This is a genomic window from Streptomyces sp. NPDC005483 (assembly GCF_040606035.1).
GTDB lineage: Bacteria > Actinomycetota > Actinomycetes > Streptomycetales > Streptomycetaceae > Streptomyces.
Genome location: NZ_JBEXEA010000023.1, coordinates 55,732 through 113,402, shown reverse-complemented (window position 1 = coordinate 113,402; position 57,671 = coordinate 55,732). Strand labels below are relative to the sequence as shown.

Annotated in this window: 44 protein-coding genes (2 of these 44 only partly in view); 20 read left to right on the top strand and 24 right to left on the bottom strand. The window is 71.2% G+C overall.

Annotation, left to right across the window (positions count from 1 at the left end; genetic code table 11):
- Positions 1 to 301: the end of an L-fucose/L-arabinose isomerase family protein gene (locus ABZT06_RS35280; RefSeq protein WP_355750516.1), read on the top strand. 1,172 nt of this gene lie to the left of the window's left edge; 301 of the gene's 1,473 nt are visible here — the last part of the coding sequence; its start codon lies off the left edge, out of view; the stop codon is at positions 299 to 301.
- Between the two features lie 287 nt (positions 302 to 588).
- On the opposite strand, the gene ABZT06_RS35275 is transcribed toward ABZT06_RS35280, so the two are convergent.
- Positions 589 to 1,344 (bottom strand): FCD domain-containing protein, encoded by a 756-nt coding sequence (locus ABZT06_RS35275; protein ID WP_355750513.1) that lies wholly within the window; start codon positions 1,342 to 1,344, stop codon positions 589 to 591.
- A 243-nt stretch (positions 1,345 to 1,587) separates the two neighbouring features.
- On the opposite strand from ABZT06_RS35275, the gene ABZT06_RS35270 reads away from it, so the two are divergent.
- Genes ABZT06_RS35270 through ABZT06_RS35245 form a run of 6 tightly spaced genes read left to right on the top strand, consistent with a single transcriptional unit; the run spans position 1,588 to position 8,235 of the window.
- Complete coding sequence (locus ABZT06_RS35270; RefSeq protein WP_355750510.1) at positions 1,588 to 2,484, top strand: proline iminopeptidase-family hydrolase; 897 nt, start codon at positions 1,588 to 1,590, stop codon at positions 2,482 to 2,484.
- A gap of 17 nt (positions 2,485 to 2,501) precedes the next feature.
- On the top strand, positions 2,502 to 4,223 hold the full coding sequence (locus ABZT06_RS35265; protein ID WP_355750507.1) for an ABC transporter substrate-binding protein: 1,722 nt from the start codon (positions 2,502 to 2,504) through the stop codon (positions 4,221 to 4,223).
- A 5-nt stretch (positions 4,224 to 4,228) separates the two neighbouring features.
- On the top strand, positions 4,229 to 5,230 hold the full coding sequence (locus ABZT06_RS35260) for an ABC transporter permease (RefSeq protein ID WP_355750505.1): 1,002 nt from the start codon (positions 4,229 to 4,231) through the stop codon (positions 5,228 to 5,230).
- Between the two features lie 2 nt (positions 5,231 to 5,232).
- Entirely contained in the window at positions 5,233 to 6,201 is a 969-nt protein-coding gene (locus tag ABZT06_RS35255) for an ABC transporter permease (RefSeq protein WP_355750502.1), read from the top strand.
- Positions 6,194 to 7,222: an ABC transporter ATP-binding protein gene (locus ABZT06_RS35250; protein WP_355750499.1), complete on the top strand. Its 1,029-nt coding sequence runs from the start codon at positions 6,194 to 6,196 to the stop codon at positions 7,220 to 7,222. The genes ABZT06_RS35255 and ABZT06_RS35250 overlap by 8 nt, the downstream gene beginning before the upstream one ends.
- Entirely contained in the window at positions 7,219 to 8,235 is a 1,017-nt protein-coding gene (locus tag ABZT06_RS35245; protein ID WP_355750496.1) for an oligopeptide/dipeptide ABC transporter ATP-binding protein, read from the top strand. The genes ABZT06_RS35250 and ABZT06_RS35245 overlap by 4 nt, the downstream gene beginning before the upstream one ends.
- Positions 8,236 to 8,288: 53 nt before the next feature.
- Here ABZT06_RS35245 and ABZT06_RS35240 read toward each other — a convergent pair whose 3' ends face one another.
- The 3 genes from ABZT06_RS35240 to ABZT06_RS35230 all read right to left on the bottom strand — a co-directional run bounded on the left by ABZT06_RS35240 (position 8,289) and on the right by ABZT06_RS35230 (position 11,045).
- Entirely contained in the window at positions 8,289 to 8,759 is a 471-nt protein-coding gene (locus ABZT06_RS35240) for a carboxymuconolactone decarboxylase family protein (RefSeq protein ID WP_355750493.1), read from the bottom strand.
- 378 nt (positions 8,760 to 9,137) lie between these two features.
- Complete coding sequence (locus tag ABZT06_RS35235) at positions 9,138 to 9,839, bottom strand: restriction endonuclease (protein WP_355750490.1); 702 nt, start codon at positions 9,837 to 9,839, stop codon at positions 9,138 to 9,140.
- Between the two features lie 147 nt (positions 9,840 to 9,986).
- Positions 9,987 to 11,045, bottom strand: a complete 1,059-nt coding sequence (locus ABZT06_RS35230) for a cellulase family glycosylhydrolase (protein ID WP_355750487.1) — start codon at positions 11,043 to 11,045, stop codon at positions 9,987 to 9,989.
- 148 nt (positions 11,046 to 11,193) lie between these two features.
- Here ABZT06_RS35230 and ABZT06_RS35225 point away from each other — a divergent pair, with 148 nt between their 5' ends.
- Positions 11,194 to 12,273: a LacI family DNA-binding transcriptional regulator gene (locus tag ABZT06_RS35225; protein ID WP_355750484.1), complete on the top strand. Its 1,080-nt coding sequence runs from the start codon at positions 11,194 to 11,196 to the stop codon at positions 12,271 to 12,273.
- Between the two features lie 59 nt (positions 12,274 to 12,332).
- Entirely contained in the window at positions 12,333 to 13,568 is a 1,236-nt protein-coding gene (locus ABZT06_RS35220; RefSeq protein ID WP_355750481.1) for an MFS transporter, read from the top strand.
- A 340-nt stretch (positions 13,569 to 13,908) separates the two neighbouring features.
- Here the strand turns inward: ABZT06_RS35220 and icmF are convergent, their stop codons facing one another.
- Together icmF and ABZT06_RS35210 are read right to left on the bottom strand one after the other, a co-directional pair.
- Positions 13,909 to 17,139 (bottom strand): fused isobutyryl-CoA mutase/GTPase IcmF, encoded by a 3,231-nt coding sequence (icmF, locus tag ABZT06_RS35215; protein ID WP_355750478.1) that lies wholly within the window; start codon positions 17,137 to 17,139, stop codon positions 13,909 to 13,911.
- A 130-nt stretch (positions 17,140 to 17,269) separates the two neighbouring features.
- Entirely contained in the window at positions 17,270 to 17,434 is a 165-nt protein-coding gene (locus ABZT06_RS35210; protein ID WP_355750475.1) for a hypothetical protein, read from the bottom strand.
- Between the two features lie 143 nt (positions 17,435 to 17,577).
- Between ABZT06_RS35210 and ABZT06_RS35205 the strand changes: the two genes are divergently transcribed.
- The 4 genes from ABZT06_RS35205 (at position 17,578) to ABZT06_RS35190 (ending at position 23,317) form a co-directional block, all read left to right on the top strand.
- A complete protein-coding gene (locus tag ABZT06_RS35205) occupies positions 17,578 to 18,780 on the top strand; it encodes an FAD-dependent monooxygenase (RefSeq protein WP_355750472.1) in 1,203 nt (400 codons plus the stop codon).
- Between the two features lie 293 nt (positions 18,781 to 19,073).
- Entirely contained in the window at positions 19,074 to 21,245 is a 2,172-nt protein-coding gene (locus ABZT06_RS35200) for an MMPL family transporter (protein WP_355750469.1), read from the top strand.
- A 120-nt stretch (positions 21,246 to 21,365) separates the two neighbouring features.
- Positions 21,366 to 22,127, top strand: coding sequence for a DUF2071 domain-containing protein (locus ABZT06_RS35195; protein WP_355750466.1), 762 nt, complete (start codon positions 21,366 to 21,368; stop codon positions 22,125 to 22,127).
- 119 nt (positions 22,128 to 22,246) lie between these two features.
- The gene (locus ABZT06_RS35190) at positions 22,247 to 23,317 is read left to right on the top strand and encodes a glycerophosphodiester phosphodiesterase family protein (protein WP_355750463.1); all 1,071 of its coding nucleotides are present in this window, start codon (positions 22,247 to 22,249) and stop codon (positions 23,315 to 23,317) included.
- A gap of 45 nt (positions 23,318 to 23,362) precedes the next feature.
- Here the strand turns inward: ABZT06_RS35190 and ABZT06_RS35185 are convergent, their stop codons facing one another.
- The 4 genes from ABZT06_RS35185 to ABZT06_RS35170 all read right to left on the bottom strand — a co-directional run bounded on the left by ABZT06_RS35185 (position 23,363) and on the right by ABZT06_RS35170 (position 30,047).
- Positions 23,363 to 24,007, bottom strand: coding sequence for a DUF6629 family protein (locus tag ABZT06_RS35185; RefSeq protein WP_355750460.1), 645 nt, complete (start codon positions 24,005 to 24,007; stop codon positions 23,363 to 23,365).
- 78 nt (positions 24,008 to 24,085) lie between these two features.
- Positions 24,086 to 25,363: an extracellular solute-binding protein gene (locus tag ABZT06_RS35180; RefSeq protein WP_355750458.1), complete on the bottom strand. Its 1,278-nt coding sequence runs from the start codon at positions 25,361 to 25,363 to the stop codon at positions 24,086 to 24,088.
- Complete coding sequence (locus ABZT06_RS35175) at positions 25,360 to 26,577, bottom strand: hypothetical protein (RefSeq protein WP_355750456.1); 1,218 nt, start codon at positions 26,575 to 26,577, stop codon at positions 25,360 to 25,362. Before ABZT06_RS35175 ends, ABZT06_RS35180 begins: the two co-directional genes overlap by 4 nt.
- Positions 26,481 to 30,047: a tetratricopeptide repeat protein gene (locus ABZT06_RS35170; protein WP_355750453.1), complete on the bottom strand. Its 3,567-nt coding sequence runs from the start codon at positions 30,045 to 30,047 to the stop codon at positions 26,481 to 26,483. The genes ABZT06_RS35175 and ABZT06_RS35170 overlap by 97 nt, the downstream gene beginning before the upstream one ends.
- A 196-nt stretch (positions 30,048 to 30,243) precedes the next feature.
- Here ABZT06_RS35170 and ABZT06_RS35165 point away from each other — a divergent pair, with 196 nt between their 5' ends.
- A complete protein-coding gene (locus ABZT06_RS35165; RefSeq protein ID WP_355750450.1) occupies positions 30,244 to 32,406 on the top strand; it encodes a PQQ-binding-like beta-propeller repeat protein in 2,163 nt (720 codons plus the stop codon).
- 69 nt (positions 32,407 to 32,475) lie between these two features.
- Here ABZT06_RS35165 and ABZT06_RS35160 read toward each other — a convergent pair whose 3' ends face one another.
- Entirely contained in the window at positions 32,476 to 33,615 is a 1,140-nt protein-coding gene (locus ABZT06_RS35160) for a S1 family peptidase (RefSeq protein WP_355750447.1), read from the bottom strand.
- A gap of 218 nt (positions 33,616 to 33,833) precedes the next feature.
- Here ABZT06_RS35160 and ABZT06_RS35155 point away from each other — a divergent pair, with 218 nt between their 5' ends.
- Together ABZT06_RS35155 and ABZT06_RS35150 are read left to right on the top strand one after the other, a co-directional pair.
- Positions 33,834 to 34,544 carry a ThuA domain-containing protein gene (locus ABZT06_RS35155; protein ID WP_355750444.1) on the top strand — a complete coding sequence of 237 codons (711 nt, stop codon included), beginning with the start codon at positions 33,834 to 33,836 and terminating at the stop codon, positions 34,542 to 34,544.
- On the top strand, positions 34,514 to 35,617 hold the full coding sequence (locus tag ABZT06_RS35150) for a Gfo/Idh/MocA family oxidoreductase (protein WP_355750441.1): 1,104 nt from the start codon (positions 34,514 to 34,516) through the stop codon (positions 35,615 to 35,617). Before ABZT06_RS35155 ends, ABZT06_RS35150 begins: the two co-directional genes overlap by 31 nt.
- Here ABZT06_RS35150 and ABZT06_RS35145 read toward each other — a convergent pair whose 3' ends face one another.
- From ABZT06_RS35145 to ABZT06_RS35095, 11 genes are all read right to left on the bottom strand, one after another.
- The gene (locus ABZT06_RS35145) at positions 35,618 to 37,093 is read right to left on the bottom strand and encodes a glutamate--cysteine ligase (protein WP_355750440.1); all 1,476 of its coding nucleotides are present in this window, start codon (positions 37,091 to 37,093) and stop codon (positions 35,618 to 35,620) included.
- A gap of 109 nt (positions 37,094 to 37,202) precedes the next feature.
- Positions 37,203 to 39,218 (bottom strand): alpha-xylosidase, encoded by a 2,016-nt coding sequence (locus ABZT06_RS35140; protein ID WP_355750437.1) that lies wholly within the window; start codon positions 39,216 to 39,218, stop codon positions 37,203 to 37,205.
- 5 nt (positions 39,219 to 39,223) lie between these two features.
- Positions 39,224 to 40,051 carry a carbohydrate ABC transporter permease gene (locus ABZT06_RS35135; protein WP_355750434.1) on the bottom strand — a complete coding sequence of 276 codons (828 nt, stop codon included), beginning with the start codon at positions 40,049 to 40,051 and terminating at the stop codon, positions 39,224 to 39,226.
- The gene (locus tag ABZT06_RS35130) at positions 40,048 to 40,959 is read right to left on the bottom strand and encodes a sugar ABC transporter permease (RefSeq protein ID WP_355750431.1); all 912 of its coding nucleotides are present in this window, start codon (positions 40,957 to 40,959) and stop codon (positions 40,048 to 40,050) included. Before ABZT06_RS35130 ends, ABZT06_RS35135 begins: the two co-directional genes overlap by 4 nt.
- Positions 40,956 to 42,188, bottom strand: coding sequence for a sugar ABC transporter substrate-binding protein (locus ABZT06_RS35125; RefSeq protein ID WP_355750428.1), 1,233 nt, complete (start codon positions 42,186 to 42,188; stop codon positions 40,956 to 40,958). Before ABZT06_RS35125 ends, ABZT06_RS35130 begins: the two co-directional genes overlap by 4 nt.
- 45 nt (positions 42,189 to 42,233) lie before the next feature.
- On the bottom strand, positions 42,234 to 43,178 hold the full coding sequence (locus ABZT06_RS35120) for a substrate-binding domain-containing protein (protein WP_355750425.1): 945 nt from the start codon (positions 43,176 to 43,178) through the stop codon (positions 42,234 to 42,236).
- A gap of 2 nt (positions 43,179 to 43,180) precedes the next feature.
- Entirely contained in the window at positions 43,181 to 45,634 is a 2,454-nt protein-coding gene (locus tag ABZT06_RS35115) for a SpoIIE family protein phosphatase (RefSeq protein WP_355750421.1), read from the bottom strand.
- Between the two features lie 124 nt (positions 45,635 to 45,758).
- Positions 45,759 to 48,959 carry an amidohydrolase family protein gene (locus ABZT06_RS35110; protein ID WP_355750418.1) on the bottom strand — a complete coding sequence of 1,067 codons (3,201 nt, stop codon included), beginning with the start codon at positions 48,957 to 48,959 and terminating at the stop codon, positions 45,759 to 45,761.
- A gap of 123 nt (positions 48,960 to 49,082) precedes the next feature.
- The gene (locus ABZT06_RS35105; RefSeq protein WP_355750415.1) at positions 49,083 to 49,682 is read right to left on the bottom strand and encodes a hypothetical protein; all 600 of its coding nucleotides are present in this window, start codon (positions 49,680 to 49,682) and stop codon (positions 49,083 to 49,085) included.
- A 130-nt stretch (positions 49,683 to 49,812) separates the two neighbouring features.
- Positions 49,813 to 51,141, bottom strand: a complete 1,329-nt coding sequence (locus tag ABZT06_RS35100) for an enolase C-terminal domain-like protein (protein WP_355750413.1) — start codon at positions 51,139 to 51,141, stop codon at positions 49,813 to 49,815.
- 33 nt (positions 51,142 to 51,174) lie between these two features.
- Positions 51,175 to 52,512 carry a gluconate:H+ symporter gene (locus tag ABZT06_RS35095; protein ID WP_355750411.1) on the bottom strand — a complete coding sequence of 446 codons (1,338 nt, stop codon included), beginning with the start codon at positions 52,510 to 52,512 and terminating at the stop codon, positions 51,175 to 51,177.
- Positions 52,513 to 52,690: 178 nt separating this feature from the next.
- Here ABZT06_RS35095 and ABZT06_RS35090 point away from each other — a divergent pair, with 178 nt between their 5' ends.
- Entirely contained in the window at positions 52,691 to 53,461 is a 771-nt protein-coding gene (locus ABZT06_RS35090) for an IclR family transcriptional regulator (protein WP_355750408.1), read from the top strand.
- Positions 53,462 to 53,921: 460 nt separating this feature from the next.
- Positions 53,922 to 55,112, top strand: coding sequence for an MFS transporter (locus ABZT06_RS35085; protein WP_355750405.1), 1,191 nt, complete (start codon positions 53,922 to 53,924; stop codon positions 55,110 to 55,112).
- 210 nt (positions 55,113 to 55,322) lie between these two features.
- Here ABZT06_RS35085 and ABZT06_RS35080 read toward each other — a convergent pair whose 3' ends face one another.
- Together ABZT06_RS35080 and ABZT06_RS35075 are read right to left on the bottom strand one after the other, a co-directional pair.
- On the bottom strand, positions 55,323 to 55,658 hold the full coding sequence (locus ABZT06_RS35080; protein ID WP_355750402.1) for a hypothetical protein: 336 nt from the start codon (positions 55,656 to 55,658) through the stop codon (positions 55,323 to 55,325).
- A gap of 97 nt (positions 55,659 to 55,755) precedes the next feature.
- Positions 55,756 to 56,451: a type 1 glutamine amidotransferase domain-containing protein gene (locus ABZT06_RS35075; RefSeq protein ID WP_355750399.1), complete on the bottom strand. Its 696-nt coding sequence runs from the start codon at positions 56,449 to 56,451 to the stop codon at positions 55,756 to 55,758.
- Between the two features lie 50 nt (positions 56,452 to 56,501).
- On the opposite strand from ABZT06_RS35075, the gene ABZT06_RS35070 reads away from it, so the two are divergent.
- A complete protein-coding gene (locus ABZT06_RS35070; RefSeq protein ID WP_355750396.1) occupies positions 56,502 to 57,446 on the top strand; it encodes a LysR family transcriptional regulator in 945 nt (314 codons plus the stop codon).
- 51 nt (positions 57,447 to 57,497) lie between these two features.
- Positions 57,498 to 57,671 carry the 5' end (the start) of a maleylpyruvate isomerase family mycothiol-dependent enzyme gene (locus ABZT06_RS35065; RefSeq protein ID WP_355750393.1) on the top strand. 561 nt of this gene lie beyond the right edge of the window, so 174 of the gene's 735 nt are visible here — the first part of the coding sequence; the start codon lies at positions 57,498 to 57,500; its stop codon lies off the right edge, out of view.

Here is a 57,671-nt window from a genome sequence, read left to right as displayed (position 1 = left end):
CGGCTGGGGAGTCAGCGTGGAGTTCGACGTGCGGCACGGCCCGGTGACCCTGCTGGGCCTCGGCCAGGACGCCGACGGCAGTCTGTCGTTCATCACCTCCGAGGGCACGGTCGTGCCGGGGCCGCTGCTGGAGATCGGCAACACCACGAGCAGGGTCGACTTCGGCCGGGATCCCGGCGAGTGGGTGGACGCGTGGAGCGCCACCGGGGTCGGACACCACTGGTCGCTGGCGGTGGGTCACCACGGTGCCGACTTCGGGGCGGCGGCGAGTCTGCTGGGGATCGACCACCGGGAGGTGTGACCCCGGCCCTCGGCCCCGGCGCTCGAACCCCGAGACTCGACCCCCGGCGCTCGGACCCGAGCACCCGAACCCCAGCGCACGAACGCCAGTACTCGGACCCCGGTACTTGCACCCCAGCACCCGAACCCCGGCGCTCGGACCCGAGCACCCGAACCCAGCGCACGAACGCCAGTACTCGGACCCCGGTACTTGCACCCCAGCACCCGAACCCCGGTACTCGCACCCCCGCACCCAAACCCCGGTACTCGCACCCCCGCACCCAAACCCCAGCAACTCGCCCCCAGTACTCAGGGAGCCCCAGCCGCCCGTACCCGCGCCAGGACGTCCCGGATCATCTCCGCGCTGATCATGAAGTGTTCCCGGGCAATCTCCTCGGCGCGCTCGGGTTCGCCCGCCGCGATGGCCTCGTACAGCGCCGTGTGCCCATGACCGGCCCGCTCATGGTGGGACCGCTCGCCCTTGCCCCAGGGCTCGACCGGGAAGCCCAGGCTGATCCGGGTCAGCAGGTCGCGGCTGAGCTGGGCGATCTGCGGATTGCGGGTGGCCGTGCAGATCGCCCGGTGGAACGCGCTGTCGGCGGCCTGCTCCTCGCGGGGTGTGCTCGCGGAGAGATGCGCGGACAGCGCCTCGCGCATCGGCTCCAGATCCTCGGGCCGACGGCGCCGGGCGGCCGTGGCGGCCACCATGCCCTCCACCAGCCCACGCAGGTCGAAGAGTTGCTCGAACTCCTCCCACCTGGGCAGCAGCGTACGGCGGACCGCGGCCCCGGAGGACTCCGTCCAGCTGTCACGGACGAACGTTCCGCCGTTGCGGCCCCGGCGGATCTCGACGACGCCCAGGGCATGGACGCGTGCCACGGCCTCGCGCACGGTGGGGCGGCTGACGTGCAGCAGTGCCGTGAGTTCACGTTCGGCCGGGAGCCGTTCACCGGGCAGGAAGTCTCCGACGGCGATGGCAGTGAGCAGCCGGTCGGTGACCTCGTCGACCGCCGAGGTCATCCGGACCGGGCGCAGCGACGCCGCCGGACCGTCTCCGCGCAGCACACGGTCGAGGACGCGCGAGAACTCGTCGCCGGGTTCGGTTGCGGATGTCAGTTGTCCTCCCGTAAGTCGCCGTTCCTGTAAACGAACACGGGCCGTGTGAACCCGCCGTTACGTCTTTCCCTGCCCCAGCTAAAAGGTCTTGTGGACTGACCTTTTACCGCCCCACCATCTCATCCATCCGTCACACCCCAACGATTTTCAGACAGCGGTCGGCTGGTTCCGGCCGGTCTGGGAGGCTCTCGCGTGGCGATCCCCGAACCGAACCACACCGGAACCGTCGACTTCAACGGCCATTCCACCTGGTACCGGATCACGGGCGAACCGGGCAGGACACCCTTGGTGGTCCTGCACGGCGGACCCGGCGCCGGTCACCACTACACCCTCAGCATCGCGGGCATCTCCCGGCAGGGCCGTCCCGTGATCCACTACGACCAGCTCGGCACCGGGAACTCCACTCATCTGCCCGACCGGGGTGCCGACTTCTGGACCGTGCAGCTTTTTCTCGACGAACTCGACAACCTCCTCAAGGAGTTGGGTATCACCGACGGCTACCACGTGCTCGGGCAGTCGTGGGGCGGCATGCTCGCCGCCGAGCACGCGGTGCGGCGACCGCCGGGGCTGCGCGGCCTGGTCATCGCCAACTCGCCCGCGTCCATGCAGCTGTGGCTCAGGGCAGCCGCCGAACTGCGTGCCGAGCTCCCCGCGGAGGTCCAGCACACCCTGCACGCCCACGAGGCGGCCGGGACCACGGACCACCCCGACTACCGGGCCGCCGAACAGGTCTTCAACGACCGCCATGTGTGCCGCTTGACGCCCAACCCGCCCGAGGTGCAGGCCACTTGGGACAACATCGCGGCCGATCCGACCGTCTACCACACGATGAACGGCCCGAACGAGTTCCATGTCGTCGGCACCCTCAAGGACTGGTCGGTCATCGACAGGCTGCACCTGATCGAGGCGCCGACCCTGCTGGTGTCCGGACGCTTCGACGAGGCGACCCCCGAGACCGTCCGCCCCTTCGCCGACCGCATCCCCGATGTGCGCTGGCACATGTTCGAGCACTCGAGCCACATGCCGCACGTCGAGGAGGAGGAGCTCTACCTCCGGATCGTCGGCGAGTTCCTCGACTCCACCGACTGATCCGGGAGTTGTCCGCCATGTCCCGCACCACCGGACGGGGCGCGCTCGCCGCCGCCACCGTCGCGCTCGCGCTCACCGCGACCGCCTGTTCGTCCTCCGCCGACTCGGGCTCCTCCGCCGGCCCGAGCGCTTCCGCCTCCGGGTCCACCGCTTTCCAGGCCCAGCACAAGGGCGGCACGCTGAAGCTTGTCGCCCACGCGGCCGCGGGCAGCTTCGACCCGCAGGTCAACTACACGCTCCAGTACTGGCAGTTGTTCCAGTCGATGTACGACGGGCTGCTGGCCTTCAAGAAGGTCGGCGGGCAGGAGTCCTTCACCGTCGTGCCGGACCTGGCCACCGCCCTGCCGAAGGTGACCAACGGCGGCAAGACCTACACCTTCACCCTGCGCAAGGGCGTCACCTTCTCCAACGGCAAGGCACTGACCACCGACGACGTGGTGGCGTCCTTCCAGCGCATCTTCAAGGTCTCCAGCCCCACCGCGGGCACCTTCTACAACGGCATCGTCGGCGCCGACGCCTGCCTCAGGACGCCGGCGTCGTGCACCCTGGCCAAGGGCGTGATCGGCGACGCCAAGACGAACACGGTCACCGTCAACCTGACCGCCGCGGACCCTGAGTTCGAGTACAAACTGGCCGTCCCGCACGCCGTCGTCGTACCGAAGGACTCGCCGACGAAGGACGCCGGGACCAAGCCGCTGCCGTCGACCGGCCCGTACATGGCGGCATCGTACGACCCCAACCGGGCGCTGAAGCTGGTGCGCAACCCGCACTTCAAGGAGTGGTCCCGGGAGGCCGAGCCGCAGGGCTATCCGGACGTCATCGACTACACCTTCGGGCAGACGGTCGAGTCCGAGGTGACCGCCGTCGAGAACGGCCAGGCGGACTGGATGTTCGACGCCCCGCCCGCCGACCGGCTCAACGAGATCGGCACCAAGTACGCCTCGCAGGCGCACGTGAACCCGCTGACGGCGTTCTGGTACGCGACGCTCAACGTCAACATGGCCCCGTTCGACAACAAGCTGGCGCGCCAGGCGATCAACTGGGCCGTCGACCGTTCCGCCGTGGTGCGGCTGTACGGCGGAACCAATCTCGCCTCCCCCGCGTGCACGATCCTGCCACCGGGCTTCCCCGGGCACGTCGACTCCTGCGACTACACCAAGGGCGGCGGTACGACCTGGAAGGCAGCGGATCTCGCCAAGGCGAAGGCGCTGGTGAAGCAGTCCGGTACGGCGGGGCAGGAGGTCGGCATCGTCACGCAGGACGACGACGTCAACAAGTCGATCGGGCAGTACCTGCAGAGCCTGCTCACCCAGCTCGGGTACAAGGCCACGCTCAAGCCGCTGTCGGGGAACATCCAGTTCACCTACATCCAGAACACCAAGAACAAGGTGCAGCTGGCCCTGACGTCCTGGTACCAGGACTATCCGGCGGCCTCCGACTTCCTCAACGTGCTGCTGTCCTGCGCGAGTTACCACCCCGGCAGCGACTCCAGCATCAACATCTCCGGGTTCTGCGACAAGGGCGTCGACGCGAAGATGCAGTCGGCGATGAAGAGCTCGGGGACCGACAAGGCCAGCGCCGACAAGCAGTGGGGGGCCGTCGACCAGGAGATCATGGGCGAATCCCCGGTCGTCCCTCTCATCAACCCGAAGATGATCGACTTCACGTCCACGCGGGTCGGGAACTACCGGTTCAGCAAGCAGTTCTACATGCTGGTCGGGCAGCTGTGGGTGAAGTGAGCCTGGTGCCAGGAGTCCGGCGCTCGCCGGGCCCCTGGCGGACCGCCGCCGGCGACCTCCTGCGCAACAGGTCGGCGCTGGCCGCCGCCGCGGTCCTGCTCCTCGTCGTGCTGGCGAGCCTGTGCGCCCCGCTCTACGCGGACCACATCGCCCACACCGACCCGTTCCAGTCCCATGTCTCCGTCACCACGGTCGTGGGCGGAAGGGCGGTGCCGGTGCTCACCCCGAGCAGCACCGGCCTCGGCCTCGGCGTCACCCCGATCGGCCCGACCTGGGACCCCGCCCACTACTTCCTCGGCGCCGACAACCAGGGCCGGGACGTGATGGCACGCCTGCTCTACGGCGGCCGGACGAGCCTGTTCATCGGGTTCACGGCGGCGCTGCTCACCTGCGTCATCGGTACGGCCGTGGGGGTCGTCGCCGGGTACGCGGGCGGGGTCGTGGACGCCGTCATCTCCCGGATCCTGGACGTGATCTGGGCGTTCCCGGTGTATCTGCTGGCCATCTGCCTTTCGGTGGTGCTGCTCACCAACGGCCTCAGGCTGGGCCCGGTCACCGTCGACGCGGGAAGTCTCTGGCTGCCCGTCACGATCATCGCGGCGATCTATGTCCCGTACATCGCACGGCCGTTGCGCGGTCAGGTGCTGGTGCTGCGGAACAAGGAGTACATCCAGGCGGCCGTCGGCTCCGGCGCACCCACCTCACGGATCCTGCGCCGCGAGGTGCTGCCCAACGTGGTGCCGACGGCGATCGTGTTCGTCCCGTTGATGACCGCGCTGGCCATGCTGACCGAGTCGGCCCTGTCCTTCCTGTCCGTCGGCGTCCAGCCGCCCGACGCGAGCTGGGGCACGATCATCGAGGACGGCCTGGGGCTGCTCTACACCCGGCCCGCCGTGACGATCGCGCCCGGGCTGCTGATCGCTCTGACCACAGCCACGCTCAACGTCCTCGGCGACGGGGTGCGCGACGCGCTCGACCCGAGCGCCCGGCTCCGCGGAGGGGTGTGACCATGGTCGTCTTCGCCCTCAAACGCTTCGGCTCGGCCCTGCTGGTGATGTTCGCGATCAGCGTGCTGGTGTTCCTGATCTTCTTCGCCACCCCGGGAGTCGATCCGGCGGCCCGGATCGCCGGCCGCAACGCCGACCCGGCCACGCTCGCCCAGGTGCGGCACTCCTTCGGCCTGGACCGGCCGATGCCGATCCGCTATCTGCTGATGATGCGCCACCTGCTGGTCGACCGGGACCTGGAGTCGTTCGTCAACCGCGGCTCCCGGGTCATCCCGCAGATCCTCCAGGCCACCCCCGTGACCCTGTCCCTGGTCATCGGCGCGGCCCTGATCTGGATGACGGCGGGCATCCTCATGGGCACGGCCGCCGCGACCCTGCGCGGCAGGGCCGCCGACCCGCTGATCATGCTGGTGGGCGTGGTCGGTGTCTCCCTTCCGGCCTACTGGCTCGGCGAGGTCGTCAACCTCCTCACCCAGAAGCAGCTGCACGACTCACTGTTCTCCTGGGTGCCCCCGCCCGGCTACATCGGCCTCGGCGAGGACCCCGGCCAGTGGGCGCTGCACATGCTCTTCCCCTGGCTGACCCTGGCCCTCCTGTACGCCGGGATCTACGCCCGGCTGCTGCGCGGGGAGGTCGTCACCGCGCTGAACGAGGACTACGTCCGTACGGCCCGCGCCAAGGGCCTGTCCGAGCGGCGGATCCTGCTCCGGCACGCCCTGCGCTGTTCGCTGATCCCGATCGTGTCGCTGTTCGGCCTGGACTTCGGGGCGCTGGTGGGCGGGGCCGCGCTCCTCACCGAGGTGGTCTTCGGCCTGCCCGGCATCGGCAAGCTCACCTTCGATGCCCTGCAGAACCTGGACCTGCCCGTGATCATGGGCACAGTGCTGTACGCGGCGTTCTTCGTCGTCCTCGCCAACGCCCTGGTGGACATCCTGTACGCACGACTCGACCCGAGGGCCCGCCATGCCTGAACCCCTGCTGGACGTACGTGACCTGAGCGTGCGGTTCCGTACCCGCCAGGGCCTCGTCACCGCCGTCGACGGCCTCTCCTTCTCCGTCGCCCCCGGTGAGGTCCTGGGCGTGGTGGGAGAGTCGGGCTCCGGCAAGAGTGTGTCGATGCTGGCCGTGCTGCGGCTGCTCACCAACCCGAACGTGAGCGTGTCGGGTGAAGTCCTCTTCCGGGGGCGCGACTTGCTCACCCTGCCCGACAACGAGATGCGCGCGGTACGCGGCAGGGAGATCGCGATGGTCTTCCAGGACCCGATGACCGCGCTGACTCCCGTCTACACCGTGGGCTGGCAGATCGCCGAGGCGATCCGGGCGCACGAACAAGTCTCCCGCAAGGAAGCGCGGGCCCGTGCCGTGCGGTTGCTCTCCGACGTCGGTATCCCGGACGCGGCCTCGCGGGGGAACGCCTATCCGCACGAGTTCTCCGGCGGGATGCGCCAGCGCGCGGTCATCGCGATGGCGCTCTCCTGCAGCCCCTCGCTGCTGATCGCCGACGAGCCGACGACGGCGCTGGACGTCACGGTCCAGGCGCAGATCCTCGATCTGATGCGGGAGCTCAACCGACAGGGTTCCGCGATGGTGCTCATCACCCACGACATGGGCGTGGTCTCCCAGATCGCCGACCGGGTCCTCGTCATGTACGGCGGCCGGGCGGCGGAGGAGGGCCCGCGGCGGGCGGTGTTCCACGGTCCGCGACACCCGTACACCTGGGGGCTGCTCGACTCGGTGCCCCGGGTGGGCGGGGTCCGGCTGCGGCGGCTGCCCACCATCACCGGTACGCCCGTCTCGCCGGGCGCGGTACCGGAGGGCTGCGCGTTCGCGCCGCGCTGCCGGCTGCGGCACGAGCGGTGCGAGGAACGGCCGGCACTCGCCGCGGGCGGTGGCGACCCCGCACATCTGGACGCGTGCCGGCTGCCGCCGGACGACCGTGCGGGACTGCGGCTGACGTCCGCGGGAGACACGAACACGGAGGCGTCGTCGTGACGGCACAGGAGAGCGTGACGGTGGACGTGCCGGCACCCCCCGGCGGGGTACTGCTGCGCGCCACTGACGTCACCAAGCACTACCCCGTGCGCGGGAGGCGTCAGGTCCTCCGTGCGGTCGACGGGGTCTCCCTGGAGGTGCGCGGCGGCGAGACCCTCGGCGTCGTCGGGGAGTCCGGCTGCGGCAAGTCCACGCTGGGCCGCTGTCTGGTCCGGCTCACCGAACTCACCGGCGGGCGCGTCGAGTTCGACGGGCAGGACATCTCGACGCTGTCCACGCGACGGCTGCGTCCGGTGCGGCCGGGCATGCAGCTGGTCTTCCAGGACCCGCACGCCTCGCTCAACCCCCGCCGCCGCGCCGGGGACATCGTGGCCGAACCGCTGCTCGTGCACCGGTACGGCGACGCGGCCGCGGTCCGCCGCAGGGTCGGGGAGCTCTTCGACGTCGTAGGACTGGCGGCGGCCCATCTGGACCGGTATCCGCACGAGTTCTCCGGCGGTCAGCGTCAACGCATCGGCATCGCACGGGCCTTGGCGACGAATCCGAAGCTGATCGTGGCCGACGAACCGGTGTCCGCGCTCGACGTGTCGATCCAGGCGCAGGTGCTGAACCTCTTCGCCGATCTCCAGGAGGAGTTCGGGCTGACCTATGTCTTCATCGCGCACGATCTCGGTGTGGTCCGTCATGTGTCGGACCGGATCGCCGTCATGTATCTCGGTGAGATCGTCGAACTCGCCGGAACGGAGGCGTTGTACTCGCACCCGGCCCATCCGTACACCCAGGCCCTGCTGTCGGCCGTCCCGGACATCGACGACGGGACGCTCGCGGACGGGGGGCCGCGGGAGCGGATCGTGCTGACAGGTGAGGTGCCGAGCCCGGCGGACAAGCCGACGGGGTGCCCGTTCCGCACGCGGTGCCCGTATGCCCAGGCGTTGTGTGCGGTGGAACGTCCGAGGCTCACGGCGACGGCCTCCGGCCGCCAGGTTGCCTGTCACCACCCGCTGGCCGGCTGAGGGCCTGGGGTCTGCAGCCCCCGGGCCGGCCGCACCGGCCGGTCAGCTCGGCCTCAGCCGAACTGACCGACCACGTAGTCGCCGGCCGGCTGCTGGGTCATGACGTTCAGCCGGTTGAAGGCGTTGATGACGGCGATCAGGGAGACCAGGGCGAGGAGCTGCTCCTCGTCGTAGTGCTTGGCCGCGTTCTCCCAGACCTCGTCCGGGACTCCGGCCCCGTCGGCGAGGCGGGTGCCCTGCTCCGTCAGTTCCAGCGCGGCGCGCTCGGCCTCGGTGAAGACCTTGGCCTCACGCCACGCGGCGACCATGTGCAGGCGCTGCGCGGTCTCGCCCGCGGCGGCGGCCTCCTTGGTGTGCATGTCGAGGCAGAACCCGCAGCCGTTGATCTGGCTCGCGCGGATCTTCACCAGTTCCTGGGTCGTCATCGGCAGCCCCGAGTCCGTGACCACCTTGCCCGCGGAGGCGAAGTGCTTGAGCAGCTTGCCGGCCAGCGGGCTGGCGAAGACGTCGAGTCGGGCTTCCATGGTGTGCTCCTTCTGCCGTGGTCGATGGCTACACACCTATGACTGAATGGCCCGGCGGTTTGTGACACGGATGAATGTGACCTGGGTCTCCTTGGAACGCCGACTGGCGGCCTGGGGGGAGGAACCGTTCGACGCGGTGCTCCGGGAGGTCGCCGGACGGGCCGGCCGCGAGGCGTGGTCGAACGTCACCTGGGCATGGACTCCACGGTGACTCCGGCGGCCGAGCGGCGTCCGTACGACCTTTGCCGCACCGCGCCCCGAATGGGAGGCCAAGTCGGCCTGATCGGTTTCCGCTCGCAAGTTCCAGGGGTGAGGGCGCCGTTCGGTGCCCTCGATGTCCGCGCGACGACCTCCGAGAGCGCACAACCGAGGCCCGCCCTAACCGCCGTACGCCTGCTTCCAGCGGGCCCTGTGCCGGGCGTCTCCCTGCCCCCGGCCGTTCACGCCGGGCAGTGACATGAGGGAGGCTCCGCTGTTCCAGAGGCCGAGGAGGTCGCGGTGTACGGCGAGGATGTCGTGCTGGAGTGCGAACTTCTGCGAGGGGCCGGTGAAGCGTGAGGTGGTCACAAAGACGGCCACGTCGGCCCGGAAGTGCACCCGGGCGCCCAGCAGATCGCGCAGCTCGCGGTTCGGGATCGCTCTGCTCGGTGCGTACCGTTTGCACTGGACGACCATCGTCCGGCCGTCCGGCAGCCGTCCGAGGACGTCGGCGCCGTTGTCGCCCGCACCGCCCACCCGACGGACCTGCGTGCATCCGTCCCGCCGGCACAGCCCCGCGACCAGTTCCTCGAACTCGGTGCCCGTCATGACGTCCACCTCGGCGAGGGTCCGCCGGCCCGCCTCCACGGCGTCCTCCTGGCGCCAGCGGCGGTCACGGCCGCGCAGCAGCCGGTCCGTCCGCCACAGCCGCCAGCCGGTCCCCACGGCGACACCGACCAGCAGGAAACCCAACAGATACGGCCACACGCTCGCCCAGAACATCACCAGGAGGACCAGCGCCACCGCGCCGCCTCCCGCGCCCCACCTGATCCTCAGCGCCCGCCGTCTGCGAGCGGCCGCACCCCGTCGACGCCTGGCCACGGCAGCCTCCCCCCCTGCGCTCCTTCCCAGAAGTCTGGGCAGCTCAAGGGGGCCTGAGAAGGGCGCGAGTCGGCCATGTCCGAACAGCCGGCACAAGAGCCGGCCGGCCGCGGCGCCTGAAGGCACCGCGACCGGCCGGGGAACGGGTCAGCCCTTGACGGGTTTGCCGCGACCCCAGGCCCAGGCGAGGCGGTCGGCGCCGGACTGGTTGGTGGTCTCCAGCCACGGCCGGTTGGCCGGGCCGACGAGCTTCTGCACCGAGTAGATGTCGTCGGTGCGCAGGCCCGGCCAGTACACCGAGCCCATCTTGAGCTCGCGGAAGGTGTCGGTGACGGCCTGGATGAAGTTGACGTAGTTGTCGTCCGGGGTCTTCACGTTGTAGTTCAGGCCCGTGGTCATCGGGGCACCGAACTCGTCCGCCACGGTCCGGTTGGCGCAGTCACCGATGCGTACCTTCAGGTCGGCCACCCACTCGTCGTAGGTGGCGTACGACTTCCAGAAGCCGTAGTGGTGCAGCGACAGGTAGGTGCCCTTCAGGCGCGGGTCGGCGCACACCGTGGTGACGTGGTCGTTGTAGCCGGCGCCGCTGACGAAGACGCGGTTGCGCGGCACCGACTTGTAGGTGTCCAGCCACTTCGCGGCGATGTCGGCCCACTGGGCGTCGGTGTAGCCGTGCGGCTCGTTCATCGGCTCGAAGTAGACCCGGGAGTTGCCCTTGTACGCCTTGACGACGGTGTTCCACATCGGCCAGTAGGTGGCCTCGTCGTCGATGAAGCCGTCCTTGCGGTCCCCCGTACCCTCCCAGTAGGACACGATGACCTTGAAGCCCTGGGCCGTCGCGGCGTCTATGACGCCCCGGTACGACTTCCAGTAGGAGCCGTTGACGGTGTACGGGTTGATCGGCAGCCGCACGGTGTTGGCGCCGAGGTTCGCGCGGAATGCCGCGATGATGCGGGTCGCCTTGGTGTACGTCTGCGCGTAGGTGTCGGAGGTCGACAGGCCCGACAGCTGGAGTTCGTCGTCCGCGAAGTTGTCACGCGGGTCCGCCCAGTTGACGCCCTTGAACTGGGTCGTGTCAGTGGTCGGCGCGGCGGCGGAGGCGGGGCTGCCGGTGAGGGTGGCGCCGCTGATCGCGGCGATCGCGACGGCGACGAGCGAGGCACGCAGCCTGGGGGCGCGACGGGTGCTGACGGGGGTCTTGCGCATCGACCAAACCCTTTCGGAATGACAGCATGTTTACGTAAACATGACGGCGCCGGAATCGTGGCATCCGCCCAGGCGACCGTCAAGGTTTCCCACACGTAACATCCGGTGCGACATGCAACAGTTTCGTGTGCGAACGGAGGAGGCAGCAGTGGTGGAGCGGGGAGGTTCCGGTGTCCCCGGAGGCCGGCGCAAGCAGCGCGTGTCCATGGCCGACGTGGCCAAGCTCGCGGGCGTCTCCTCACAGACGGTCTCGCGGGTCTCCAACGGTCACCCCGGGGTGATCACGTCCACCCGCGAGCAGGTCCTGGCGGCGATGCGGGAGCTGGGGTACCGACCCAACAGTGCCGCGCGGGCGCTGCGGTACGGCCAGTTCAACACCATCGGCGTGATCCTGTTCAGCCTGTCCTCGACCGGCAACAGCCGGACGGTGGAGGCGATCGCCACGCACGCGGCGGCCGAGGGCTACGCGATCACTCTGATCCCCATCGACGTCCCGACGCAGGACAACGTGCTGGGCGCCTTCACGCGCATGGGCGAGCTGGCCGTCGACGCGGTCATCGTCATCATGGAGATCCATCTCCTCGACACCGGGACGGTCCAGCTGCCGCCCGGGGTGCATGTCGTCGTGGTGGACTCCGACGCCGGCGACCGCTACAGCGTGGTCGACACCGATCAGGCGGACGGCGCCCGGAAGGCCGTACGGCATCTGCTCGACCTGGGCCATCGGACCGTGTGGCACGTGACCGGTCCGCAGGCGTCCTTCGCGGGGCAGCGACGGACCCAGGCCTGGCGTGCGGTGCTCCGGGAGGCCGGACGGCCGGTGCCGCCCGCGCTGTACGGGGACTGGTCGGCCGAGTCCGGTTACGCGGCCGGGCTGGTGCTCGCCGAACCACCGGACTGCACGGCCGTGTTCGCCGCCAACGACCAGATGGCGCTGGGGCTGTTGCGGGCGTTCCACGAGCGGGGGCTGTCCGTGCCGTACGACGTCAGCGTGGTCGGTTTCGACGACATTCCGGACGCGGCGTTCTTCGTGCCGCCGCTCACGACCGTCCACCAGGACTTCGCGGAGGTGGGATATCGCTGTGTCCAGAAGGTGCTGCAGCAGATCCGCGCGGGTGAGGGCGGGCAGCCGGGGACCGACCTGGTGCCGACCAGCCTGGTGGTGAGAGGGAGCACGGCCGCGCCTCCGCGTCACGTTACGCACGAGGAACGGGGAGGACGTTTGTGATCGTCCTGGTCGCCCACGTCGGTTGACCTTGCCCCAAGGGAAGCCCGCAGCATCGCACCATGAAGCGACGCATACGGCTGCTGGTCGACATGGGGCCCCTGCGGTCGGGCGAGTTCCGGCGGTTGTGGGCGGCCGGGATCGTGACCGCCCTCGGGGCCCAACTCACCGCGGTCGTCGTGCCGTTGCAGATCTACGAGTTCTCCGGTTCGTCGGCCTTCGTCGGTCTGGCGGGGCTCGTGGGCCTCGCCCCGATGGCCGCGGCGGCGCTCTGGGGCGGGGCGCTCGCCGACGTACGGGACCGGCGACGGGTGCTGCTGACGACCACGGTCGGCATCGGCGTGACGTCGCTGCTGCTGTGGGCGCAGGCATGGGCGGAGCTCCGGTCGATCGGTGTGCTGCTCGTGCTGGTGGGCATCCAGCAGGCCCTGTTCGGCGCCAACTCCACGGTGAGCAGGGCCGTGACACCCCGTCTCGTGCCGCCCGAGCTGCTTCCGGCCGCCAACGCGCTCCAGTCGGTGGTCCTCCTGTCGGCGGGGATCGCGGGACCACTGCTCGCCGGTTTTCTGCTGCCGGTCGTGGGGAGCCGGACGCTGTACCTGGCGGACGCCGTCGCCGTCTGCGCGACGGTGTGGGCGGTGTGGCGGCTGCCGGATCTTCCTCCGGTCTGCGGCGGTGAGCCACGACGGGCCTCGATGACACGGCAGATCACGGACGGCGTACGGTTCGTGACGCGACATCAGATTCTGCTCACGGTCTATCTCTGCGACTTCACCGCCCTCTCCCTCGGCCTGCCCACGGCGCTCTTGCCGCAGCTGGCGGCGGAGACCTTCCGCCCTTCGGACATCGGGGTGTTGTACGCCGCCGTCTCGGCCGGTGGCGTGTTGGCGGGGTTGTTCTCCGGGACCTTCACCCGCGTCCGCCGCCACGGTGTCGCGGTGGCGGTGTCGGTCGGCGGGTGGGGCATGGCGATCGCGGGGTTCGGGCTGGCCCGCTCACTGGCGTCCGCCGTGGCGTGGCTGCTGGTGGCCGGTGGTGCGCTCCTCGCGCTGGGTGTCTTCCGGAAGACGGTGCTGCAGACGGCCGTTCCGGACGGGATGCGCGGCCGGCTCCAGGGGATCGACACGGTGGTGGCCGTCGGAGGACCCCGGCTGGGCGACCTCCTGCACGGCACGGTCGGCGCCGCCCTCGGTGTCACGTGGACCGTGACGGGCGGCGGTGCCCTGACCGTCGTGGCGGCACTCGCCCTCCTCCTGCTCCGCCCCGCGTTGCGGAAACATCGCGTGACCCTCACTTGAGGGTCAGCGGCGACGAACTGTCGCGCAGGCCCTCCAGCACGGCTCCGATCTCGGCGCGGGCCAGGTGGGTGGCCAGGCACAAGTGCGGGCCGTGGGCGAAGGTGGTGCTTGTCGGGGGTGCGGTCGAGGCGGAGCAGGGCGGGGTCCTCGAAGACCTGGACAGCCGGGCCGTCTCGTCACCGCCGAGGATCGGCCGCGTGGCCGGGCGGGTCGAGCGGGCTGCCCGCTCCGACGACGGGGCTGTACCTCACCGCATCCTGCCGGACGACCCCGGCCGCCAGTGGGGCCAGGGTCGACGAAGTGCACCTGGAAGCCGACCCGCGCGGCGGACGGCCCGTGGTCAGACGTTGCGCCGGTACTGGCCGCCGACCTCGAAGAATGCCTCGGTGATCTGCTGGAGGGAGCAGACGCGGGTGGCGTCCATGAGGACGGCGAACACGTTCTCGCCGCGTACCGCCGCGTCCTTGAGGGCGTCCAGGGCGATCTGGGCCTGGTCGTGGTTGCGGGCGTGGAAGTCCCGTACGCGCTCCAGCTGGGACTGCTTCTCCTCCTCGGTGGCGCGGGCCAGTTCGACGACGCCCGGCTCGGCGGTGTCGGCGTGGGGGTTGCGGAAGGTGTTGACGCCGATGAGGGGCAGGGAGCCGTCGTGCTTGCGCTGCTCGTAGAGCATCGACTCGTCCTGGATACGGCCGCGCTGGTAGCCGGTCTCCATCGCGCCGAGCACACCACCGCGTTCGCTGATCCGCTCGAACTCCTGGAGGACGGCTTCCTCGACCAGGTCGGTGAGTTCGTCGATGATGAACGAGCCCTGCAGGGGGTTCTCGTTCATCGCCAGGCCCCACTCCCGGTTGATGATCAGCTGGATGGCCAGCGCCCGGCGTACGGACTCCTCGGTGGGGGTGGTGACGGCCTCGTCGTAGGCGTTGGTGTGCAGGCTGTTGCAGTTGTCGTAGATGGCGATGAGCGCCTGGAGCGTGGTGCGGATGTCGTTGAAGTCCATCTCCTGGGCGTGCAGGGAGCGTCCGGAGGTCTGGACGTGGTACTTCAGCTTCTGGCTGCGCTCCCCGGCGCCGTACTTCTCCTTCATGGCGACGGCCCAGATGCGGCGGGCGACCCGGCCCAGGACCGAGTACTCGGGGTCCATGCCGTTGGAGAAGAAGAACGACAAGTTCGGGGCGAAGTCGTCGACGCGCATGCCGCGGGCGAGGTATGCCTCGACGTAGGTGAAGCCGTTGGCGAGGGTGAAGGCGAGCTGGCTGATGGGGTTCGCACCGGCTTCGGCGATGTGGTAGCCGGAGATGGAAACCGAGTAGAAGTTGCGGACCTTGTGGGCGATGAACCACTCCTGGATGTCGGCCATCATCCGCAGGCTGAACTCGGTGGAGAACAGGCAGGTGTTCTGGCCCTGGTCCTCCTTGAGGATGTCGGCCTGCACGGTGCCGCGCACGTTCGCCAGCGCGTGGGCACGCAGGTCGGCCGCCTCCTCGGGGGACGGGGCACGACCCTCCTCGGCGCGGAAGCGCTCGGTCTGCTGCTCAATCGCGGTGTTGAGGAAGAACGCCAGTACCGCCGGTGCCGGGCCGTTGATCGTCATGGAGACGGAGGTCGTCGGCGCCACCAGGTCGAAGCCGTCGTAGAGCGCCTTCATGTCCTCCAGGGTGGCCACCGAGACGCCGGAGGTGCCGACCTTGCCGTAGATGTCGGGGCGCTCGTCGGGGTCGCGGCCGTACAACGTCACCGAGTCGAACGCGGTGGACAGGCGGGTCGCCGGCTGGCCCTCGGACAACAGTTTGAAACGGCGGTTGGTGCGGAACGGGTCGCCCTCGCCGGCGAACATGCGGGCCGGGTCCTCGCCGTCGCGCTTGAAGGGGAACACCCCGGCCGTGAACGGGAAGTGGCCGGGCAGGTTCTCCGCCCGCCAGAACCGGACCAGTTCGCCGTGGTCGGTGAAGCGGGGCAGGGCGACGCGGGGGATCTTGTTGCCCGACAGGGACTCGCGGGTCAGTTTGGTGCGGATCTCGCGGTCCCGGACCTTCACGACCTGCTCGTCGCCGGAGTAGGAGGCGATGACGGAGGGCCATGTCTCGATCTGCCGCACGATGTCGTGCGGGAGGCGCGTGCGGGCGTCCTCCAGCAGCGCGTGGACGTTCGCGGCGTCGGAGCCGGCTTCGGCGAGCTCGGTCCCGACCAGCTCCAGCCGCTGCACCCGCCGGGCGGCCTCGGCCAGTTGCTCGGTGTCGGCGTGGTAGCCGCGTACGGTCTCGGTGATCTCGGCGAGGTAGCGCACCCGGTCCGGCGGAACCACCTGCCGGATGCCGGAGGAGTGACGGACGTCGACCCGCGCCAGCGCGCCCTCGGGCAGCGGCAGCCCCTTGTCGGCGAGGAGGGAGGTGAGGTGCTGGTGGAGCGCGGTGACGCCGTCGTCGTTGAAGGTGGCCGCCGAGGTGCCGTACACCGGCATGTCCTCGGGCCGCTTGCCGAACGCCTCGCGGTTGCGGACCAGTTGGCGGCCCACGTCCCGCAGGGCGTCCTTGGCGCCGCGCCGCTCGAATTTGTTGATCGCCACGACGTCGGCGAAGTCGAGCATGTCGATCTTCTCCAGCTGCGAGGCCGCGCCGAACTCGGGCGTCATGACATACAGCGAGGCGTCGACGAACGGCACGATCGCCGCGTCGCCCTGGCCGATGCCCGGCGTCTCCACGATCACCAGGTCGAACCCGGCGGCCTTCACGACGTCGATCACGTCGGAGAGGTGCTCGGGCAGTTCGCGGCTGCCGCGGGTGGCGAGGCTGCGGAAGAACACCCGGTTCCCGTCGAGGGAGTTCATCCGGATCCGGTCGCCGAGCAGCGCACCACCACCGCGGCGGCGGGTCGGGTCGACCGCGATCACAGCGATGCGCAGGGCGTCCCGCTGGTCGACCCGGAACCGGCGGACCAGTTCGTCGGTCAGCGACGACTTGCCGGAGCCGCCGGTGCCGGTGATGCCGAGCACCGGCACGTGCCGTGTCGCCGCCGTGGCCCGCAGCTCCCGCCGGAACTCCGGGGGAAGTTTGCCGAGTTCGGCACCGGTCAGGGCGCGGGCGACCGCGAACCGGTCGCAGGCCAGGACCGCGGTGAGATCGGCCGGCCTGCCGTCCCAGAGGTCGAAGTCGCAGTCCTTGACGACCGTGTTCACCATCCCCGCGAGCCCCAGTCTCTGGCCGTCCTCGGGCGAGAAGATCGTCACCCCGCTCTCGCGGAGCCGGGCGATCTCCTCCGGCACGATCACTCCGCCACCGCCGCCCACCACCCGGATGTGTTCAGCGCCCTGCTTCCGGAGCGAGGCGACCAGGTACTCGAAGTACTCGACATGTCCGCCCTGATAGGACGAGACCGCCACGCCGTGCGCGTCCTCCTCCAGAGCCGCGTCCACGACCTCCCGCACCGACCGGTTGTGGCCGAGGTGGATGACCTCGGCGCCCTGCGACTGGAAGATCCGCCGCATGATGTTGATCGAGGCGTCATGCCCGTCGAACAGCGCCGAGGCGGTGACCAGGCGGACGGGGTGGACAGGGCGATGCAGATCGCTCATGGCGGAGCCTTCCCAGGACACGTCGAAGAACGCGAGCTGAGAAAATAGTAGGACGTCCTAGTAAAATTGTGGGGGTCGGAGTGAGGAGAAGCACAGGAGGACGCCCGAATGGCCGCACCCTCCGAGCGGCTCAGGCGTACCGCTCCCCCTCGGTGGCGACGTTCGCGGCAGCGACCGCCTGCTCCTCGCCACCCTCCTCACCGCCCTCCTCGCGCTCCTTTCGCGCGGCGAGATCCCTCGCCACCCTGTCCGAGTACAGCCTCATCTCGGCCTCGGTCCGCAGATCGAACACCATTGCCTCCCAGCCCTTTTGACCGTTGCTTTACTTGAACATTACCCGACATGGTTCCCGTCAGCCGTGAATCCTGTTCGCACACAGGAAGTTGGCCCCTTGTTCACCACGCTGCGGACGGGCCGCGTGCCGCCTACAGTGGACGGATGCCCGCCCTCGCGCACGGTCCGCGGATCGCCGTCGTCGGCGGTGGCATCGGCGGTCTGGCCGCCGCCGGTTTCCTGCGGCGCGCGGGGCTGACGGCCACGGTCCACGAGCAGGCGCCCGAACTCGCCGAGGTCGGCGCCGGCCTGATGGCGGCCCCCAATGCCGTACGGCTGCTGCGTCGCCTGGGTGTGATGGAGCGGTTCCTGCGCCGGGCCGTGGCACTGGACCGGGGCTGGGAGTTGCGGCGCTGGGCGGACGGGTCGGTGCTCTCGGTGGAGAAGCTCACCGGCGTCTGCGAGCGGCTCTACGGTGAGCGGACCTACGTCGTCCACCGCGCCGATCTGCTCGACACCCTCAGGTCCGCCGTGCCGGGCGAGTGGATCCGGCTGGGCGCCCGGTGCACCTCGGTCGACGAGAGCGCTCGGGGCGATGCACTGCTCGGCTTCGCCGACGGCAGCGTCGTCGAGGCCGATGTCGTGATCGGCGCCGACGGGGTGCACTCGGTCGTGCGCGGCGCGGTCACCGAGCCCACCGCACCGGAGCGCTCCGGACTCTGCGCCTTCCGCACCCTGGTACCCGCCGCGGCCGCGCCGGAGTTCGCGCGGCGGCCCGCCCACACCATCTGGCTGGGACCCGGACGGCACTTCGTGCACTACCCGATCGCCGGGGGCGAAGCCGTCAACGTCGTCGCCATCGCCCCGGCCGGTGACCACACCGACGAGTCCTGGAGCGCGACGGCCTCCGTCGAGGAGTTCCGGGCCGAGTTCGCCGACTGGGACCCTCGGGTGAGGGACCTGATCGCGTCCGGCGGTACGCCCGGACGCTGGGCGCTGCTGGACCGGGCGCCGCTGCGACGGTGGAGCCGGGGCGGGATCACGCTGCTCGGCGATGCCGCCCACCCGATGTTCCCGTTCTTCGCGCAGGGCGCGGCCCAGGCCGTCGAGGACGCCGCCGTACTGGCCCGCTGCCTGGCCGACTCCCCCGACGACCCCCGGCGCGCCCTGAGACGCTACGAGTGCGCGCGCCTTGCCCGCACCACCCGGCTCCAGCACCTGAGCCACGCCCGCCGGGACGTCAACCACCTGCCCGACGGCCCCGAACAGCAGGCCCGCGACGCGGCGCTCGCCGACGCCGACCCGCTGGTGGGCAATGGCTGGATCTACGGGTACGACGCCGAGGAGGCACTGGCGATGCCGGCCTGATCCCGGACCGGGGCCGGGCGGACCGGGTGCGCGCCGGAGCGAAGGCCCTGGTCGGCCGAGAACCGGTGGGTCCACGGGCCCGTGGGTCCACGGCTCCCACCGAGGGCCGGCCCGCCGACCGGCCAAACTGACTCCCGGTCAAGCGATCTTGATACGTGATCTCTAGGATGAGAGCTCAAGACAACCATTCCGGCCGGTCCGACGGGGGGACCCAGAGGGACCGCCGGGGGTCGCCGATGCCAGGGACCGCTCCCCGGGCTGCGGTGATCTTCCTTCCCAGGAGGACCTTCCGCATGTTCCGAAGTATTGGCAACGCTGTCGTCAGACATCCCGTCTGGACGATCGTTGCGTGGTTGATCGCTGCCGTGGCGATCGTCGCCACCGCTCCGAGCCTGCCCTCGAACAGTGACGAGAGCAGTTTCCTCCCCAAGAGTTACGAGTCGATCCAAGCGGCGGATCTCCAGCAGAAGGCGTTCCCCAGCGCCTTCACCCCGTCCGCGATCGCGCTGTACCAGCGCACCGACGGCGGCAAGCTCACCGCCGCCGACCAGAAGGACGTCGCCCGGATCACCTCCGAGCTGGGCAAGAAGAAGATCGACCAGGTGCAGAAGGTGGTCCCCGGCCAGCCGTCCACAGACGGCAGGTACACCATGACCCTGGTCCAGATGGACAGCAAGAACGCCGGTCAGCCCGAACAGGCCGACGCGGCCAAGGTGTTGCGTGACGACGTCAGACAACTCGTCAAGGGCACGAACCTGGACGTCAAGCTCGGCGGTTCCGCCGCTCAGGCCCTCGACCAGCAGGACTCGTCCAAGCGCGGCGAGGCGCTGATCGGCATCGGCACCTTCCTCATCATCCTGGTGACCCTGCTGATCATCTTCCGGGCGCCGATCCTGGCCTTCCTGCCCCTGATCACGATCGGGTTGGTGTCGGCGATCGCCAACGGTCTGATCGCGTACGCCACCAAGCTCTTCGGCCTCCAGGCCAACAGCTCGATCTCGTCGATCCTGATCGTCGTGCTGTTCGGCGTGGGCACGGACTACTTCCTGTTCCTGATGTTCCGCTACCGCGAACGTCTGCGGCTCGGCGACGAACCGAAGCAGGCCATGATCAACGCGGTCGACCGGGTCGGCGAGGCCATCGCCTCCGCCGCCGGCGCGGTCATCATCGCCTTCCTCGCGCTGATCCTTTCGACGCTGGGCTTCCTCAAGCAGATGGGCCCTGCGCTGGCGATCGCGGTCACCGTCACCCTGATCGCGGGCCTGACGCTGATCCCGGCCGTCGTCTCGCTCATCGGCCCGAAGGTGTTCTGGCCGTCGAAGTCCTGGCAGCGCGAGCCGGAGACCGCCCGGTTCGCCGCCCTGGGCCGGGGTGTGCAGAACCGTCCCGGGGTCACCGCCGCGGTCTCCGGCCTCGTCCTGGTCGTGCTGTCGCTCGGCACGCTCGGCTTCAACGCCACGTTCGACCTGGCCTCGGGTTCCATGCCCAAGACCAAGGAGTCGATGGTCGTCCAGGACGAGATGCAGAAGGCGTACTCGGCGGGTGCCGCCGCGCCGACCGACGTCTACCTGTCCAGCACCGACGGCAAGGCGATCGACACCACGGTCTTCGACGCGTACGTGAAGAAGCTCGGGGCCGTGGACGGTGTGGCGAACGCCCGGCTGTCGCAGTTGAACAAGGACGGCACCACGATCGACTTCACCGTCACACTCAAGTACGAGGCGTCGACGGACAAGGCGATCGAGACGGTGGGACGGGTCCGCGAGGTCGCGCACGCCGACGCCCCGCCCCGCACCGAGGCCCTGGTGGGCGGCATGTCCTCGATCTTCAAGGACATCGACACCGCGGTCAACCATGACTACCGGACGGTCTTCCCCGTCGCCGCCGCGCTGATCATGCTCATCCTGGGGCTGCTGCTGCGCAGCGTGGTCGCCCCCTGGTACCTGATGGCGTCGGTGGGTCTGGGCTTCGGCGCCACGATCGGTGCCACGGTCTGGATCTTCCAGGGCGCGGTCGGTCATTCGGGGCTGATGTTCATGCTCCCGGTGATCATGTATCTCTTCGTGGTCGCCATCGGCACCGACTACAACATCCTGATGATCGCCCGGCTCAGGGAGGAGGCCCGCGAGGGGCGCGAACCGCGCGAGGCCGCCGGTATGGCCGTACGGCACGCCGGACCGACCGTGGCCGCGGCCGGCTTCATCCTGGCGGCGACCTTCGCCACGATGATGCTGGCCGGAAACGCCCTGCTCACGGAGATGGGCTTCGCGGTCTCCTTCGGCATCGCCATCGCCGCGTTCGTCATGGCGATGTTCTTCACGCCCAGCCTCACCGCGCTGATCGGCCACGCCGCCTGGTGGCCGGGGCACGCGGACCGGGCGAAGGAGACACCGGCCGTCCCCGCACCGGTCTCCGGCGGTGACCGGGACACCGCGGTGCAGGATCCGGCTGGTCGCCGCAGCTGACGCCGGGGGACAGGACGAAGGACGGCGTCCGCCGGGCCGCACGGCTCGGCGGACGCCGTCCTTCGTCCCCGCACACCACCGCCGAGCCGGACCCGGCCGGCCTCTGACACCCTGGATCCCGTGCCGAACCCCACGCCCGTCACCCCGGACGCCCCTACCCCCGTACGGATCCCGCTTCTCACCCAGCAGTGGCTCGACCTCACCTTCATCCACTGGGCCGTCGAACCCTCGGTCGTGGCAGGACTGTTGCCGCGCGGCACGGTGCCCGACACTCACGACGGGCTCACCTACGTCGGGCTGGTCGCGTTCCGGATGCACCGGGTCGGCTGGCTGGGGCTGCCGGGGGTGCCGTATCTCGGGACCTTCCCGGAGACCAACGTGCGCCTGTACTCGGTGGACGCGCACGGACGGCGTGGCGTGGTGTTCCGCTCGATGGACGCCTCCCGGCTGATCCCGGTGGTGATGGGACGCGTCGGTTTCCGGCTGCCGTACCTCTGGTCGCGGATGAGCGTCCGCACGGCCGGTGACACCGTCACCTACACCAGCTCCCGCCGATGGCCCGGCCCGCGTGGCGCCCGCAGCCTGATCACGGTACGGACCGGCGAACGCATCGAGGAGCCGACCGCTCTGGAGCACTTCCTGACCGCCCGCTGGGGCATGCACAACGCTTTCCTGGGCGGCTCCGAGCCGCTGGCCTACCTGCCCAACGACCATCCGCGCTGGCCCCTGCACCGCGCCGAACTGCTCACCTGCGAACAGGACCTCCTCACCGCGGCCGGCCTGCCCGCCCCGACCGGCGCCCCGGTCAGTGTCCTGTACTCCCCCGGCGTCCCGGTCCGCCTCGGCCGCCCGGCCCGCCCGGCGGGCATCCCCACGCCCTGACGGCCGACAGGGACCGCGTTCCTCGGACATTCACGGTGGGATCACGTCCGAGGGGTTGAACCGGGCCGCGGCCTCGCTAGCGTCTGTGGGCGTCCCGACTCCACACGAGTGAGGTGCCGATGTCCTCAAGACGTGTCCTCGCCGGCCTGGCGCTGGTTCCGGTGCTCGCGCTGTCGGCCGCCACGCCCGCGACGGCGTACGACGGCCACGAACGCCCCGCCGCGAAGCCGCACTTCGACCTCCAGGCCCACCGCGGCGGCCTCGGCATGACCACCGAGGAGTCCCTGGAGGGCTTCGGCAAGGCGATGCGCCTCGGGGTGTCCACGCTGGAACTGGACACCCATGTCACCAAGGACCGGAAGGTGGTCGTCAACCACGACCGGCAGATCAGCGCCGTCAAGTGCCGTGACACGGGCCCGGTGACGGCCGGCGACCCGATGTACCCGTATGTCGGCAAGTACCTCAAGGATCTGACGCTGGCTCAGATCAAGACCATGGACTGCGGTTACCAGCAGCTGCCCGGTTTCCCGGAGCAGGAGGTGGTCAGGGGATTCCGGATGGTCGAGCTGAAGGATGTGCTGAACCTGGTCAGGAGCTACCGCGCCAAGCAGGTCAAGCTGAACATCGAGACGAAGGTCGAGGCCGGCGCGCCCGAACAGACCGCGCCGCGTGGGCTGTTCGTGCGGCGCGTCTACGAGGAGATCCACCGCTCGGGCATCGAGAACCAGGTCACCATCCAGTCCTTCGACTGGGGGGCACTGGAGGCGATGCACAAGCTGGCCCCGAAGTGGCCGCTCGTCGCACTCACCAACTACGACTTCCTCCAGGTCGGCAAGCCCGGCGCGTCACCGTGGCTCGGCGGGATCGACGCCGACGACTACGGCGGTGACTTCGTCCGGGCCGCCGCCACGATCCCCGGCGTCAGAGCCCTCTCCCCCAACTACGGCTTCCCTCAGAGCGGCAAGGTCGGCGACCCCGACTTCCGTTTCTACGCCGACCGGGCGATGGTCGCGGAGGCCCACGCCCGGGGCCTGAAGGTCATCCCGTGGACCTGCGACGACCCGGCCACCGTGGGGGCGCTCATGGACATGGGCGTCGACGGCGTCATCACCGACTACCCGAACCGCGTACGGCAGATCATGGCCGAGCGTGGCATGCCTCTGCCGAGGGCGTACCGGCCTTACAGGTAGGGCAGTTGGGAGGGCCGCTTCCTGCGCGGCGCGACAACGGCACGCCTACGAGCGGTAGATGTCCGCCGGGAGAGCCCGCTTCGGGGCGGGACGCCGCACCCATCCGTACAGGACCACCGAGCAGACCGCCGCCAACGCGCACCAGGTCGACACGAACTCCAGCCGCCACAGCAGCCAGCACACCAGGGCGCCCGCCCCGGTCAGGACTCCGAGCCCGGTGAGCCAACGGTCGCCCGAGAGCAGCAGCGCGCCGACCGTGGCGATGAGGTAGCCCGCGACAAGGAGTTCCGGCCGGGGCAGTCCGATGACGTAGGCCATGGTGTGGCCGCGGATCTCGGCCCGGACGGGGCGGGTGGCGAGGCTGTGGGTGAGGAAGGCGGCGGTCAGCGCGCCCACCGCCGAGACCGCCGCCACCCGGCGTCCGGCTCTGCGTGGGGCCGCGCACCACACACCCACCGGCACCCAGACGGCGAGCACGGGCAGGGCGAGGACGGCCCAGGCGACGGTGGCCGGGCCGGTCCCTCCGCCGGTGTGCCAGACCTGGGCTTCGACCAGTTGGTGGGCGCCGAGCAGCAGGGGCAGCGCGGCGAGGGGCAGGTCTCCGGCGCGGCGGGTCCGGATGACACAGGCCGCCCCGACGGACGTAACGGCCGCGCCCGCCACGAGATCCGCTGTCGCACTCCAGCACATGACACCACCATGTCAGGCCGGGCCGTCGACCACGTACTCCGCCACGACGCGCACGGGGCCGGGGCCGGGACGGCATGCTCACTCGCAGATGTGCTGCGGTGGCCGGAACGTGCGGTCGGTGCCGGAGTCCCTGTTCACTTGGACGCGTACGGTCTCCAACTGCTGAAGCAGCGAGTGGAGTTGCCGCTGGGTCGGGTCGCGGAAGAACTCCAGGACAGCTCGGTGGAAGGCGTCCCGCAGTTCGGGTGGCATCACGTCGGAGGCGTCGAAGCAGAGGACGCGGGCACCGGAGGTGAGCAGGGAGTCGATCTTCCGCTCGACCGGCGTCGCGGAGTCCGGCGGCGACAACCCGGCCGTGTCCGGGAACAGCGGCCGTACCGCCGGACGCGCCTCCGCCCACCAGAGCTTCCGCCCGGCCGGGCTCGACAGCCGCTCGACGAGTTGCTGGGCGTCCGGGTCGTCGCTGAAGACGGCGGCCATGTCTCCCGCCACCTCGAACGCGTCCTGATATGCGGGCTGTCCGTCCAGATACCGGGCCGACGGCTCCACCTTCACGTCGTCGCCCGTATAGACGTACCGGATGAAGGCACTCTGGTGCTCGTGCGTGCAGGCGAATCCGGGGGAGTCCAGCAGGCCGCGCGGCTGTCCGTCGGCTCCGGCCGCGCCCTCGAACGACGTGGTCAGGGACCGTTCCACCGACTTCGGGGAGCGCTTCCCGAGCAGCTTCGCCCAGGTGGTCCAGGCGCGCTCGACGGCCGGGTCGCGCCAGTCGAGGCGGCCCCTGGCCCACTCGTCGTAAAGGGTGGGGCCGGCCTGGTGAAGCACGAGGTCCTCGATCCAGTCGGTGCCGGGCCACCCGGAGGTGGCCTGGGAGGCGAGCCCCACGCACCACGAGGGCCTGTCGCCGGGCGCGTCCCGTTTGCTCCACACCAGGCTCTTGAGGTCGGCCTTCAGCGGCACCCAGTACGCACGCGCCTTGTTGTCCACGATCAGAGTCGGCACCCAGGGCGGGTAGGCGCGCTGGGCGGTCTCCGCGGCGAGCGGCTTCAGTTTGTCGCGGCGGGCGTACTCGGTGAGTTCGCCGATGCTGTTGAGGACCGCCACGTCCGGCGGGTCGTCGGCCTCCAGCTGTGAGACGAGCGTCTCGCGCAGTGAGCGGGTGCCCTCGTAGGTGTACGTCCGTCCGGTTCCGTCGTCCAGTCTGTCGAGCACGGCTTCGAAGGCCCTGCCCTCCTCGCCGGTCCAGGGGCCGAGGACGACCAGTGGGTCGCGGGTGTCCGACCCGCAACCGGGAACGAGCGCCAGCAGACACACCACGAGGAGGACGCGGAGCAGGACGCGCAGGACACGGCTCATGCGACGGCTCCCGGGCGGGTGACGACGAGGTACTCGCGGCGGTACGCGTGCAGCGCGCCGGCGATCACGGCCGCGCCGACCAGGCCCGTGGGGAACACGAACGGGGCGATGCCGTCGAGGAAGGCGATCCGCCCGTCGGCCAGGTCCGCGTCGATCCTGGCCCCGAGCGTCTCGATGGCCTGCGGCTCCGGCCCGGCGAAGGGCCTCTCCTCGGCGACCGTCTCCGTCCTGGGCGAGGTCCGCTCGGCCAGCGCGTCCGCGACGGGGACGGTTGCGTGCTGGGCGTCCAGGGCGAGCAGGGCGTCGACCGTCAGGAACGGTACGGCGAGCAACGGCAGGGCGGCGGCCGCGAGCGGGATGCTCAGCCGGATCCGGAAGCGGTCGCGCAGGAAGGACACCGTCCGCCACAGCCCGACGGTGAGGAGGGAGAGGGCGAGCGCGGCGAGCACCGCCGCGGTGATCGTGTCCGCGCCCCAGGCGGCCCGGTCGGCGAGGCGTGCGCGCAGCCGCCCCTCCAGACCGGTCACCCGGTCGACGATCGAGGTCGCGGCGGAGCCGGTCGCGGCCGGGCAGGCCGGGTAGGGGCTCTCGCCGGTCGCTGCGGCGGCCGTCGAGCAGAGCATGCTGCGCGCGTAGGTGAGTTCGGCGTCGCGCAGGACCGGGTCGGTGGCGTGGCCCTGGGCCCGGCCGATCCAGCCGGTGTAGTCGACGACCAGCGCGGACACAACGCGCAGTTCCTGTTCCTCGGCGACGGTGAGGGCTCCGCTGCGGGTGACCTGGTTCAGGCTCTGCGTGGCACGGGCGATCCGGGTCCGGTACCGCTCGCTGAGCCCGCTGAGCTCGGCCGCCCGGCCCTCGGCGAGGTTCCGCTCGGCCTCGCCCTGCGCGATGAGCAGCGACACCCGGGCGTCCGCGAGGTCGACCAGGGCGGGCGCCGCGCGTTCCCGGATGTACGCGGAGTCGCCGCGCACACCCGCGTAGGCCCAGCCGAGCGCCCCGAAGGCCACCACGGCGAGCAGCGGCAGTGCGATCAGCCGGTCCCGCAGGTAGGCGCGGTTGCGGTGGCCGACGACGGCGGGCCAGGCGTAGCGGTGGACACGGCGGGCGAGTTCGGCGGTTACGGCGGCGACTGCCCGTGTGAGGCGGAGGGTGTCCTGTGTGACGGCGCGTAAGCGACCGTCCGGAGCCAGTCGGCGACTCTCTTGCCGAGCCATGGGCTGTCCCTGTGGTGTCGGAAGGCGAGCGGGCGGACCTCGTAGGCGCGGTCCAGGAGGATTTCGGCCACGGCCGCGTCCTCGGGGGCGGCGGAGCGGGCGGCCTGGTGGGCGAGGGTGACATAGCGGCGTGACAGGTCCTCGCGCAGACCCTGTTCGTCGGGCGGGAGGCCGAGCCGGGGGTCCGCGCCGGCGGACAGGGCCGCGAGGCCCGCCGCGTCGAGGGCGTCGCGGGCGAGGGCGCCCTGTACGGCCTCCCAGACCTCGACGGTCATCCGGACCCTGGCCTCCTCATCGGTCAGGCCGTGCGCGTGGAAGAGCAGAGCGAGGCGCTCCACCGCCTCGCGGAGCCGCTGCGGTACCTCGTCGTCGTGCTCGGCCCTGCGCACGTACTCGATGCCGATCCGCACGGCCGCGGTCCGCGCGGCGGTCCGGTGCCGCGAGTGCTGTGGTACGGCGTCCAGTTCGCGTACGGCCTCCTCGCGGGCCTTTTCGCCGTCCAGCGCGAGCCGGGCCCGTGCGGCGCCGAAGGCCGCGCTGCCCAGGGACGGGTTGCGCAGCCGGACCGCCTCGTAGAAGGTCAGGGCCTCGTACGGGCGTCCGAGGCGTTCCGCGCAGTGTCCGAGGGCCAGCTTGGGCGCGTACTCGCCCGGGATCGCCGCGTACACCTGGTCGAAGTGCCGCCAGGCCGTGGCGACCTGGTCGCGGGCCAGGGCCAGGAGCCCGTGGTGCCAGTCCAGCCGCCAGTCGTACGGGGCGCGTCGGGGGCCGATCCGTGTCTCGGCCGCCCGCAGTTCCCGTTCGGCGGCTTCCGGTCCGTCGGCCGGGTTCCGCAACCGGAGCCGGCAGCGCAGGAGATGGACCTCCGTGGAGTCCCGCCAGTCACCGATGTGCTGGAGCAGGGCCTCCGGGGCGGCATCGGCGAGTCTGCTCAGCTCGGCGTGATGCTCGTCGTGGGGGTCGGGGCGCGGGACCGGTAACCGCTGGGCGACCTCGGCGGGCGAGGGCGGGGCGAACGGGGACGGCGCGTCGGGGGCGGTCCAGTGGGCCAGGGGTGGCGCGGAGCCCAGGGCGCCGTCGAGGGCGTAGGCCGACTGGAGGAAGAGCGGCGAGGGCTCGAAGGTCTCGGCACCGGTACGCAGTGACCGCAACTCACGGAACACACCCCGAAGTTGCTGCTCCATCTCCCGCGCGTCGGCGAACCGCCCCGCGGGCTCGGTCAGCGTGGCACGGTGCAGGACACGGGCGAGCGAGAGGAGACCGAGTCCGCGGGGAACGGGCGCGGTGGCGTCTCCGGGCCCCCAGGGTTCCTTGCCGGGCGCTTCGCCTGCGACCGACAGAACCCGCGGCCTCGGCTCCTCCGAGTCGGCAGGTGCCTCTCCGGATCCGGCGACTTGGCCGACGCCCGGCGTGTCTTCGGCGTCAGGCGTCGGGACGGGTCCTGAGGGACTCGGATCGTGACGCGACTGCGGCGGTGCGGGCACGAGACCCGACGTCTGGGCTACGCCCGGGGTCGGGGCTGCGTCTGGTGTGGGAGCCGCGTCTGGTGTGGGAGCCACGCCCGGTGTGGGAGCCGTGCCGTGTGGCCGAGCCGCACCCGGCGTCGGAGCCGCACCGTGTGGCCGAGCCGCGCCCGGCGTGGGAGCTGCGCCGTGTGTGGGAGCCGCGCCGTGTGTGGGAGCCGCACCGTGTGTCCGAGCCGCGCCCGGTGTCGGAGCCGTGCCCGGTGTCGGAGCCGCGCCCGGTCTGGGAGCTGCGTCCGGTGTGGGAGCCGCACCGTGTGGCCGAGCCGCGCCCGGCGTGGGAGCTGCGCCGTGTGTGGGAGCCGCGCCGTGTGTCCGAGCCGCGCCCGGTGTCGGAGCCGTGCCCGGTGTCGGAGCCGCGCCCGGTCTGGGAGCTGCGTCCGGTGTCGGAGCCGCACCGTGTGGCCGAGCCGCACTCGGCGTCGGAGCCGCACCGTGTGTCGGAGCCGCACCCGGCGTCGGAGCCGCACCCGATGCCTCACCGACGTCCAGCGCGCCCTCACCAGCCGATCCCCGGCCGACACCCGACAACTCCCCGCCACCCAGCACCTCGCCGCCGCCCAGCACCTCCTCACCACCCGGAGCCTCCCCACGGCCCGGCACCTCCTCGCCACCGGGTACCCCCTCGCCCCCCAGCACCTGCCCGCCGCCTAGCGCCCCCTCGCCACCCGGCACCTGCCCGCCGCCCAGCGCCCCCTCGCCACCCAGCAGCTCCCCGCCGCCCAGCCCGCCCTCGCCACCCAGCGGCTCCCGGCCGCCCGGCACCGCCTCGCCGGCCAGCCCCTTCCGGACGGTCGGCGTCTCGCCCCTGGCCCTTGCCTCCTCGACGACCCGTGCCCGTTCGACGGCAGACAGGGCGCGCTCACCGGCCGGCGCGACCTCAGCAGCCGCCTCCGTTCCGACCGCCGCCCCCGTCGGCCTCCCAGCACCCTCTCCCGTCAGCCCACCGCCATCCGCCCCCGCGGGCCTCTCGGGCCCCTCCCCCGCCACCCCTCCGGCATCCGCCCCCGCCGACCTCACGGCCCCCTCCCCCGCACCCCCTCCGGCGCCCTCCCCCGCCACCCCACCCAGCGTCCCGAGATCCCCCAGCCGTTCCAAGTCCTCCGCCGACGTACCCAGTCCGCTCAGGCGCCGCAGCGTCTCGCCCAGGCTGAAGAGGTCGTCCTGTTGCCTGGACTCGCCGTTCGGGCCCACGGTCGGGGCGCTGAAGCTGGCGGTGGTCATCCCCGGGGCCCCGGCCGGGCGTACGCTGCCCACGTCGATGATCTTCGTCGTGGTGCCGTCGTGCATGACGTTGTCCGGCTTCAGGTCGCCGTAGACCTTGCCGGGCCGGTCGGCGTGCAGATAGGCGAGGGCCGACAGGATCCGCACACCGTAGGCGAGCACGAACTCGTGGAAGCGGTGGTCGCCGAACTCCCCAGGGTTCAGTTTCGCCCGCGCCCGCACCTCCTCCAGCGTGAGTCCGTCCACGTACTGGAGGACGAGGAAGTCGCCGACCTCGGGATGATGGCCGTAGTTGAAGACGCGGATGATGTCGTCGTGGCCGAGGTCGACGAGGGCCCGCCGCTCCCGGGCCAGGGCGCCCGCCGCGGCCGCCGCCTGATCGGGGTGCAGCATCTTGATGGCGACCTCGCGGTTGTCGACCTTGGTGTCGAGCGCGAGATAGACCTCGCCCATACCGCCGTAGCCGAGCGGCCGGATCAGCCGGTACTGGCCCGCGAGCAACTGCCCGGGAGGCAGCGGCAGTTCCCCGGGATCACTGCCGGGGCCCCAGCCGCGTCCCAGCAGCGTGATCGTGGGCAGCACGGTCGGGTCGGGGTTCTCCGCCGGAAGGTCGACATGCGCGGCCCTCAGAAACATCGGCGGCCCGGCGACGACAAGCGGACCGAACGACCCGTCGGATTCCGGTACTTCACCGCACGCACTCCCGCCCCGAGCCCCCTTCATGCCTCCTCAGGATAGGGCCAGGTGCCGGGATCGGCCCCCTGCGTTCCCTCTGAGAACCCTGATGCCACCGGGTTCGGCCGGACGGCAAGGCCGGGATCGGCGTCCCCCGCGGAGCGGCGCCCCTCTAGAGTGAGGGGTCCCTGTCAGAAGAGTCCGGACCGCAGCCGTCCTGGCCAGCAGCGGTGAAGGAGACACGGTGACCCTGCGCGAGAACGATCCGGAGTCCGTCGGCGGCTACCGGATCGAATCGCGGATCGGGACCGGCGGCATGGGTGTCGTCTATCTCGGCCGGTCGTCCTCGGGACGGGCGGTCGCGGTGAAGGTCGTGCACACGCGGTACGCGGACAACCCCGAGTTCCGGGCCAGGTTCCGGCAGGAGATCGCCGCCGCGCGCCGGGTCAGCGGCGCGTTCACGGCGCCGGTGGTGGACGCGGACCCGGAGGCGGCACGGCCGTGGATGGCCACCGCGTTCGTCCCGGGCCGTACCCTCGCGGAGCTGGTCGACGAGTCGGGACCGCTGGACTGGCCCGCACTGCGCCGCCTGGGCACCGAACTCGCCGAGGCACTGCGGGAGATCCACCGCGCGGAGGTCGTGCACCGGGACCTCAAGCCGAGCAATGTGCTGCTGCTGGAGAGCGAGGGCGACGACGGGGCCGTACGCGTCATCGACTTCGGCATCTCGCGCGCGGCCGACAGCGATGTCCGCACCCAGACCGGCATGGTGATGGGCTCGCCGCCCTTCATGGCACCGGAACAGTTCAGCCGCCCGCACGAGGTGGGCTCCGCGGTGGACGTCTTCTCGCTGGGCGCGGTGCTCGTGTACGCCGCCACCGGACACAGCCCCTTCGAGGCGGAGAACGCCTATCTGGCGGCGTACAACACCGTGCACGGTGAGCCGCGGCTGGGTGAACTGCCCGAGCAGCTGCGCCCGTTGGTCGCGCGATGTCTGGCGAAGGAACCCACGGACCGGCCGACGTCGAGCGAGGTCCTGGAGCGGCTGGCGGGGCTCCCGGAGGACCTGCCCGCGGGGCAGTCGGCCCAAGAGCCGTCCCCGGCGGCGAAGATGCTGTCGACGGACGTCATGACCTCGCCGCTGGGCGGCACCGGGCCGGTCCGGCGCGCGCGCCGCGGGAGGATGCTGTGGGCCGCCATCGCCGTCGTGGCGCTCCTCGGCGGGGTCGGGGCGGCCGCGGTCGCCGTGCTGGGCGACGAGCCGGCGAGCTCGGTCGACGAGTTCGACGCTCTCCCCCCGCGGACCACGCCGAGCGCGGCCACGCCGGCGGGCTGGCGGCCCTGGCACAACGCGTTGGGGTCGGACGGGAAGGACCAGCCGATGAGCATCGGCCCGTCCTGCACTCCCGACGCGCTCGGCGTCTTCTGCGCCTCCGAGGAGGTCGCCCTGATGCGGCTGAACCCGGCGACGGGAAACCTCGAGTGGACGAAGTCCATGAGCCGCAAGCAGGTCAGCAGCTTCTCGGTGCGCGAGCCCATCGTGCATGACGGTGTGGTGTTCGTGTACAGCGCGGACCGCTCGCAGGGCGTCGACGCCTACGACGGAAGGAGCGGCAAGCGGCTGTGGCAACTCAAGGGGCCGCTGGGCGAGTTCGAGTACCTGGGCGGAGTGCTCGTCGTCCGTCTGGACCAGCTCGGCTCCTCCCACACGGCACGCTATGCGGCCTACGAGCCGCGCACGGGCAAGGAGTTGTGGCGGCGCGAGCTGACCTCCACCTCACCGAGCCCCTTCTACGAGGGCCCGGGGGACACGCTCTACGCCGATCTGCGCGGCGGCGAGGGTGGTATCGCCCGCCTCGACGCGCGCACCGGCAGGACACTGGGCAGCGTCGACGCGCCGAAGGGCGACCTGTGGCTGGCGACGGTCCACGACGGCACGGCGTACTACGCGCGCTGGGAGGACGACTCCGGTGTGTCCGCCGCCTTCTTCGTGCAGGATCTCGGCAGCGGGAAGACCCGCCGGATCGACTTCCCCTGGAGCGTCGAGCCCGAGGCGCCGCCGCTGGTGCAGGGCGACACCATGTACATCTTCGACTACGGCAACGAGACCCTGCTCGCGCTCGACGTGAAACGGGGCAAGCCGCTGTGGTCCAGCTCGCGCGACCTGCGCGTCTTCAGCGAACCCGCCTACCACGCGGGCCGGTTGTACGTGACGATGCCGGACACCAGCATCCTGGCGCTCGACCCGAGGACCGGGAAGGAGATCGGCCGTACCGCCCCGTCCTTCGACACGGCCGGCCGCTCCTTCGAGGAACTGTCGCCGAGTTCGGTCCCGCCGCTGCGGGTGGGGAACGTGCTGTACGGGGTCACCGGCCCGGGAGTCTTCTCGGTGGCCGACGTCACCTGAACCGGGCGCGCCGGCCACGCGGGGGTGGGCCCGGCCCGGAGCTCGGGAAGGCCGGGCCCACCCCGGCGATCAGGCGGTGTGCAGGGTCAGGCCGTACCGGTTGAGGATCTCGTTGACCGGCTGGAACCAGGTCTCGCCGCCGCTGGAGCAGTTGCCCCAGCCGCCGGAGGTGACGCCCTGGGCCTGGTCGCCGCTGATGAACGAGCCGCCGGAGTCGCCGGGTTCGGCGCAGACGCTGGTCTTGGTCATCTGGTGCACCGCGCCCTGGCTGTAGTTGACGGTCTCGTTCATGGCGAGGACCGTGCCGCAGTGCCAGTGGGACGTCGAGCCCGAGCGGCAGATCGAGGAGCCGACGGGTGCCACGTTCGAGCCGCGCACGAGCTGGTCGGAGACGGTGCCCCAGCCGAGCACGACCGGGACGGTCCACCAGCCGCTGCCGACGTTGACCCAGGCGTAGTCGTTGTCCGGGAAGGACGAGCCCTGGAAGTTGCCGACGTAGCTGCGGTCCCAGCCGTAGACGCTGCCGGTGCGCTGGTCGCAGTGGCCGGCGGTGACGAAGCCGCCGTAGACCGAGAACCCGATGGAGCAGCGGACGTTGCCGGTGTAGTAGGGGTCGCCGCCGACGGTTCCGGCGGCGAAGGTGGTCGGCGCGGCGGCCACTTCCCGCACGGCGACGGGACCCGCCTGCCGGGCGCGGTCGAGGAATCTCTGGACATCGTTGTCACGCTGTCGGCCGCTGACGATGTTCACCACCACCGCGCCGGCCTTCGGGTCGACGTGCCAGCTGCTGACGGCGTCCGGTGCGGGGAGTTCGTCGAGCCGGGCCTGGGTGGCGGAGAGTTCGCGGGCGCTGTGGGGGACGGTACGGACCGTGGCGCCGGTGGCGCGTATCTCGCGGAGGGCGGTGGCGGAGGCGCCGGGGGTGACGGCGACGGTCAGCGTGCCCTTGGCGGCGTCGAACCAGGAGCCGCCGTACGAAGTGCCCGCGGTTCGGCGGACCTTGGGCTCCAGAGCGGTGGCCCGCTGCTCGGCGGCCAGCCTCGTCACGGCTTCGGCCTTCGTGAGGTGGAGGTCCCGCTGCATCGCCGTGAGGAGTCCGGCGGAGGCGGGCTGCTTCTCGCCGGCGGTGGCCGGGACCGTGCTCGCGGTCGCGCCGGCGCCGAACAGGAGCAGCACGGCCAGGCCCGCGCGCATGATGCTGCGTCTCATGGAGATTGCCCTTCGTCGTTCCAACGGGGTGGGGGTGGAACAGCAGAGTTCTCTGAGAGCGCTCTCAGTGGTGTGGCCCGGCAGAGACTAGCCGCTCAGCATTGACAGGTCCATACCAATAGCAAGGTTGTCGGAATCCCGGCCGTCGGAACGGATTTCTTCGGCCCCGTCCGGGGGATCTTGCCCAGGAGCCATTTACCGCCTCACGAAGGAACGCGATGACACGGAAGAAAGCCCTGGTGGTCAGAGGCGGTTGGGAGGGACACCAGCCGGTCAAGGCCACGGAGCTGTTCCTGCCCTTCCTGGAGAGCAACGGCTACGACGTCCGGATCGAGTCGTCGACCGAGGTCTACGCGGACAGCACCGAGATGGCCTCCACCGACCTCGTCGTGCAGTGCGTGACCATGTCCGAGATCACCGGCGAGCAACTGTCGGGACTGAGCGCGGCCGTCGTGGCCGGTACCGGTCTCACCGGCTGGCACGGCGGGATCGCGGACTCGTTCCGTGCCTCCTCCGACTATCTCCACCTGGTGGGCGGCCAGTTCGCGACCCATCCGGGCAAGGAACCGTGTGAGCGGCGGGGCGGCGAGGACGACAACTTCCTGCCCCACACCGTCGACCTCACCGATCTCGGCCGCGAACACCCCGTCACCGCGGGCCTCGACGACTTCGAGCTGGACACCGAGCAGTACTGGGTGCTCCACGACGACCTGATCGACGTCCTCGCCACCACCACCCACCCCGCCCAGCCGTGGCAGCCCTGGCACCGCCCGGTCACCTCCCCGGCGATCTGGACGCGCCAATGGGGCGCCGGGCGGGTCGTGGTGACGACACCGGGGCACAGCCTCGACGTACTGGAGAACCCGAACGTCCGTACCGTCATAGAGAGGGGCATGCTGTGGGCGACGCGCACCGCATCGGCGTCGTAGGTCTCGGCGTCATCTCCCGCGCCTACCTGGACACGCTCGCCGGCCACTCCACCGTGCGCGTCACCGCGGTCGCCGACCTGGACGCCTCCCGTTCGGCCGCCGTCGCCGCCGAGCTGCCCGGTGTACAGGCGCTGTCCGTCGAGGAACTGCTCAGCAGCCCGGACGTCGACACGGTGCTCAACCTCACCGTCCCCGCGGCGCACGCCGAGATCGCCCTCGGTGCCATCGCCCACGGCAAGAACGTCTACGGCGAGAAACCGCTGACCGCCGAACTCACCGACGCACACGCCGTCCTGGAGGCCGCGGCGAAGGCGGCGGTCGGCGTGGGGTGCGCGCCGGACACGGTCCTGGGCACCGGCGTCCAGACGGCACGGGCGGCGGTGGCGGCCGGAGCCGTCGGCCGGCCGCTGTTCGCGTCCGCCGTCATGGTGACCCCGGGCCACGAACGCTGGCATCCCCAGCCGGACTTCTACTACACGGCCGGTGGCGGCCCGCTGCTGGACATGGGGCCGTACTACCTGTCCGCCCTGGTGCATCTGCTGGGTCCGGTGCGTGCCGTGATCGGGGCGTCCAGCCGGCTCCGCAGCGAGCGGGTCATCGGGTCCGGCCCGCGCGCGGGCGAGCGGATCCCGGTCGAGGTGGACAGCCATGTCTCCGGGGTTCTCGAACACGAGGGCGGAGTCCTCACGACGCTCACGACGAGCTTCGACGGCGTCGCCACCACGGCCGCGCCGATCGAGGTCCACGGCGACAGAGGCACCCTCACTGTCCCGGATCCGAACAACTTCCACGGCGACGTACGGCTCCTCGAACTCGGTGAGGGCGACCAGGGGTGGCGCACCCTCCCGCCGTCCGCGGGTTATGCCGGCGCCACCCGGGGTGTGGGACTGGTCGACTTCGCCGCCGCCGAGGAGCAGCGGACACCGCGTGCGAGCGGTGAACTCGCCCTGCACGTCCTGGAGATGATGACGGCCCTGCTCCGTTCGTCGGCGGAGGGGCGGCGGATCGAGCTGTCGACGTCGGTGGAGCGGCCCGCTCCGGTGCCGCTGACGCCTCCGGAGAAGTGGCGCTGATCAGTCCACGGGCCAGGTGTGCGCGGGTGCGTTGAGGTGCATGTAGTCCATGTACGTCATCGTCATCCGGCGCAGCGCCTCCTGGCGGTCGCAGCCCGCCTTCTCCAGGTGGTGGACCGTCTCCGCCTGCCACAGGGCGCCGTTGCGGGCCGTGACGCACCGCTGCTCGATGACCCCGAGCAGCGGCTCACGCCATTCCGCGTCCATGCCGGCCAGCTCCAGACCCCGGTGGGCGAGGGGCAGCAGCCGCCGCAACACCAGTTCCGTGACCGGGACTTCGCCCACCCCCGGCCAGTACAGGCGGGCGTCGATGCCGTCACGGGCGGCGGTGTGCAGGTTCTCCTCGGCGACCGAGAAGGACATCCGCGTCCACACCGGCCGGTCCTCGTCGACCAGGGCGCGCGTCAGGCCGTAGTAGAAGGCGCCGTTGGCGATGATGTCGGCCACCGTCGGCCCGGCAGGCAGCACCCGGTTCTCGATGCGCAGGTGGGGGCCGCTGTCGGTGACGGCGTAGATCGGGCGGTTCCAGCGGTAGATCGTGCCGTTGTGCAGGGTCAGTTCGCCGAGTTCCGGAACCCCGCCACCGTCCAGTGCCTCCTGCGGGTCCTCGTCGTCGCAGATCGGCAGCAGTGCGGGGAAATAGCGCACGTTCTCCTCGAACAAATCGAAGACGCTGGTGATCCACCGCTCACCGAACCACACCCGGGGCCGTACGCCCTGCGCCTTGATCTCCTGGGGCCGGGTGTCGGTGGCCTGCTCGAAGAGGGGGATGCGGGTCTCGCGCCACAGCTCCCTGCCGAAGAGATACGGCGAGTTGGCCGCGAGGGCGGTCTGTACGCCCGCGACGGCCTGCGCCGCGTTCCAGTAGGCCGCGAACTCCTTGGGAGCGACCTGGAGATGGAACTGCGTGCTGGTGCAGGCGGCCTCGGGGGTGATGGCGTCGGCGTACAGGGCGAGCCGGTCCACGCCGTCCAGCTGGATGTGCAGGTCCTCGCCGCGCGCCGCGAAGATCTGCTCGTTGAGCAGCCGGTAGCGCGGATCGCCGGAGAGGGCGGTCTCGCCGACGTCCGTCTCGCCCAGCGTCGGCAGGATGCCCACCATGATCAGATGCGCGCCGACGGCCGATGCGCGTTCCTCGGCGTGGTTGAGGGCGTCGCGGATCTCCTGCTCCCAGGAGCCCGGGCCACCGGACAGGAGGCGGCGGGGCGGGATGTTGATCTCCAGGTTGAAGCGGCCCAGCTCGCTCGACCAGGCTGGGTCGGCGATCGCCTGGAGCACCTCGGTGTTCCGCATCACCGGGAGCCCGTCCTCGCCCACCAGGTTGAGTTCGATCTCCAGGCCGACCTGTGGCCGCTCGCTCTCGAAGCCCGACTCGCGCAGCATCTGTGCGAGGACGTCGAGGCAGGTGTGCATCTTGTCCCGGTACCGTCGGCGGTCCTCCCGCGTGAACACCTGGGCAGGCACGTCACGTCCCATCGGGCCCTCCCGAGTCCCCTCGGCGGATACCTCTTCCGTCCCAGAGTCCCACCTATGAAGCGCCTCAAACAGTCGGCGCTCAGCGTCGGGGCAGTGTGCGACGCGCCGCTCACAGAACGTGCGCCCCGGCCCGCAGCCAGAGGGGGGCGGCGGTGAGGGGGATACGGACCCGACGCCAGGCGGGGCCGGTGATCGGTCCCCCGGAACCCGCGTACGGCAGCCACTCCCCCGGCGGGAACCACACCTGCCGCCGCCCTCCCGGCGCGTACAGCGGCGCGACCAGCAGATCCGGGCCCAGCAGGTACTGGAGGTCGGCCGCGTGGGCGTCGGGGCGGTCGGGATGGTCCAGGGCCATGGGACGGGCGAGCGGCTCGCCGGTGCGGACCGCGTCGGCGGCGGCCCGGAGGACGTACGGCAGCAGGCGCGTGCGCAGCCGGGCCGCGTGCAGGACGGCCGCGTACGCCTCGTCGCCGAAGTCCCAGGGCAGCCGGGACGTCATGCCGTGGAACCGGCTCAGGGGCGACAACAGACCGAACTGGGCCCAGCGGGCGAAGAGTTCGGGATCCGGTGTGCCGTGGAAGCCGCCGATGTCGTGGCTCCAGAAGGGGTGACCGGAGAAGGAGAGCGAGAGGCCCGCGCGCAGGGTCGAGGCCAGGTCCTGCCAGCTCGCGTTGGAGTCGCCGGTCCACTTGGCGCCGTGCCGCTGGCCACCGGTCCAGGTGGAGCGGCCCCAGGTCAGGCCGTGGCCCGCGACCTCTTGGGTGACCTCGGCGACCAGGTCGCCGAAGAGGAGGGGGTAGAGGTTGTGCAGTCGGTCGCCGGTCATGCCGTCGTACGCCACCGCCTCCGCGGGGACCGCCTCGCCGAAGTCGGTCTTCAGGACCGACACCCCGGTGACCAGTACCTCGCGAACCCGGCCCCGGAGCCAGTCGACGGCGCCGGGATGGGTCAGGTCGAGGACGGCCGAGTCCGGGTGCGCGCCGCCCCAGACCTGCCCGGTCCACGTGCCGCCCGAAGCGCCGTGCAGGAACCAGCCGTTGCTGTCGATCTCGGGGAAGTGCGGGCTGTGGACACTGATGTACGGGTTCATCCAGAGGGATACGTGGAAGCCCTGCCTGGTCAGGTCGGCCACCAGCCCGCGGGGGTCCGGGAACGCCTCGGTGTCCCATTCCATGTCCGACCAGCAGCCGGGTCGCTGCCAGTAGGTGTCGATGTGCAACACGTCGCAGGGGAAGCCGAGTTCACGGATACGGCGGGCTCGCTCGCGTACCTCGTCCGCGCTGTCCCGGCGGAAGCCGCCCGAGATCCAGGGGCCGCAGGCCCAGGGCGGGGGCATCAGAGCGGGCCCTGTCAGGTCGCGGTAGGTGCGCAGGCACTCGGTCGGGGTGCCGGTGATCAGGTAGTAGTCGAGTTCCTCGTCGGGGACGGTCAGCGACCAGGCGCCGGTGTTGCTGTGCGCGAGGTCGAAGGAGGCCGCGCAGGTGGTGTCCACGAGGACGGCGTAGCCCCGGCTGGAGAGCAGGAAGGGGACCGCCTTGTAGGAGCGAGTGCCGGTCGAGCCCTGGGCGTCCTCGACCCAGCAGTCCACCCGCTGTCCGCGCAGGTCCGGGCCGGTGAAGCGTTCACCGAGTCCGTAGAAGTGCTCGTCGGGCTCGGCGAACCAGCTGTCGTGGTAGGCCAGTTGGCCGTCAGCGAGTTCGGTGACGCCGAGAGGCAGGACGGTCCTGCGGTCGCTGGGGTCACTCACGTCGGTCGCCTGCCGTAGGTGATGGTCCGTCAATTCCATGGTGAGGGGTGTCAGACGGACTGCGAGAGACAGCGACTCGAGGTGCAGGGTGAAGGCGTCCGGGGACCGCTCCACCGTGCAGCTGGTGCCCGTCGGTGCGGTGACGACGGGCACCCGCGGTGCCGTCGGTACGCCGTCCAGCCGCAGGGTGATCCGCAGGCAGTTGCCCGTCGCCGGGCGCAGGCGGAGCGTGCCCGCACGACCGGCTGCCGTGCGTACGTCGAGGGTCACGCCGTCCTGGCCTGCTGAGGCGACAAGGGCACCGGCCAGGGGATCCAGCAGGGCCGGGATCAGGAGGGGAGGCGGTGCGACCCAGGGTGTGCCGTCACGAGGGTGCATGGCGTTCAGCCCCTCACACTGCCCGCGGTGAGCCCGCCGACGATGAAGCGCTGGAAGACGGCGAAGACGGCGACCACCGGGATGCTGATGAGGGTGGCGGTGGACATCAGGGCGCCCCACGACGTCCCGTGCTGCCCGATGAAGGCGTTCAGCAGGACGGTCACGGGCTGCACCTCGGGCCCCTCGGCGAGCGTGAGCCCGAACAGGAACTCACCCCACCCGATCAGGAAGGACAGGCCGGCCGCCGCGACCACACCGGGCACCATGAGCGGCAGGACGACCCGCAGGAGCACACCGGGCAGTCCGCAGCCGTCGACCAGGGCCGCTTCCTCCAGTTCAGGAGCGACACTGCGTATCACCGGGCGCAGCACGATCACCGTGAAGGGCAGCGTGAGTGTGGTGTCGGCGGCGATCAGGCCCAGGTAGGTGTCGGTGAGACCGGCCCGCCGTTCGAGGATGAACAGCGGGGCCGCCAGCACGATGGCGGGCGGGATCTGGGCGACCAGGAGCGCGAGCACCATCGCGCCCGAACCGCGCATCCGGATCCGGGCGAGCGCGTAGGCCAGCGGGACGCCGAGCAGCAGGGTGAGCGCGACCACCCCGCAGGAGATGACGAGACTGTTGAGCAGCGCCCGGGTCAGGCCCTCGTAGCCCAGGGCCGTCGAGTAGTTCTCGCCGGTGACGGGGCTGGGCGCCCACTGCGGGCTGGGGGTCTGGATGCGGTCGGGCCGGGTGAGGCTGGTCTTCACCATCCAGTACACCGGCAGCAGGAAGGCGGCGGTGATCAGCGTGGCGGCCGCGGTCAGCAGCCAGGGGTGACGTGGCGGTCTCATACGGCACCCCCCGCCGGCGCCTCGTCCTCACGCCGCAGCCGCCGTACGTACCAGGCACCCGCCAGCAGGGGTACGACGAGCAGCAGCAGGCCGGCCGCGGCGCCCTGGCCGAACCGGAAGAACGTGAAGAACACCTCGTAGACGTAGAGGGACAGCACACGGGTGGCGTCGACCGGGCCGCCGCCGGTCATCACGTAGACGAGGTCGAAGACCTTGAAGGTGTAGAGGAGACCGAGGAGGAGGACGGTCACCGAGACGGGCCGCATCAGCGGGAGGGTGATGTGGCGGAAGCGCTGCCAGGCGCTCGCCCCGTCGATGGCGGCGGCCTCGTGGAGTTCGGGGTCGATGGTGTGCAGTCCGACCAGGAGCAGCAGCATGTTGAAGGGCACGCCGACCCAGACGTTGGCGAAGACCACCCCCGCCATCGAGGTGGAGGGGTCGGTGAGCCAGTCGTGGGACAGGCCGGCCGGTTTCAGCAGGGCGTTGTAGGCGCCGGACTCCGCGTCCAGCATCCAGCGGAAGAGGGTGCCGCTGACCACCGGGGGCAGCAGCCAGGCGACCAGCAGGAGGGAGCGCAGCAGGCCGTTGAAGGGGAACGGGCGCGCGAAGAGCAGGGCCAGGGCGAAACCGATCGTGAACTGGAGCAGCAGCGAGCCCCCGGTGAAGACCAGGGAGAGGCGTACCGAGTGCCAGAAGGCCGGGTCGTCGGCCACCGCACGGTAGTTGTCCAGGCCGTTGAACCGCTCGGCTCCGCCGAGGAGTTGACCGAGGTCGACGTCGTGGACGGAGGTCCACACGTTGTAGAGGAGCGGGTAGGCCAGGAAGAGGGCGAGGAAGGCCAGGCCCGGCAGGCAGAACAGGTAGCCGGTGCGGCGGCGCCGCGCGGAGGGCGAGAGGGGCTGTCTCATTGCTCGCCCAGAGCTTTGTCGATCTTTCCGGCCGCGGTCCTGGCCGCGGCGGACGGCGACGCGGATCCGGTGAGTACGGCCTGCTCCGCCTCCGCGACGGCCTGCGAGGCCTCGGCGTAGTGGGGGCCGTACTGGCGTGGCCGGGCCAGGGGCAGCTGGCTGAGGAAGAGCCGCAGGGCCGGGTCGGAGGCCCAGCTGCCCCGGTCGGCGAGGTCCTTGCGGGCGGGGAGGTCGCCGAAGGACACCAGGTACGGCACCAGGACCGAGGGACGCTGCGTGTACTCCAGGACCTCCCACGCCTTGTCGACGTGCTTGCTCTTCGCCATCACGACCCAGTTCTCGCCGCCCAGGCAGGTGGCGGCCGCCTTGTCGCGGGGCAGGGCGACGACGGTCCAGTCGAAGTCGGCCTTCTTCAGGGTGGGGATCTGCCAGGGTCCGTTGATCTGCATCGCGGCACGCTGGTTGAGGAAGCGGGTGTTGACGTCCTGCTGGGTCCAGCCCACGCACTGTTCGGACAGGGAGCCCTTGGCGATCAGTTCGTCGAGGAAGGTGAGCGCGGTGGCGCCGTAGGTGCTGAAGGTGTCCAGGTCGCCGCCCGCCTGCCAGAGGAACGGCAGGAACTGGAAGACGCCCTCCTCGGTCTTGATCGCGCTCAGCGCCAGGCCGTAGCGGTCGCCGCTGGTCAGCTTCTGTGCGGCGGAGGCCAGTTCGTCCCAGGTGGTGGGAGGTTCGACGCCGGCCGACTTGAGCATGCGGGTGTTGCAGTAGAGGGCGAGGCAGTTGCTGTTGTTGGGGATGCCGAGGGTCTTTCCGCCCACCTGACAGCCGGACCACGGGCCCTTGTAGTACTCGTCCGCCTGGCCCCATTTCTCGACTCTGGAGGTGAGGTCGGCCAGCAGACGGCTGCCGCCCAGGGTGTTCATGGAGACGTTGTCGACGATGGCGAGGTCGGGCAGGTCGCCGGAGATCGCGCCCAGGGTGATCTGCCGTTCCAGCTCGGCGAACGGGAAGGTCCGCCGCTCGATCCGCACATCCGGGACACCGGTCTCGATGTCCTTGATCAGACGGTTCATTCCGGGCTGGAAGTTGTCCAGAGTGAAGTAGTCCCACCAGCTCAGGGTCACCGGGCCCGAGGTGTCCGAGCTGCAGGAGGCCAGACCGAGGGCGGCGGCGGCCGCCGCCACGCCGGAGACACGCAGGAAGCCACGGCGGTCGACGGGGTACGACATGGTCTGCTCCCAGAGGTTCGATGATCGGGCACAGAAACCGACGTATCAGAAATCCAGGTCGATATCGGGGAAATCGGGTAGTTCGGTCTCGGGTTCCGAACCCGGCACCGATGGGCAGCGTCCCGTGCTCCCGCGCAGGGTGATCAGCGGTTTCAGCAGGACGTGCCGGGGCGGCGAGTCCGGTGAGCGCAGCCGCCGCATCATCAGGTCGACGGCGACCCGGCTCATCTCCTTGGCGGGTATCTCCGCGGCGGTGAGGGGCGGGTTCACCTGTTCGGCCCAGGGGCTCGCCGCCACGCCGACGACGGAGAAGTCGCGCGGCACACTGCGGCCGTTGCGGGTGAGTCCGCGGTAGACCCCCTCCAGGGCCGCTTCGTTCATGGTGACCAGCGACGTCGTCGCCGGGTCGTCGCTCAGGATGCGCTCCACGACCCCCTCCCCCGAGGCGAGGTCGTCGCCGCAGAGGTAGGCGTGCGGGGTGAGCAGCAGTTTCTTCATCGCCTCGGTGTAGCCCTCGTCCCCGAGCCGGGCGAAGCCGTAGCCGCTGTCGAAGAGCTGCTCGGACCGGTTGACGAAGGCGATCCTGCGGTGGCCGAGGTCGGCGAGGTGCTGGACGCAGCCGCCGGCCAGTCCGGCGAAGTCCAGGTCGACCCAGCCGGCCACATCGGCCCGGTGGTTGCGGCCGATGGCCACGAAGGGGAAACCCGCCTCGGCCAGATGCTCGACACGGTCGTCCTCCCGGCGGATCTCCATGACGATGACGCCGTCCACCCGCCGGTCGTCGACCATCCGCAGGAACGAGGGGTCGTCGTGACTGCCGGCGGGTGCGAGCAGCAGGTCGTAGCCCTGCCCGGCGGCGGCCTCCGCCACCCCTCCGACGAAGGCGAGCTGCATGGTGGTGTACTCGCGGAGGCGGCCGGCGGGCGGGTAGAAGAGCCCGAGCGTGTGCGTGCCACCGCCGGGGTCGTCGATCCTGGGTCGCTCTGCCATGGTCAGCCGGCCGGGAGGGATTGTTCGGCCCAGATGGTCTTGCCCATGGGTGTCTGGCGGGTGCCCCAGCCCTGGGTGAGCTGGGCGACCATGTGCAGCCCGCGACCGCCCTCGTCGTAGGTGCGGGCCCGGCGCAGATGCGGGGCGGTGTTGCTGGCGTCGGAGACCTCGCAGATCAGGGTCCGGTCACGGATGAGCCTCAGGCCGATCGGTACGGCGCCGTAGCGGATGGCGTTGGTGACCAGCTCGCTCACCACCAGCTCGGTGACGAACGCCGCCTCCTGAAGGCCCCACACGGTGAGCTGGCGGGTGGCCTGGGCCCGCGCGTCGGCCACGATCGCCGGGTCGGAGGGCAGCGCCCAGGCGGCGACCTGGTCGGCGTGCAGGGCACGGGTGCGGGCGAGGAGCAGGGCCACGTCGTCGGAGGGGCTCGCGGGCAGCAGGGCCCTCAGGATGGTGTCGCAGGTGGCCTCCAGCGAGGTGACGGGACCGGCCAGGGCCTCGCAGAGCCGTTCGAGACCCAGGCCGACGTCACGGTCCCGCGCCTCGACCAGGCCGTCGGTGCAGAACGCCAGCAGACTGCCCTCGGGCAGTTCCAGCTCGGTGCACTCGAAGGGCAGGCCGCCGACGCCGAGCAGCGGCCCCGGGGTCAGCTCGACCACGCGGGCCGTGCCGTCGGGGAGCAGTACGACGGGCGGCACGTGACCGGCGCTGGCGAAGGTGCACACGCGGGACACCGGGTCGTAGACGGCGTACAGACAGGTCGCGCCGATCTCGCCGCTGACGAAGTAGGGCTCGTCCGGGTCGATGTCCTCCTTGTCCGTCGCGAGGTGCATGACCAGGTCGTCGAGGTGGGTGAGGAGCTCATCCGGGGGCAGGTCGACGTCGGCGAGAGTGCGGACGGCGGTGCGCAGCCGGCCCATGGTGGCGGAGGCGTGGATGCCGTGGCCGACGACGTCCCCGACGACCAGGGCCACCCGGGTGCCGGACAGCGGCACGACGTCGAACCAGTCGCCGCCGACGCCCGCGCCGGTCCCGGCGGGCAGATAGCGGTACGCCACCTCGACGGCCGCCTGTCTGGGCAGGTCCCGGGGCAGGAGGCTGCGCTGAAGGGTGAGGGCGTTGGTGCGTTCGCGGGTGTAGCGGCGGGCGTTGTCGACACCGACCGCGGCCCGGCCGGCGAGTTCCTCGGCGAGGATCACGTCGTCCGCCTCGAAGGTCGGGGAGGCGCCGATCCGGGCGAAGAGCGCGACGCCGAGGGTGATGCCCCGGGCGCGCAGAGGGATCGCCATGACGGAGTGGAATCCGTACTTCTCGTTGCTGGCGGTACGGGCCTCGTGCTCGGCGAGCCACCGGGTGAAGTCGGGGTCGCCCGCGCCGCTGAGCACCGGTTTCCCGTCGGCGAGACAGCGGGCGGGCGGCGAGAACGGCGGGTACGTGTCCATCCCGCCGAGGTCGATGGCCGCCTCGGGCACACCCTCCTCCTCGGCGGCGGACTGGTGGGCGACCCTGCGGAGCACCACGGCCGCGTCGACCGGTCCGGGTACGGGTTCGTCCCCGCGCAACACGGAGTCGAGGAGGTCCACGCTGACGAAGTCGGCGAGGCGCGGGACGGCGAGGTCGGCGAGCTCCTGGGCGGTGCGGGTCACGTTCAGGGTGGTGCCGACGCAGGTGCCGGCCTCCTGCAGCAGGGCGAGCCGCTGCCGGGCCGCGTGCTGGTCGCTGCTGTCGAACGCGGCGGTGCCCACACCGACGACCTCACCGGTGGCGGGGTCGCGGACGGGCCAGAGCTCGATGACCCAGGCGCGGTCATGGGCGGAGCCGCGGGGGAATGCGGCGCCGGGGGTGCAGGACGGCTCCGGGGCCAGGCACTCGTAGCGCATCGGGGCGCGTTCCTCGGCGACGCGGCGCACGCACCGGAGGAAACCTTCGTCGGCCGGAGCGGTGGCGGGGGGCTCGTGTCCGGCTCGGTGAATCGCTGGTCCACCCCCGTTGGCCCATGGCTCCCTGCCTTGCGCCGCCGCGTTCCGGCGCCACGAGCCGGACGTCACGCTGTGGGTGGAGAGCGCGATCGGGGACTGGTCGAACGCCCACTCCACCATGGTCCGCTCGGGGTGCGGGCCGAGAGCCACGACGAAGGACCGGGCCCTGCCGTCGGCGTCCAGCGAGGGCTGGGCGTGCAGGGTCGTCTCGACGCGGTGGCCGTCCCGATGCCGCAGTGCCGCCGTGCCCCGCCATTCCTGGGAGCCGGTGAGGGAGAGCCCGGTCGCCTCGGGCGCTCCCTCACCGAGGAGCAGATCGGTCGCGGGGCGCCCTACGACCTCCGGGGCCCGGTGGCCCAGGAGTCGTCGAGCGCCCTCGCTCCACCCTGTGACCACGCCGTCCAGGCCGAGGGTGACCGTCGCGACATCGGATGACCACCCGCTGTGACCGTTCCCTTGATCAAAAGTGGCCATTCTTGCTCAATTCGCGCGGTGAGGTGCCTCACAGACCCAGAGTGCGCGCCGCACAGGAATCGGACAAGTCAGATCCGGTGACCCGTGGGCGTCCCGGCGTCAGACCCGCGCCACTCCGCATCTCTCACAGCGCGGCCCCCTGATCGCAGCACCCCTCACGCCGCATCTGGCGGCTCACGCCGAGCCATTCGGCGTCCGAGGAGGCATCGGAGGAGGCATCGGAGCGCCGGACCGACTCAAAGGCGTCCACGAGGTCCGCCTGCTCGAAGAGCACACCCCCGCGCAGCACCGCGACCGTGCGGATCAGGGTGTCGAAGTCGGTGAAGGGATCACCGTCCACGACCGTGAGATCGGCGAGCTTGCCCTCCTCCAGCGTGCCCAGGTCGGCGTCCGCGCCGAACACGCGGGCAGGCAGCAGGGTGGCGGTGCGCAGGGTCTCGGCCGGCGTGAGTCCGCCGCGGTGCAGCGCCCGCAGGGCGAGGTGCAGATGCAGACCGACCGGCACGAGCGGCTGGTCGGTGCCGAGCGCGACGAGACCGCCGTCGGCCAGGATGCGCCGGTAGACGGCCGACTCGCGGTCAAGGGTGGCGAGTTGGGCGGCCGTGGGTGGCTGCCCGGCCTGCTGACGGACCAGTGCGGTGTCCCACGGGGGCATCAGCGTGGTGACCCGGCGGTCCTCGGCGAGCACGGGGTCCGCGCCCAGCAGGGCGAGCGCCGTGAACGGGGTGGCGATCAGGTGGAAGCCCGCCTCGGTGTAGATCTCCTGGACGTCCTGGTAGGCCCGGCCCGTGGCGGTGGTCGCGTGCCCGAACTCGAGCCGTTGCGTGGCCTGCAGGTGGGTCGTCAGGTCCTGCCCGAGCTGCACGCCCGGCGTGAGGAGGTGGCTGCCGCTGCGCACCCCGAGCCGTTCGTGCGCGAAGTCCGCGGCCTCCTTCATCACCCACCCCGGCGCGCGGACGTACGTCTTCACGAAGTCCCAGTCCAGTGCCGCCCCGCGCGCCAGCGAGCGCCGCAGTCCCTCGGTGGTGCGGTGCGCGCGGCCCATGCTGTAGGCCACCCGGGCGCCGTCGAGCAGCTCGCCGGTGGCCAGCAGCCGCGGCCCGTCGAGCGCGCCCGCGGCGACCGCCTCGCGGATGCGGGCCTGCTCGTAGGCGAAGCCGCCCAGGGAGACGGCGGTCGTGATGCCGTAGGCGAGTTGGAGGGCGGTCTGCCGTCCGCCGTAGGTGCTCTGCCAGGGGTGGGTGTGCGCGTCCCACAGGCCCGGGAGCACGGTGCGCTCGCTCGCGTCGACCCGGCGTGCGGCCGGCCGTCCGGTGCGGTGCGGGGAGACCTCCGCGATACGGCCGTCACGGATCAGGAGGTCGATGTCCTCGCGGACGTCCGGCCCGGTGCCGTCCCAGAACCGGCCGGCGTGCACGAGGGTGTCGGCGGGACGGGGCCGCCGGTAGTCCAAGGGCACCTTGACGGTACGGGCCTTGCCGCTGCGGACGTCGAGCAGGCGCAGGGTGCCCGCGGAGAGATAGAGCAGAGTGCGGGCGTCGGTGGACCAGGAGGGGTGGTCGGCGGGCTCAGCGGTGAGGCGGCGCGGCTTCCCGTCGGGCGTGCCGTCCGCGCGGACCGGGAGCAGCCACAGGGCGGACTCGGCGACGACGGCCATCCAGCGGCCGTCCGGGGACCAGACCGGACCCGAGTCGTAGCGGTCGGACAGGGAGGTGTGCGGAGCGAGGGAGTGCAGGGCGGCGGTGCCGGTGGTGGTGTCGACGACCCTGATCAGGTTGTAGCCCTCGCGGAAGCGCTGGTTGAGCCGGTTGCGGTCGCACAGGGCGACATACCGCCCGTCGGGAGACCAGCTGGGCCGGCCGGGGAGACCGCCCGCACCGATCGGTGCCGCGAGGGTGCGTTCGCCACCGTCGGGCAGGTCGCGTACGACCAGGTTGCCGGACATGTCCAGGCAGGCCAGCCGGGTCCCGTCGGGCGAGAGTGCGGGGAAGACCCGGCCGCCGTGGGCGAGCACGGTCTCCTCGCCGGAGTGCAGGTCGCGGCGCCGCACGGCGAACAGTCCGTCGCGGTCGTCGCTGTACAGCAGGGCCGTGCCGTCGGCTGTCCAGGTCGGCGCCGACACATAGCGGGTGGCCGGTACCTGAAGGATCTTCCGCGGCGCGCGTCCCCCCGATGTCCGGGCGGTCCACAGGGAGTTGAGCGCGGCGAAGGCCACGCTGCGGCCGTCGGGCGAGAGCGCGGGCAGGTGCAGGGCGCGCACGCGCCGGATGCCGGTGCCCTCGAAGTCGTACTTCTTGCCGCGGTAGCGGGGCCGTTCCACGGGCATCGCGGCCGTGAACGGGATCTCCTCCCCCGTCGACGGCGACCTGGGGTCGACCAGGCGGAATTGGCCGTCGACCGCGAGCAGGAGCTGTTCGCCGTCGGTCCAGCGGGGCGGGGCGGGCAGGACGTCACCGTCGACGGTGACGGGCGCGCCGTCCACCACGAGGGTGCAGGAGGCCGCGGGTGCGGGCGTGGTGCGCAGGTACGCGAGGCGGCCGCCGGATGACACGGCCGGGGTCATGAGCTGGGCGCCGGAGTCGTCGGTGTGCTCGACCGTGACCGGTCCGGAGCCGTCGGCGGCGACCGAGGCGACGGTGTCGGCGCGCAGGGCGCCGGTGGCGGTGACGGCCGCGCGCACGAACAGCACGCGCTCGCCGTCCGCCGACCAGCTGGGGTCGAAGTCCTCCCAGGCGCCGCCCTGCACCAGGCCTTGCTGTCCGGGGTGTCCGGTGAGCCGGGTCAGGGCACCGGAGCGCGCGTCGACGATCCAGACGCGGTAGGGGCTGCCGGTCACGGTGTCGCCGCCGCGCTCGGAGGCGAACGCGATCCGGGTGCCGTCCGGCGACCAGGCAGGGCCGCGGTCGTCCCAGGGGCCGTGGGTGAGCTGTCGTACGTCGCTGCCGTCCGGCCGCAAGGTCCAGAGGTGGAAGCCGCCGCCGCGGTAGGCGCACACGACGAGGCGGCTGCCGTCGGGCGAGAACTGCGGGCGGGTGGGTTCGAGGCCGGGCGGGGTGAGCGCGACGGCGATGCCACCGGAGCGCGGAATCGACCAGAGCACGTTCTGCACTTCGGCGACGAGCCGGTCGCCGGCCGGGGAGAGTGTCGCGGAACCGCCGGTGACCGCGGTCAGGGTGAGGGCGGCCGTACGGGAAGGGGGTGTCGAGGCGGGTGGGCCTGCGGCCGCGACGGCGGTGACGGTGGCGGTGACTCCGGCGGCCTGGAGGAATCTGCGGCGGGAGAGCGGACCGGGCCGGGAAGTGTCGTGTGTGCCGTGGACGTCCACGGGAGCCTCCAGTGCGCGCGGGTGGGGTGCCGGACGTCAGGGGCCCTTCCCCACCGGGGCGGGTCCTGCGCACGAGCACCGTGTCCGGGGACGTTTTTCGCCCCCGGACACCAACCCCTCAGCTCACAGACCGTCACGCACCATCGCGGCGACGATCCGCACGTGGCGGTCGGCCGCCGTACCGGAGAACTCGTTCTCGTAGTTGAGGCCGTAGGGCCAGAAGTGCCCGCCGCCGGTGGACAACTTGGCCGAGGAACCGTCGTACTGCCGCACGAGGGCGGTCGCCTGAGCACCGGTCCAGGTGCCGCTGCCACCGAGGGAGGACCAGCCCGAGCTCGTGCCCACGCCGATGGTGTGGGCGATCTCGTGCAGTGCGGTCCGCTCGGTCATGTAACTGCGGTCGCTGCCGAAGCGGATGGTCCCGTTGATGTTGCCGTCCGCGGTGGGCACGCTCGTGTCGTAGCGGACGGTGATGGACTTCCCCAGGTCGCTGAGGTTGTTGTAGCGGGCCACCGCGGCGTTCATGGCCGAGGTGATCCGGGTGTACGCCGACTGCTGGTCCGCGGTGGGGTTGCCTGCCCGCTCCAGGGTCCAGGTGATGGTGGCCGCCGCGACCTGCTGGTGGGGTGCCGGCGCGGCGGCCGGGGCGGCCTGGGCTATGCCGGGGCCGGCCAGGAGCATGGCGGCGAGCGCGGCTGGGACCGCGATCTTTCGTGGGTTCATGTGGGGGTCCTCTTGTGGGGGTGGATCCCGTGGGGGGAAGTCGAGGCATGAACTGGAAAGCGCTTTCCAAGGTGGCACGGATGCTAGTGAGTTGACTTGACCATGTCAACGGCGTCGACCCCCGCGGAACTCAGCGCACCAGGCACGGACGCTTCGCGTCGAACGTCCAGTCCTTGATCAGGTACCGCATCCCCGCGGCGTCGTCACGGCCCGCCGAGGCCACCTGCTCGTGCAGTTCCTCCGCGGCCCGGAGCCGGTCGCGGTCCAGCCGGACCCCGAGGCCGGGTGCGTCCGGGACGGCGACCTCGCCGCCGATGATCCGGGGCGGTTCGACGGTGAGCCGCTCCGTGCCCTCCTGCCAGATCCAGTGGGTGTCGAGGGCGTTGTACTCGCCCGGGGCCGCGGCACCGCAGTGCGTCATCATCGCCAGCGAGATGTCGAAGTGGTTGTTGGAGTGGCAGCCCCAGGTCAGTCCCATGGCATGGCACAGCTGGGCGACCCGGACCGAGCCCTGCATGGTCCAGAAGTGCGGGTCGGCGAGCGGGATGGACACCGACTGCAGGGCGAGGGCGTGGGTCAGCTGCCGCCAGTCCGTGGCGATCATGTTGGTCGCCGTGGGCAGCCCGGTGGCCCGGCGGAACTCGGCGAGGATCTCCCGGCCGGAGTAGCCGTCCTCCGCACCGCACGGATCCTCGGCGTAGGCGAGCGTGCCGACGAGCGGACGGCACAGCTCGACCGCCTCGCGCAGGGACCAGGCGCCGTTCGGATCGAGGGTGATCCGGGCCTCGGGGAACCGCTCCTTGAGGGCGTGTACGGCCTTCACCTCCTCGCTGCCCGGCAGGACACCGCCCTTGAGCTTGAAGTCGCGGAAGCCGTAGTGGTCGTAGGTGGCCTCGGCCTGGCGGACGATCGCCTCGGGCGTCAGCGCCTCCTCGCGCCGGACGCGGTACCACTCGACGTCCGCGCCGGGCTCACGTACGTAGTCGAGGTCGGTGCGGTCCGGGTCGCCGACATAGAAGAGATAGCCCAGGACCCTTACGGCATCGCGCTGTCGGCCGTCGCCGAGCAACGCGGCGACCGGAACGTCGAGGTGCTGTCCGAGCAGATCAAGAAGCGCCGACTCGACGGCGGTGACCGCGTGCACGGTCGTCCGGAGATCGAAGGTCTGGGCGCCGCGGCCGCCCGAGTCCCGGTCGGCGAAGGTGTCGTGGATCGAGCGCAGGACGCGGTGGTAGTCGCCGACGCGGGCACCGAGGACCAGGCTCTCGGCGTCGCGGAGGGTCCGGGTGATGCCGTCGCCGCCCGGCACCTCCCCGAGGCCGGTGCGTCCCTCGGAGTCCTCCAGGACGACGACGTTCCGGGTGAAGTAGGGGGCGTGCGCGCCGGAGAGGTTGAGGAGCATGGAGTCCCGGCCGGCCACCGGGTGGACGGAGAACTTCGTGACGACGGGTTGGCTCATTGCGGTGCGATGTCCTTCTGATGAGGTGGGGGGTCAGACGCTCAAGGTGTCCAGCACCTGTTCAAGGACCAGTACACCGCCGAGGCCCAGGAGCGCGAGGACCGTCGTGTACGTGGTGCGTGCCTTGATCGCGTCGATGACGGACAGGTTGAAGTACTCCTTGAACATCCAGAATCCCGGGTCGTTGACGTGCGAGAAGGCGATCGATCCGCAGGAGACCGCGAGCACCATGACCTCGGCGTGGACCCCGCCGCCCGCGAGCAGCGGCAGTGCCACGCCGGAGGCGGTGACGACGGCGACGGTCGCGGAGCCGAGGGCGATGCGGAGGATGGCCGCGATCAGCCAGGCCAGGATGATCGGGGAGATGGACCAGCCGTCGGTCGCGTCCTTGATGTAGTCGGATATCCCGCCCTCGACCAGGACGTTCTTGAAGGCGCCGCCCGCTCCGATGACCAGCAGGATCATCGCCATGGCCTGAGCGGCCTCCCTGCACGAGGTGCTGACCTCCGTCAGGCTGCGCCCCATCCGCGGCCCGAACACCCACACGGCGACGAGCAGCGTGAGCAGCAGGGCAATGGGCGCGGAGCCGATGAACGCCACGAAGTGCAGTCCGGCGCTGTCCCCCGACGTGGCCAGGTCGGTCACCGCGGCACCGGCGATCAGCACGACGGGCAGCAGGGCCACCGCCAGCGACCAGCCCATGCCCGGCATCTCCTCCTCCTCGAAGACCCGTTCGCTGACCAGGCCCTTGGGGATCTCGGGGTTCATCCGCCGGATGAACGGCAGGCGCGGCCACAGCAGCGCGATGAAAGCGCCGACCGGGACGGCGATGAACAGGCCGTAGAACAGGGTGAGTCCGACGGAGGCGTGGAAGGTGGCCGCCACGGCCGTGGGCCCGGGGTGGGGCGGCAGGAAGCTGTGCATGGTGGACAGCGCGATCGACATCGGCAGCCCCACCCAGAGCAGGTTGGCCCGGGTGACGCGGACGAGGGTGAAGGCGACCGGCACGATGATGACGAAGGCGACCTCGTAGAACATGGTCACGCCGATGAGCATCGCGGACAGCACCATGGCGACCTGCACCCAGCGCGGGCCGCACACGTCGAGGAGCTTGCCGGCGATCCGCTGGGCGGCACCGGAGTCTCCCATCACGCGGCCGACCATGGCGCCGAGCCCGATGGTGAGCATCGTGTCGCCGATCTGGTCCCCGATCCCCTCGGAGAGGACGTCCGGTATCTCCTCCAGGGCGATGCCCTGCACCAGAGCGACCCCCACGGCGACCAGGAGGAGGGCGGCGAAGCCGTTCAGTCTCAGCTTCGTCATCAACAGGAGCAGGACGAGGACGCTGATCCCGACCACGACAAGCGGCATGTGTCAGTTCTCCTTCGAACTGGCGGGGCGGTGAGGAGAGTTCACCGAAGCGCTCATTGCAGTCACTCCGCTGAACCTGATCCTCATACGAAGACATCGTCTACATATGAGGACGGAGGCTAGATGCACGGATCGCCGACGGTCAATGGGTGCGCCCGAATCGCCTTACGATCGGGCCATGTCGCAGCGCCCAGGCGTCCCCGAGGTGAAGTCGGCGGTCCGCACCGTCGCGGTGCTCGAACTGCTCGCCGCGCGAGGAGAACGGCCCGCGCGGTTGCGTGAACTCTCCGAGGCGCTGGGGGTTCCCCGGAGCAGCATGTACGCCCTTCTCCAGACCCTCGTGGAGTGCGGCTGGGTCCGCACCGACGCGACCGGATCCCTCTACAGCGTCGGCATCCGCGCCCTGCTCACCGGCACGAGCTATCTGGACAGCGACCTGCGCGTCCGCGCGGTGCGGCCGTATCTCGACGAGGCGTCCGACGCGCTCGGCGAGACCATCCACCTCGCGCGGCTGGACGGTTCGGACGTCGTGTATCTGGCCACCCGGGAGTCGCACGAGTACCTGCGCACCATCAGCCGCGTGGGCCGGCGGGTGCCCGCGCATGCCGGCGCGCTGGGGAAGGCGCTGCTGGCGGAGCGCGCCGACGACCGACTCCCGCTCGGTGACGAGCCGTTGAGGGCGTTCACCGCCCACACGCATACGACCCGGGACACTCTGCTCGCCGATCTCGCGCAGGTGCGGGCGCGCGGTCACTCGGTGGACCGGGAGGAGACGGTCGCCGGGATCGCCGGCTTCGGGTTCGCCCTGCGGTACGACACGCCCGCCGTCGACGCGATCAGTTGCTCGGTGCCGGTGTCCCGGCTCACGCGGGACCATGAGCGGCGCATTGTGGTCGTGATGCGGGAGGTTCGCTCGAAGATCGAATCGGCGGTGCCGCGGCGCGGGTAGGGCCGGGGTTCATCGACTCCGGAGTACGCGCGGAGGAACCCGCACACATGGCCTCGCGCGCCTGAAGGGACGCCGACACGGGCGGCGTTCCTCTGCCGTCACGACCCCCGGCTCCTCTGTCTGCAGCACCTCAGCGGGGCGACCACGCGCCCCGCCCGCCGGGCATCACGGACAGCCTTCGCCCTGACAGTTCCGAGAGAGCCCGACGCGATCCGAGCCCCGAGCAACCTCTTGCCGGCGCTCACACTCCTCGAAAGCCGGCCCCGACCTGCGCAGACACCGGCGGGACGCGGTGCCGGACGCGGTGTCGGACAGGGTGCCGGACCTCATCCGAGGCGAAGCGGCAAAGGCGCACGCGCCCCGTCTCCCGTGCACGTGCCGAAGGCGGTCCGCTCACCCGAACACCCTTGCCGACAATCGAGCACGCGCCTACGCTGACTTTGTGCCGCCGATAAACAAAATGCGAACACGCCTCGCCGTACCGGACAGCTCCCTCACCCGACTCCGTATCGCCCTCACCGTCTTCTTCGCCCTCGACGGCTTCGTCTTCGCCGGGTGGGTCGTCCGCATCCCCGCGATCAAGGAGCAGACCGGCGCCTCCGCCAGTGCCCTGGGCCTCGCCCTCCTCGGTGTCTCGGCGGGCGCCGTGATCACCATGGTGCTCACGGGACGGCTGTGCCGCCGTTACGGCACCCACCAGGTCACCGTCGTCTGCGCCGTGCTGCTCTCACTCAGCGTCGCCCTGCCGCCGCTCACCCACTCCGCGCCGGCACTCGGCGCCGTCCTGCTGGTCTTCGGCGCCGCGTACGGCAGCATCAACGTCGCGTTCAACAGTGCCGCGGTCGATCTGGTGGGCGCGCTGCGGCGGCCCATCATGCCCAGCTTCCACGCGGCCTTCAGCCTGGGCGGAATGCTCGGGGCAGGGCTCGGCGGGCTGGTGGCCGGGGGCCTGTCGCCCACGCAGCACCTGTTCGGCCTCACCGTGATCGGTCTGCTCGTCACCGCCGTCGCCGGCCGGACCCTGCTGCGCATCCGGCCCCCGGCACCCACCCAGGACCCGCCGCAGCACACGTCCGCACCCCGCCGCACGCACACCCGTACCGGCACCGGCACCCGCGGCCTCGTCGTCACTTTCGGCCTGATCGCCCTGTGCACGGCCTATGGCGAGGGCGCCCTGGCCGACTGGAGCGCGCTGCATCTGGAGCACGACCTGGACGCCACACCCGGCGTCGCGGCGGTCGGTTACTCGTGTTTCGCACTCGCCATGACCGTCGGCCGGCTGACCGGCACCAGGCTGCTCGAACGACTCGGCCAGACCCGCACGCTCGTGGGCGGCGGTACGACGGCCGCGCTCGGCATGCTGCTCGGCGCGCTGGCGCCCTCCGTCTGGGCGGCGCTGATCGGCTTCATGATCACCGGGCTCGGTCTCGCCAACCTGTTCCCCGTCGCCGTCGAACGTGCGGGCAGGCTCGCCGGGCCCGACGGGGTCGCCATCGCCTCCACCCTCGGCTACGGCGGCATGCTCCTCGGGCCCCCGGCCATAGGTTTCATGGCCGACTGGTTCTCCCTGCCCGTCGCCCTCACCAGCGTCGCGGTACTCGCCGCCACCGCCGCGGCCGTCGCGGCACTGACCCGGCGCGCGGCGGGCTGACCACGCGCCGACTCCCTACGCGTCCTCCGCAGACCCTCGCGACCGCGGGAGAACGGACCGGTGACTCACCCTGATCGCCGCCGGACGCGAAGTGCGGTCCGCACTCCGCGAGTCGGGCCTCGGAACCTCGCCGAGGCCGACCGCGACAGCCTCCGGGCGCGGCCCGCCGCCCCGTCGCCCCCGCTTCCACGCACGACGGGCTCACCCGGATCACTCCGGATGAGCCACCGCTTCCTTCTGCAACTGCACGGCCGCCAACAGGCTCAGTCTCGGCTCCGCCTTGCGCAGGGCCCGCACCGCCGCGAGGGAGGTGATGTCACCCGTGAACCCGACGGCGGCCAGCCGGGAGCGGACCCAGCGAGCCGTCAGCCCGCCCTCGGAGGCGGCGGCGCTGGACTCGACGAGCGCCACGGCGCGTTCCAGCCCGGCGCGTTCCTCTGGCGGGGCCTCGGTCAGCGCCTGGCGCAGGGCCGCCCCGACGACGTCCGCGTCCCGGACGAGCAGCACGAAGTTGTTCTTCTTGTTCAGTCCAGCGATTCCCGGCATGCAGATCATCGTGACGGTCATGTTCCGTGTCCGCCAAGCGACTTGAGGAGCCTCAGAGGCTCGGCACCGCCTCCCGGTCACGCCCTCCGCGCGTCGCTCAGCCCAGCTTCTTCAGCAGTTCGGCGGCGAGCGGGGCGGAGGACGCCGGGTTCTGCCCGGTCACCAGGTTGCCGTCCACGATCACATGCGGAGCCCACGGCTCGGCCACCTCGACCTGCACCCCGGCCTCGGTGAGCCGGTCCTGGAGCAGCCACTTCGCCTTGTCGGCGAGGCCCGCCTGGGTCTCCTCGGCGTTGGTGAAGGCGGCCACGCGGCGCCCGGCGAACACGTTGGAGCCGTCCGCCTTGGTCGCGGCGAGCAGTGCGGCGGGGGCGTGGCAGACGACTCCGAGGGGCCTGCCGCTCTCCAGGGCGCGGGTGAGCAGCCGGCCCGAGTCCGCGTCGACCGCGAGGTCCTCCATCGGCCCGTGGCCGCCGGGGTAGAACACGGCCGCGTAGTCGTCGAGGTTCACCTCGTCCAGCCGTACCGGGTGCTGCAGTTCGGTGGCAGCGGCGAGCACTCCGGCGATGCGGTCGGCGTTCTCCTGCCCGCCGTTCAGCTCGGCCGCGAGGCTGCCCTTGTCCACGGTCGGCACGACACCGCCCGGGGTGGCCACGACGATCTCGTGGCCCGCGGCCTTGAACGCCTCGTACGGCGCGACGGCCTCCTCGGCCCAGAAGCCGGTGGGGTGCTGGGTGCCGTCGGCCAGGGTCCAGTGGTCGGCACCGGTCATCACAAAGAGGATCTTCGACATGGTGAAACCGTAGCCCTGCCCCGTCATAGAAATCCAATAGGGTCGCGCATATGAGGGATAGGAACACCAATGGCTCCGAGGCTGCGGGGCAGACCGTCGGCGCCTCGCTGGACCTGAACCTGCTGCGGACCTTCCTGACCGTGTACCGCACCGGCTCCTTCACCGCCGCCGCCCGTCTCCTTGCCCTGTCCCAGCCCACGGTCACCACCCAGATCCGTACGCTGGAACGGCAGTTGGGCCGCGAGCTGTTCGAGCGCCGGGCGCGGGGCGTGACCCCGGCGCCGTACGCGGACGAGCTCGCCGCCCGGATCGTGCAGCCCCTGGACTCGCTCGCCGCGGTGGCGGGGCCCGCCGGGAGCGCGGAGGACGCCCCGGCCGAGCCGGTGCTTCTCGCGGGCCCGGCCGAGCTGCTGTCCCGGTGCGTCCTGCCCGGTCTCGCTCCCCTGGTGGACGAGGGGGTACGGCTGCGCATCACACCGGGCCTGACGGAACCGCTCCTGGACGACCTGCGCGCGGGCCGCCACGATCTGGTGATCGCCACGTTCCGCCCGCGCGGCCGCACGCTCACGGCCCTGCCGCTCAACGACGAGGAGTTCGTGCTGGTCACCTCCCCCGCCTGGGCTCAGCGGCTCGGGGCACCGGAACACCTCGCCGCCGCGCTGCACGCCGTCCCGCTCGTCGCCTACGCCGAGGACCTGCCCATCGTGCGCCGGTACTGGCGGCACGTCTTCGGCCGGCGGCTGGTACAGCAGCCCGCTCTCACCGTGCCCGACCTGAACGCGGTCAAGGCCGCGGTCGTCGGAGGCACCGGATTCACCGTGCTCCCCCGCTATCTGTGCGCCGAGGAGCTGGCGTCGGGGGCACTGGTCCTGCTCCACGACCCCGAGGATCCGCCCATCAACACGGCGTTCCTGGTGCAGCGGCCCGGCACCTCCGGCAATCCGCACGTGGCGCTGGTCCGCGACCACCTGCTCCATGCCGCCCGCGACTGGTAGTCCGGCGAAATCAGTGACCGGCAGGGCATCGTCGTCAGGCACACTCCTCCCATGGAGACAGCCGAGTTCATCCGGATCCTGGACCGTGAGGGCCAGTTGCTCGCGTCGGCCGCCGAACAGGCCGGACCCGACGCCAAGGTGCCGACCTGCCCCGAGTGGCAGGTGCGGGACCTGCTGCGACACACGGGCACGGTGCATCGCTGGGCGACGGCGTTCGTGGCCGAG

Excerpts from the sequence above, each read along its gene's own strand:
- ABZT06_RS35105 (WP_355750415.1), bottom strand. The coding sequence starts at position 49,682 with ATGAACCCACGAAAGATCGCGGTCCCAGCCGCGCTCGCCGCCATGCTC.
- ABZT06_RS35085 (WP_355750405.1), top strand. The coding sequence starts at position 53,922 with ATGCGAACACGCCTCGCCGTACCGGACAGCTCCCTCACCCGACTCCGT.
- ABZT06_RS35180 (WP_355750458.1), bottom strand. The coding sequence starts at position 25,363 with ATGAGCCGTGTCCTGCGCGTCCTGCTCCGCGTCCTCCTCGTGGTGTGT.
- ABZT06_RS35135 (WP_355750434.1), bottom strand. The coding sequence starts at position 40,051 with ATGAGACCGCCACGTCACCCCTGGCTGCTGACCGCGGCCGCCACGCTG.
- ABZT06_RS35125 (WP_355750428.1), bottom strand. The coding sequence starts at position 42,188 with ATGTCGTACCCCGTCGACCGCCGTGGCTTCCTGCGTGTCTCCGGCGTG.
- ABZT06_RS35095 (WP_355750411.1), bottom strand. The coding sequence starts at position 52,512 with ATGCCGCTTGTCGTGGTCGGGATCAGCGTCCTCGTCCTGCTCCTGTTG.
- ABZT06_RS35240 (WP_355750493.1), bottom strand. The coding sequence starts at position 8,759 with ATGGAAGCCCGACTCGACGTCTTCGCCAGCCCGCTGGCCGGCAAGCTG.
- ABZT06_RS35265 (WP_355750507.1), top strand. The coding sequence starts at position 2,502 with ATGTCCCGCACCACCGGACGGGGCGCGCTCGCCGCCGCCACCGTCGCG.
- ABZT06_RS35220 (WP_355750481.1), top strand. The coding sequence starts at position 12,333 with ATGAAGCGACGCATACGGCTGCTGGTCGACATGGGGCCCCTGCGGTCG.
- ABZT06_RS35190 (WP_355750463.1), top strand. The coding sequence starts at position 22,247 with ATGTCCTCAAGACGTGTCCTCGCCGGCCTGGCGCTGGTTCCGGTGCTC.
- ABZT06_RS35230 (WP_355750487.1), bottom strand. The coding sequence starts at position 11,045 with ATGCGCAAGACCCCCGTCAGCACCCGTCGCGCCCCCAGGCTGCGTGCC.
- ABZT06_RS35115 (WP_355750421.1), bottom strand. The coding sequence starts at position 45,634 with ATGGCCACTTTTGATCAAGGGAACGGTCACAGCGGGTGGTCATCCGAT.
- ABZT06_RS35100 (WP_355750413.1), bottom strand. The coding sequence starts at position 51,141 with ATGAGCCAACCCGTCGTCACGAAGTTCTCCGTCCACCCGGTGGCCGGC.
- ABZT06_RS35170 (WP_355750453.1), bottom strand. The coding sequence starts at position 30,047 with ATGAAGGGGGCTCGGGGCGGGAGTGCGTGCGGTGAAGTACCGGAATCC.
- ABZT06_RS35130 (WP_355750431.1), bottom strand. The coding sequence starts at position 40,959 with ATGAGACAGCCCCTCTCGCCCTCCGCGCGGCGCCGCCGCACCGGCTAC.
- ABZT06_RS35255 (WP_355750502.1), top strand. The coding sequence starts at position 5,233 with ATGGTCGTCTTCGCCCTCAAACGCTTCGGCTCGGCCCTGCTGGTGATG.
- ABZT06_RS35205 (WP_355750472.1), top strand. The coding sequence starts at position 17,578 with ATGCCCGCCCTCGCGCACGGTCCGCGGATCGCCGTCGTCGGCGGTGGC.
- ABZT06_RS35145 (WP_355750440.1), bottom strand. The coding sequence starts at position 37,093 with ATGGGACGTGACGTGCCTGCCCAGGTGTTCACGCGGGAGGACCGCCGA.
- ABZT06_RS35120 (WP_355750425.1), bottom strand. The coding sequence starts at position 43,178 with ATGGCAGAGCGACCCAGGATCGACGACCCCGGCGGTGGCACGCACACG.
- ABZT06_RS35160 (WP_355750447.1), bottom strand. The coding sequence starts at position 33,615 with ATGAGACGCAGCATCATGCGCGCGGGCCTGGCCGTGCTGCTCCTGTTC.
- ABZT06_RS35200 (WP_355750469.1), top strand. The coding sequence starts at position 19,074 with ATGTTCCGAAGTATTGGCAACGCTGTCGTCAGACATCCCGTCTGGACG.
- ABZT06_RS35075 (WP_355750399.1), bottom strand. The coding sequence starts at position 56,451 with ATGTCGAAGATCCTCTTTGTGATGACCGGTGCCGACCACTGGACCCTG.
- ABZT06_RS35175 (WP_355750456.1), bottom strand. The coding sequence starts at position 26,577 with ATGGCTCGGCAAGAGAGTCGCCGACTGGCTCCGGACGGTCGCTTACGC.
- icmF (WP_355750478.1), bottom strand. The coding sequence starts at position 17,139 with ATGAGCGATCTGCATCGCCCTGTCCACCCCGTCCGCCTGGTCACCGCC.
- ABZT06_RS35210 (WP_355750475.1), bottom strand. The coding sequence starts at position 17,434 with ATGGTGTTCGATCTGCGGACCGAGGCCGAGATGAGGCTGTACTCGGAC.
- ABZT06_RS35140 (WP_355750437.1), bottom strand. The coding sequence starts at position 39,218 with ATGCACCCTCGTGACGGCACACCCTGGGTCGCACCGCCTCCCCTCCTG.
- ABZT06_RS35250 (WP_355750499.1), top strand. The coding sequence starts at position 6,194 with ATGCCTGAACCCCTGCTGGACGTACGTGACCTGAGCGTGCGGTTCCGT.
- ABZT06_RS35185 (WP_355750460.1), bottom strand. The coding sequence starts at position 24,007 with ATGTGCTGGAGTGCGACAGCGGATCTCGTGGCGGGCGCGGCCGTTACG.
- ABZT06_RS35090 (WP_355750408.1), top strand. The coding sequence starts at position 52,691 with ATGTCGCAGCGCCCAGGCGTCCCCGAGGTGAAGTCGGCGGTCCGCACC.
- ABZT06_RS35155 (WP_355750444.1), top strand. The coding sequence starts at position 33,834 with ATGACACGGAAGAAAGCCCTGGTGGTCAGAGGCGGTTGGGAGGGACAC.
- ABZT06_RS35070 (WP_355750396.1), top strand. The coding sequence starts at position 56,502 with ATGAGGGATAGGAACACCAATGGCTCCGAGGCTGCGGGGCAGACCGTC.
- ABZT06_RS35080 (WP_355750402.1), bottom strand. The coding sequence starts at position 55,658 with ATGCCGGGAATCGCTGGACTGAACAAGAAGAACAACTTCGTGCTGCTC.